Annotated in this window: 55 protein-coding genes (1 of these 55 running past the window's edge); 35 read left to right on the top strand and 20 right to left on the bottom strand. The window is 49.1% G+C overall.

Annotated features, from left to right (window positions below; all coding sequences use genetic code 11):
* The first annotated feature begins 196 nt into the window (after positions 1–196).
* Complete coding sequence (gene bamE, locus WCN91_RS12745; protein ID WP_342679632.1) at positions 197–448, top strand: outer membrane protein assembly factor BamE domain-containing protein; 252 nt, start codon at positions 197–199, stop codon at positions 446–448.
* A gap of 39 nt (positions 449–487) precedes the next feature.
* Here bamE and WCN91_RS12750 read toward each other — a convergent pair whose 3' ends face one another.
* The 3 genes from WCN91_RS12750 to WCN91_RS12760 form a co-directional block, all read right to left on the bottom strand.
* Positions 488–1,864 (bottom strand): hypothetical protein, encoded by a 1,377-nt coding sequence (locus WCN91_RS12750; protein ID WP_425416040.1) that lies wholly within the window; start codon positions 1,862–1,864, stop codon positions 488–490.
* 128 nt (positions 1,865–1,992) lie between these two features.
* Complete coding sequence (locus WCN91_RS12755) at positions 1,993–4,587, bottom strand: TonB-dependent receptor plug domain-containing protein (RefSeq protein ID WP_342679634.1); 2,595 nt, start codon at positions 4,585–4,587, stop codon at positions 1,993–1,995.
* A gap of 583 nt (positions 4,588–5,170) precedes the next feature.
* Positions 5,171–5,644: a hypothetical protein gene (locus WCN91_RS12760; protein WP_342679636.1), complete on the bottom strand. Its 474-nt coding sequence runs from the start codon at positions 5,642–5,644 to the stop codon at positions 5,171–5,173.
* Between the two features lie 314 nt (positions 5,645–5,958).
* Here WCN91_RS12760 and ccoN point away from each other — a divergent pair, with 314 nt between their 5' ends.
* The 11 genes from ccoN (at position 5,959) to ttcA (ending at position 15,893) form a co-directional block, all read left to right on the top strand.
* Positions 5,959–7,392, top strand: coding sequence for a cytochrome-c oxidase, cbb3-type subunit I (gene ccoN / locus WCN91_RS12765; protein WP_342679638.1), 1,434 nt, complete (start codon positions 5,959–5,961; stop codon positions 7,390–7,392).
* 11 nt (positions 7,393–7,403) lie between these two features.
* The gene (gene ccoO, locus WCN91_RS12770; protein ID WP_342679640.1) at positions 7,404–8,078 is read left to right on the top strand and encodes a cytochrome-c oxidase, cbb3-type subunit II; all 675 of its coding nucleotides are present in this window, start codon (positions 7,404–7,406) and stop codon (positions 8,076–8,078) included.
* 5 nt (positions 8,079–8,083) lie between these two features.
* Positions 8,084–8,269 (top strand): cbb3-type cytochrome oxidase subunit 3, encoded by a 186-nt coding sequence (locus WCN91_RS12775; RefSeq protein WP_105189573.1) that lies wholly within the window; start codon positions 8,084–8,086, stop codon positions 8,267–8,269.
* Positions 8,266–9,237, top strand: coding sequence for a cytochrome-c oxidase, cbb3-type subunit III (gene ccoP, locus WCN91_RS12780; protein WP_342679643.1), 972 nt, complete (start codon positions 8,266–8,268; stop codon positions 9,235–9,237). Before WCN91_RS12775 ends, ccoP begins: the two co-directional genes overlap by 4 nt.
* A gap of 113 nt (positions 9,238–9,350) precedes the next feature.
* Positions 9,351–9,845, top strand: coding sequence for a FixH family protein (locus WCN91_RS12785; RefSeq protein WP_342679644.1), 495 nt, complete (start codon positions 9,351–9,353; stop codon positions 9,843–9,845).
* Complete coding sequence (locus tag WCN91_RS12790; protein WP_342679645.1) at positions 9,846–12,227, top strand: heavy metal translocating P-type ATPase; 2,382 nt, start codon at positions 9,846–9,848, stop codon at positions 12,225–12,227.
* Complete coding sequence (ccoS, locus tag WCN91_RS12795) at positions 12,224–12,397, top strand: cbb3-type cytochrome oxidase assembly protein CcoS (protein ID WP_105189569.1); 174 nt, start codon at positions 12,224–12,226, stop codon at positions 12,395–12,397. The genes WCN91_RS12790 and ccoS overlap by 4 nt, the downstream gene beginning before the upstream one ends.
* Complete coding sequence (locus WCN91_RS12800; RefSeq protein ID WP_342679647.1) at positions 12,384–13,055, top strand: sulfite exporter TauE/SafE family protein; 672 nt, start codon at positions 12,384–12,386, stop codon at positions 13,053–13,055. The genes ccoS and WCN91_RS12800 overlap by 14 nt, the downstream gene beginning before the upstream one ends.
* Before the next feature lie 36 nt (positions 13,056–13,091).
* Entirely contained in the window at positions 13,092–13,847 is a 756-nt protein-coding gene (locus WCN91_RS12805) for an FNR family transcription factor (RefSeq protein ID WP_342679649.1), read from the top strand.
* A gap of 105 nt (positions 13,848–13,952) precedes the next feature.
* Entirely contained in the window at positions 13,953–14,876 is a 924-nt protein-coding gene (gene uspE, locus WCN91_RS12810) for a universal stress protein UspE (RefSeq protein WP_342679651.1), read from the top strand.
* A 105-nt stretch (positions 14,877–14,981) separates the two neighbouring features.
* Positions 14,982–15,893, top strand: coding sequence for a tRNA 2-thiocytidine(32) synthetase TtcA (gene ttcA / locus WCN91_RS12815; RefSeq protein WP_342679653.1), 912 nt, complete (start codon positions 14,982–14,984; stop codon positions 15,891–15,893).
* 67 nt (positions 15,894–15,960) lie between these two features.
* Here the strand turns inward: ttcA and WCN91_RS12820 are convergent, their stop codons facing one another.
* Both WCN91_RS12820 and WCN91_RS12825 read right to left on the bottom strand, forming a co-directional pair.
* Positions 15,961–16,611 carry a DUF2987 domain-containing protein gene (locus WCN91_RS12820; RefSeq protein ID WP_342679654.1) on the bottom strand — a complete coding sequence of 217 codons (651 nt, stop codon included), beginning with the start codon at positions 16,609–16,611 and terminating at the stop codon, positions 15,961–15,963.
* Complete coding sequence (locus WCN91_RS12825) at positions 16,604–17,422, bottom strand: glucosaminidase domain-containing protein (protein ID WP_342679655.1); 819 nt, start codon at positions 17,420–17,422, stop codon at positions 16,604–16,606. The genes WCN91_RS12820 and WCN91_RS12825 overlap by 8 nt, the downstream gene beginning before the upstream one ends.
* A 160-nt stretch (positions 17,423–17,582) precedes the next feature.
* Between WCN91_RS12825 and WCN91_RS12830 the strand changes: the two genes are divergently transcribed.
* The 7 genes from WCN91_RS12830 to rlmA all read left to right on the top strand — a co-directional run bounded on the left by WCN91_RS12830 (position 17,583) and on the right by rlmA (position 25,017).
* Positions 17,583–18,875 carry an anti-phage deoxyguanosine triphosphatase gene (locus WCN91_RS12830; RefSeq protein WP_342679657.1) on the top strand — a complete coding sequence of 431 codons (1,293 nt, stop codon included), beginning with the start codon at positions 17,583–17,585 and terminating at the stop codon, positions 18,873–18,875.
* 130 nt (positions 18,876–19,005) lie between these two features.
* The gene (locus tag WCN91_RS12835) at positions 19,006–20,097 is read left to right on the top strand and encodes a DUF481 domain-containing protein (protein ID WP_342679659.1); all 1,092 of its coding nucleotides are present in this window, start codon (positions 19,006–19,008) and stop codon (positions 20,095–20,097) included.
* A gap of 8 nt (positions 20,098–20,105) precedes the next feature.
* Entirely contained in the window at positions 20,106–21,533 is a 1,428-nt protein-coding gene (locus WCN91_RS12840) for a DcaP family trimeric outer membrane transporter (RefSeq protein ID WP_342679661.1), read from the top strand.
* Between the two features lie 98 nt (positions 21,534–21,631).
* The gene (gene glsA / locus WCN91_RS12845; protein ID WP_342679662.1) at positions 21,632–22,639 is read left to right on the top strand and encodes a glutaminase A; all 1,008 of its coding nucleotides are present in this window, start codon (positions 21,632–21,634) and stop codon (positions 22,637–22,639) included.
* A gap of 127 nt (positions 22,640–22,766) precedes the next feature.
* Positions 22,767–23,576 (top strand): exodeoxyribonuclease III, encoded by an 810-nt coding sequence (xthA, locus tag WCN91_RS12850; protein ID WP_342679664.1) that lies wholly within the window; start codon positions 22,767–22,769, stop codon positions 23,574–23,576.
* A gap of 5 nt (positions 23,577–23,581) precedes the next feature.
* Positions 23,582–24,211, top strand: coding sequence for an energy-coupling factor ABC transporter permease (locus WCN91_RS12855; RefSeq protein ID WP_342679665.1), 630 nt, complete (start codon positions 23,582–23,584; stop codon positions 24,209–24,211).
* A complete protein-coding gene (gene rlmA, locus WCN91_RS12860; protein WP_342679667.1) occupies positions 24,208–25,017 on the top strand; it encodes a 23S rRNA (guanine(745)-N(1))-methyltransferase in 810 nt (269 codons plus the stop codon). Before WCN91_RS12855 ends, rlmA begins: the two co-directional genes overlap by 4 nt.
* Here rlmA and yfbV read toward each other — a convergent pair.
* Positions 25,002–25,448 (bottom strand): terminus macrodomain insulation protein YfbV, encoded by a 447-nt coding sequence (yfbV, locus tag WCN91_RS12865; protein ID WP_342679669.1) that lies wholly within the window; start codon positions 25,446–25,448, stop codon positions 25,002–25,004. The two genes, rlmA and yfbV, sit on opposite strands and share 16 nt — an antisense overlap.
* Before the next feature lie 176 nt (positions 25,449–25,624).
* Between yfbV and WCN91_RS12870 the strand changes: the two genes are divergently transcribed.
* From WCN91_RS12870 to WCN91_RS12895, 6 genes are all read left to right on the top strand, one after another.
* On the top strand, positions 25,625–26,824 hold the full coding sequence (locus tag WCN91_RS12870) for an acetate kinase (protein ID WP_342679671.1): 1,200 nt from the start codon (positions 25,625–25,627) through the stop codon (positions 26,822–26,824).
* 3 nt (positions 26,825–26,827) lie between these two features.
* Entirely contained in the window at positions 26,828–28,978 is a 2,151-nt protein-coding gene (gene pta, locus WCN91_RS12875; protein ID WP_342679673.1) for a phosphate acetyltransferase, read from the top strand.
* A gap of 248 nt (positions 28,979–29,226) precedes the next feature.
* The gene (locus WCN91_RS12880) at positions 29,227–29,610 is read left to right on the top strand and encodes an ACT domain-containing protein (protein ID WP_342679675.1); all 384 of its coding nucleotides are present in this window, start codon (positions 29,227–29,229) and stop codon (positions 29,608–29,610) included.
* 198 nt (positions 29,611–29,808) lie between these two features.
* The gene (locus WCN91_RS12885; RefSeq protein ID WP_342679748.1) at positions 29,809–30,156 is read left to right on the top strand and encodes an ArsC family reductase; all 348 of its coding nucleotides are present in this window, start codon (positions 29,809–29,811) and stop codon (positions 30,154–30,156) included.
* An 8-nt stretch (positions 30,157–30,164) separates the two neighbouring features.
* A complete protein-coding gene (dapE, locus tag WCN91_RS12890; protein ID WP_342679676.1) occupies positions 30,165–31,292 on the top strand; it encodes a succinyl-diaminopimelate desuccinylase in 1,128 nt (375 codons plus the stop codon).
* Complete coding sequence (locus tag WCN91_RS12895; protein WP_342679678.1) at positions 31,289–31,963, top strand: M15 family metallopeptidase; 675 nt, start codon at positions 31,289–31,291, stop codon at positions 31,961–31,963. The genes dapE and WCN91_RS12895 overlap by 4 nt, the downstream gene beginning before the upstream one ends.
* Before the next feature lie 59 nt (positions 31,964–32,022).
* Here WCN91_RS12895 and WCN91_RS12900 read toward each other — a convergent pair whose 3' ends face one another.
* The gene (locus tag WCN91_RS12900; protein ID WP_342679680.1) at positions 32,023–33,240 is read right to left on the bottom strand and encodes a pyridoxal phosphate-dependent aminotransferase; all 1,218 of its coding nucleotides are present in this window, start codon (positions 33,238–33,240) and stop codon (positions 32,023–32,025) included.
* A 74-nt stretch (positions 33,241–33,314) separates the two neighbouring features.
* The gene (locus tag WCN91_RS12905; protein ID WP_342679682.1) at positions 33,315–33,668 is read right to left on the bottom strand and encodes an Hpt domain-containing protein; all 354 of its coding nucleotides are present in this window, start codon (positions 33,666–33,668) and stop codon (positions 33,315–33,317) included.
* Positions 33,669–33,779: 111 nt separating this feature from the next.
* On the opposite strand from WCN91_RS12905, the gene WCN91_RS12910 reads away from it, so the two are divergent.
* Both WCN91_RS12910 and WCN91_RS12915 read left to right on the top strand, forming a co-directional pair.
* Complete coding sequence (locus WCN91_RS12910) at positions 33,780–34,361, top strand: tRNA-uridine aminocarboxypropyltransferase (protein ID WP_342679684.1); 582 nt, start codon at positions 33,780–33,782, stop codon at positions 34,359–34,361.
* The gene (locus tag WCN91_RS12915; RefSeq protein ID WP_342679685.1) at positions 34,358–35,173 is read left to right on the top strand and encodes a CLCA_X family protein; all 816 of its coding nucleotides are present in this window, start codon (positions 34,358–34,360) and stop codon (positions 35,171–35,173) included. Before WCN91_RS12910 ends, WCN91_RS12915 begins: the two co-directional genes overlap by 4 nt.
* On the opposite strand, the gene WCN91_RS12920 is transcribed toward WCN91_RS12915, so the two are convergent.
* The 3 genes from WCN91_RS12920 to apbC all read right to left on the bottom strand — a co-directional run bounded on the left by WCN91_RS12920 (position 35,170) and on the right by apbC (position 37,883).
* Positions 35,170–36,045: a hypothetical protein gene (locus WCN91_RS12920; RefSeq protein ID WP_342679686.1), complete on the bottom strand. Its 876-nt coding sequence runs from the start codon at positions 36,043–36,045 to the stop codon at positions 35,170–35,172. The genes WCN91_RS12915 and WCN91_RS12920 overlap by 4 nt on opposite strands.
* Positions 36,046–36,204: 159 nt before the next feature.
* On the bottom strand, positions 36,205–36,795 hold the full coding sequence (gene dcd / locus WCN91_RS12925) for a dCTP deaminase (RefSeq protein WP_105189543.1): 591 nt from the start codon (positions 36,793–36,795) through the stop codon (positions 36,205–36,207).
* Between the two features lie 2 nt (positions 36,796–36,797).
* Entirely contained in the window at positions 36,798–37,883 is a 1,086-nt protein-coding gene (gene apbC, locus WCN91_RS12930; RefSeq protein WP_342679689.1) for an iron-sulfur cluster carrier protein ApbC, read from the bottom strand.
* Between the two features lie 168 nt (positions 37,884–38,051).
* Between apbC and metG the strand changes: the two genes are divergently transcribed.
* A complete protein-coding gene (metG, locus tag WCN91_RS12935; protein ID WP_342679691.1) occupies positions 38,052–40,085 on the top strand; it encodes a methionine--tRNA ligase in 2,034 nt (677 codons plus the stop codon).
* Positions 40,086–40,138: 53 nt separating this feature from the next.
* Here the strand turns inward: metG and WCN91_RS12940 are convergent, their stop codons facing one another.
* Positions 40,139–41,107: an NAD(P)H-quinone oxidoreductase gene (locus tag WCN91_RS12940; RefSeq protein WP_342679693.1), complete on the bottom strand. Its 969-nt coding sequence runs from the start codon at positions 41,105–41,107 to the stop codon at positions 40,139–40,141.
* 176 nt (positions 41,108–41,283) lie between these two features.
* Between WCN91_RS12940 and WCN91_RS12945 the strand changes: the two genes are divergently transcribed.
* From WCN91_RS12945 to WCN91_RS12955, 3 genes are all read left to right on the top strand, one after another.
* Positions 41,284–42,525, top strand: coding sequence for a DNA-binding protein (locus WCN91_RS12945; RefSeq protein WP_342679695.1), 1,242 nt, complete (start codon positions 41,284–41,286; stop codon positions 42,523–42,525).
* 373 nt (positions 42,526–42,898) lie between these two features.
* Positions 42,899–43,831, top strand: a complete 933-nt coding sequence (locus WCN91_RS12950; protein WP_342679697.1) for a LysR family transcriptional regulator — start codon at positions 42,899–42,901, stop codon at positions 43,829–43,831.
* A 266-nt stretch (positions 43,832–44,097) separates the two neighbouring features.
* Positions 44,098–44,487: a hypothetical protein gene (locus WCN91_RS12955; protein WP_342679699.1), complete on the top strand. Its 390-nt coding sequence runs from the start codon at positions 44,098–44,100 to the stop codon at positions 44,485–44,487.
* Between the two features lie 21 nt (positions 44,488–44,508).
* Here WCN91_RS12955 and WCN91_RS12960 read toward each other — a convergent pair whose 3' ends face one another.
* Positions 44,509–45,699, bottom strand: coding sequence for an isocitrate/isopropylmalate family dehydrogenase (locus tag WCN91_RS12960; protein ID WP_342679701.1), 1,191 nt, complete (start codon positions 45,697–45,699; stop codon positions 44,509–44,511).
* Between the two features lie 555 nt (positions 45,700–46,254).
* On the opposite strand from WCN91_RS12960, the gene WCN91_RS12965 reads away from it, so the two are divergent.
* Positions 46,255–47,133: a TIGR02285 family protein gene (locus tag WCN91_RS12965; RefSeq protein ID WP_342679703.1), complete on the top strand. Its 879-nt coding sequence runs from the start codon at positions 46,255–46,257 to the stop codon at positions 47,131–47,133.
* 18 nt (positions 47,134–47,151) lie between these two features.
* On the opposite strand, the gene WCN91_RS12970 is transcribed toward WCN91_RS12965, so the two are convergent.
* The 5 genes from WCN91_RS12970 to WCN91_RS12990 form a co-directional block, all read right to left on the bottom strand.
* Positions 47,152–47,730, bottom strand: coding sequence for a YceI family protein (locus WCN91_RS12970; protein WP_425416041.1), 579 nt, complete (start codon positions 47,728–47,730; stop codon positions 47,152–47,154).
* 1 nt (position 47,731) lies between these two features.
* Complete coding sequence (locus WCN91_RS12975) at positions 47,732–48,286, bottom strand: cytochrome b (RefSeq protein ID WP_342679705.1); 555 nt, start codon at positions 48,284–48,286, stop codon at positions 47,732–47,734.
* A 108-nt stretch (positions 48,287–48,394) separates the two neighbouring features.
* A complete protein-coding gene (locus WCN91_RS12980) occupies positions 48,395–48,910 on the bottom strand; it encodes a GNAT family N-acetyltransferase (protein WP_342679707.1) in 516 nt (171 codons plus the stop codon).
* Between the two features lie 70 nt (positions 48,911–48,980).
* Positions 48,981–51,149, bottom strand: coding sequence for a prolyl oligopeptidase family serine peptidase (locus tag WCN91_RS12985; protein ID WP_342679709.1), 2,169 nt, complete (start codon positions 51,147–51,149; stop codon positions 48,981–48,983).
* 269 nt (positions 51,150–51,418) lie between these two features.
* Positions 51,419–51,976 carry a GbsR/MarR family transcriptional regulator gene (locus WCN91_RS12990; RefSeq protein WP_342679711.1) on the bottom strand — a complete coding sequence of 186 codons (558 nt, stop codon included), beginning with the start codon at positions 51,974–51,976 and terminating at the stop codon, positions 51,419–51,421.
* 185 nt (positions 51,977–52,161) lie between these two features.
* On the opposite strand from WCN91_RS12990, the gene WCN91_RS12995 reads away from it, so the two are divergent.
* Positions 52,162–52,569, top strand: a complete 408-nt coding sequence (locus tag WCN91_RS12995) for a hypothetical protein (protein ID WP_342679713.1) — start codon at positions 52,162–52,164, stop codon at positions 52,567–52,569.
* A 147-nt stretch (positions 52,570–52,716) separates the two neighbouring features.
* Positions 52,717–53,628 (top strand): M14 family metallopeptidase, encoded by a 912-nt coding sequence (locus WCN91_RS13000; protein WP_342679715.1) that lies wholly within the window; start codon positions 52,717–52,719, stop codon positions 53,626–53,628.
* A 358-nt stretch (positions 53,629–53,986) separates the two neighbouring features.
* Here WCN91_RS13000 and ccoG read toward each other — a convergent pair whose 3' ends face one another.
* Complete coding sequence (gene ccoG, locus WCN91_RS13005; protein ID WP_342679718.1) at positions 53,987–55,366, bottom strand: cytochrome c oxidase accessory protein CcoG; 1,380 nt, start codon at positions 55,364–55,366, stop codon at positions 53,987–53,989.
* 556 nt (positions 55,367–55,922) lie between these two features.
* Here ccoG and WCN91_RS13010 point away from each other — a divergent pair.
* A complete protein-coding gene (locus WCN91_RS13010) occupies positions 55,923–56,246 on the top strand; it encodes a hypothetical protein (RefSeq protein ID WP_342679720.1) in 324 nt (107 codons plus the stop codon).
* Between the two features lie 129 nt (positions 56,247–56,375).
* Here WCN91_RS13010 and WCN91_RS13015 read toward each other — a convergent pair whose 3' ends face one another.
* Positions 56,376–57,671, bottom strand: the 3' portion of a protein-coding gene (locus WCN91_RS13015) for a sigma-54 interaction domain-containing protein (protein ID WP_342679722.1). 135 nt of this gene lie beyond the right edge of the window; 1,296 of the gene's 1,431 nt are visible here — the last part of the coding sequence; the start codon falls outside the window, past its right edge — the gene reads right to left on this strand; its stop codon occupies positions 56,376–56,378.

The raw sequence follows: 57,671 nt of genomic DNA on the forward strand, positions 1-57,671 counted from the left end.
TAGCGAGCAACACAGAGCAGGATGCGTTTAGATGAACCCGTAGGGCAGCGCTTGTAGCGCATTTCTACTGTGTTGTTACATGTTTATGTAGAATAACTACACCACACATGTGCCGCCTTGTATAAATGCGCTACAAACTGCTGCAGAAACAAACAACAAAGGTCAACAGACCCTTATAAGTGTAAAGGAAAATAACATGAAAAAATCACTACTTTTAGCCATTGCCGCAGGCCTAACGTTAACTGCTTGTTCTAAAGTAACGCTAGAGAACTATGAACAAATCAAGGTGGGCATGGACCGCGCAGAAGTAGAAGCGCTATTGGGCAGCCCATCAGCCTGTGAAGACAAGGCCTTACACACTAACTGTATCTGGGGCTCAGAAAGCAAAAATATTCAGATCACTTTGGTATCAGATAAAGTAACTCTTTATACTGAAAAAGGACTGTAATACAAGCCCGGTGGCGCTGCCAGCCTCCATGGTGCAGTATTAACTCTGCTGCACTTCGCCTATAGGCTCTAAAGCCACCACGGCAGAGCGATTTACCGTGATCTTATAACGCTGGGCATATTTTTCGCCAGCGCTAGTATGAGTGACCAATACCAGGTTAATTTGGTAACGCCGCTCTACCGTATGCTTGCGGATCCCCTTGCCAGTATATTCATACAGTTTCCCTTCCCCTTTACGTAAATACCGCACCATGGGTGCTAAGCTAATACTGCTTGTCTGATTTAAGGCATCATAGCCAGGCAAGAACTCTTTTACCAAAATTTCATTTTCAAGCTGCATATATAGCCACTTGGCCGCCTGTTTATTTTGCTGGCGACGCTTAGAGAAAATAGCGGCAATGTCTTTTGGTATGCGTTTAGGCCTTATATATTCTAGCCAGACTTTTTGTTTACCTATACGCGTACGTGTGGTGCTATTGTAAAATATATTCAGCCATTTTGCGCGGCCGCGAATAATTCGACGCCATAGAAAATAGGTAACGTCTTCCTTAAATATTTCCCGCAAACCATAAATAGCGCCCAATAAAGCCACCAGGCCTACCGTAACCTGGGTAAAGTTGGTACGGGCGTTAAGCACCAAGACCATAACAAAGGCCATGATCACCGCGGTCACCAAGCCCTTTACCATTCTTTTTAACATGGTATTTAGGTTTTTTGTTTCTCTTTTTAATACCACTCCATGCTCAATTAAGCGCTGTAATAACAACATCTTGTTGGCAAGGCGGTTGGGGTCTTCCAGGGTCGAGGAGGAATTATAACGGGCAGTTTCGCGATGCTCTTTTTCATCCTGACAATATTGCAATAACTGCGAACGCTCCAGGCTAAAATCTGTGGTTTTCGGCGCCTTGTCGAGCAATTTTAAAATACCCTGCTCGACATACCAACTAAGAAAGTTATCGGCATTGTGATAAAAGGACAATAGCTTTTTATCTCGTGGTTTATAGCGACGTAAGCGTTTTAAAAGCCGTTGAGCTTCGCTCATTAATGCCAGAGCGCGTATATAAAACTCATCAGCCTCGTTAATATTCAGCGCTTCGGCAATATCGGCATCTATCGCCAGGCGTACCTGATAGCAGTATAAATTCAGGTTTTGCCGGTATTGTTGATCATCACCGCGAACCTTACTCACATAGCGACTACGAACCAAAGGCAAATGTATGCCGCTGGCGTTATAAGCCAGATGACTTTTTATATGGTTATAGTAAAAGCTCTCTTCACTCAGGGTGTTGGGGTTAATGCCCATTTCGTTGGGGATACAAAAAAACAATTCGATACGGGTGTGAGATTTAGGGTGCAATGCTTGTCCCAACGCCAAACGCAAGCCTTCATCAAGTTTGAGCGTAGCAATTTCGTGCAATTATTCAGCTCCCCTATTTTGTTGATAATACCTATTTTTGATAATAAAAGTATAACCTATTTTTCAGGGATAAAAAAAATGCCCATCAGCACGCTGACAGGCATTTTAATGCTAAGGCTTAGAGCCAATTAGAACTTAACGTTCACACTCGCGAAGAAGCGACGACCTAGTACGTCATACGTGTACGGGTCAGTGTTAGAATCGTTATTACCTGTGTAGTAAGGCGCTTGCTTATCAAACAGGTTGTTTACACCACCAGATAGCGACACAGTGTCGTTGAAGATGTATGAACCGCTGATATCGTGGTAAACCACAGTGCCAACGCTTGGTACTAGACATTCAGCGTCTTCTTTTAGACAAGAGAAGTCATCAAGACCGTCGATCATACGTGCTTGATACTGAGCATCCCAGTTGTCACCGGCAACATTTAGCGTGAAGTTAGTCTTGTACTCAGCATAGCTACCCATGTTTGAAGTAACTAAACCAACGTAATCAACACTGCCAGCACCTTCAGACTCAACGATGTACTCGTCCATGATGGTGATATCTAGGCCTGTACGCCAAGCTAGACCAAGACCGTCAAACGCATACTTGAAGTTTACGTCATAACCCTTGGTTTGCTCAGTACCAATGTTTTTCAACTGGTTGTTGAAGCTGATACGGCCCGTGCTTTGGTTAAAATCAACGCCTGCAAACTGACATAGGGCAAGATCGTTATTGATATTGGCACCAGTGGCCTTATCCAAGCAGGTTTCTACTATGTACTGCACGTTTTCACTGGCAATGGCATTTTCGATTTCGATATCGAAGTAATCAACCGTCATTGAGAAACCGTCTAACCATGAAGGCGCGTATACGAAACCAGCGGTTAGCGTATCTGCTTCTTCCGGAGTCAGGTCGGCATTACCACCTACGGTAACTTCCGCTTGCTTCTGTGCACCTGGGAAGTCAACCTGATTAAAGGATGGACCTTGACCTGCGTATAGCTCGTTTACAGTCGGAGCACGGAACGCCGTTGAACGTACCGCACGAACCATAAACTCGTCGTTTACACGATAAGTTAGACCTAGCTTCCAGGTCTCATCAGAGCCGAAAGTGCTATAATCGAACGCCCGTACGGCTGCACTTAGGTCGATGCTGTCAGCAAATGCTGCATCGGCAACTAGCGGCACAGCGAATTCAACATAGGCTTCGTTTACGTCGAAACGACCGCCCGTTGGGTCAACGCGAGGATCATTGGCAAGACCTTGTGAAGTTAGTGAGTCTGGGATATACCAGGCTTTTTCTTCACGACGCTCGATGCCCGCAGCAAAACCTACATAACCGGCTGGAAGCTCAAAAAGCTCACCATTTAGGCCCGCTGACATGATCAATAACTGGCTACCGCCCGAGTTGTTTTCGGTGTAGATGTCATCAGTTAGGTTACCAACTTTCCAATGCTCTTGGTTTAGTGGATTGAAGGTACCTGCAGCGATTTTGTCTTGAATTGAACCCATGTTCAGCAGGTTAGTGGCGCGGTCAACCGAGTCGTTACGACCGAATACTACCGATGTATCCCAGCCCCAGCCGTTGTCGAACTCACCGTTTAGGCCAATTACGGCACGTACGGTATCTACTACTTGCTCGTAGCCACGAGGACCAACGTCAGTCATACGACGGCCGTAAGAGATGGCTTCACCGTCAGCAACACCATGCGCCAATAGTGAATCACCCATGTTTTCGGCGTCATAGTTGAAGTCGAACCATACTGGCTGAGGTGCCATTTGCTGATCTGACCAACGCTTAGAGTAGGTGAATTCAGTCGTTAGAAGAGTTGTGTCTGTAAGCTCAAAGTTACCAATACCAGTCAGGTTAAGACGACGCATTGGCGTATATAAATAGCTCGATGGTGCGAAGTTATAGGCATCCTTCTCAGCTGTATAATCGTGCCAGCTGCCATCTTCATTACCTTGTAGATCTGCTGTGTCGCCCCATACACGGCCAAACGGCGAGTAAGGAGAACCGCCACAATAGAAGCTGCCGTTGTCGTAATCTTCTTCGATTGGACAATCAGAGAAATCACGGTCAGCCTGAGAAGCATCGCCACGGTCTGTGTACTGAAGACCGATAACCACGTTACCACGGTCGAAGCTGGTACCCATGGTAATGTCGAATGAAGTCTCATCGGCATCGCCTTCACCTGTGATGGCGCCGCTTAGGTTCATGTCCAGACCTTCGAAATCATCTTTAAGGATGATGTTCACAACACCGGCTACCGCGTCGGTACCGTAAACGGCAGAAGCACCGTCTTTTAGTACTTCAACCGATTTGATCATAGAAACTGGGATGGTGTTAAGGTCAACCGTAGACGCAGCCCCTGTACCTGAGTTGATCATACGACGACCGTTTACAAGTACTAGCGTACGCTGAGCACCTAGACCACGTAAGTCAACACGGGCGTTACCACCTGAACCGTTGTTTACGGCTGGGTTGGTCATAGCACCGCTGGCTGCGGTCATTTTTTGTAAAACGCTGTCGATGCTGGTTGCACCCATGGCTTTAATATCGTTGGCACCGATAAGGGTAACCGGAGATGCGGTTTCCATATCAGTACGCTTGATGCGTGAGCCTGTTACTTGAATCTTTTCAATTGCTTCGGCTGAAGAATCCGCGGCAATTGCTTGAACACTTGAGAACATAGGCAATGCTGCTAAAACAGCTAGCCCTAGTTGTGTCTTTTTCATAATAAACCCTACTTGTTGAATTTTCACCCGTTTAGGGTGGTTATGCAGTTCATATTTTTATGAATTTACTGCATAACGCCGAGCAACTTAGGTTTAATTAACTGAATGAAAACTGAATGAAAGTTCAGGTATCAAACAGCGCAAAATACCCCGAGTTTTCCCATAAAAGCATGTAACCACTTGTTATAAATGTTTACGCCTATAAGCCTTTAAAAATGCGAACTAAGCGCCTTTGTAAATGACAATGTTTGATACCTGAAACTATATGCGATGATTTTGTAACTCAATGTAATCGAGGGTGATGGGCTTTGCTTAATCGAAAATTTACAACTTATACACAGGCCGTTATTCATGCATTTAAAATATACGGGTTAAATTAATAGCTTAGCTGCACTCGTTTTGGACTTGCTTAAAAAGCAACAATGAAAGGCGATTATAATCCACCCAATTATCGGTGAATTTATATGCAAACAGGTAGTTCGAATGGGTTTGGCTAAACAGCCGTGAGAATGAAGTGTAAGCCGCAAAGTGGGCTACGGCGATATGCTGCCCTGGAGGGGCTGTACCGGAGGCTAGGCCGTGATTACGGATAGGTAACGTTAATGGGATAGGCCAGAGTTTGCACTTGCCCCCGGTGGCTGACCCGAACGTCCAGCTGCCAAAGCATGTTAGGTTCGGAGCAGGCACCGACCATGATGTCCGCCTGCCATAAGCGCGCGTCAATTTGCTTAAAAAGCACCGGGATAGTGCCCATATACATGGTGATCCCCTGCATCTTTGCGCTCTCTATCAGGGCGTCGGCTGGCATCTGCAAAGACACAGAAAACGGTGACTCGGGATGGACACGCTCAGCACTGAGAGCAAAGTGAAATGGCTCGATATCCAAGGGGTGATAATCGCAACAATGGGTAAGCTGCGTATCTTTGGCTATACTTTCTTTGGCAATGCTTTCTTTGTTTATACTAAGATTGCTATCGTTACACGCAGTTAGTGACGGTAGCGCCGCGAATAGGGACAGCAAAATAAGACAGTGACGGGGGTAGTTCGACAGCAGCATGGTTATTTATTGAACATTGATTTGCCATCAATATTAACCAATGGGATCCCCACTGACTAGGCATGAGTTAAAAATTCCCCAACATCCCGTGATAATTTGATTGAAGTCATTATTTTAGCCATTTGCGCTATCTTTTTGAGGTCAAAAATTTTATTATTTCGAACGCAAATAATAAGAGTGTTGTGAGTCTGCTTTCTGAAACGCTTCGTAAAATGAGAGTTTTAGGTAGCCGGCTTTGACACCATCAGTAGGCCCTATTCGCAAGAGTAGGTATTTCATTTCTAATCGCATAATAATGCAGCGGAAACCTGACAATGAGCCAAACAGTAGCATCACAAACTGAGTACAACTATAAAGTTGTTCGCCAATTCGCTATTACGACAGTGATTTGGGGCATCGTTGGCATGAGTATTGGTGTATTAATTGCTGCCCAGCTTGCCTGGCCAGCATTGAACTTCGATACCCCATGGCTAACATACTCTCGACTGCGTCCGTTACACACGAACGCCGTTATCTTCGCATTCGGCACCAGTGCTTTGTTCGCAACGTCTTACTACGTTGTGCAGCGTACCTGCCAAACGCGCCTTTTCTCCGATAAACTTGCAGCTTTCACCTTCTGGGGCTGGCAACTGGTTATCGTATTAGCCGTCATTACCCTGCCTTTGGGTATTACCAGCTCGAAAGAATATGCCGAGCTTGAGTGGCCAATCGATATCCTAATCGCCGTCGTTTGGGTTTCTTACGCTGTTGTCTTCTTTGGTACCTTGGTTAAGCGTAAAGTATCGCATATCTATGTTGCCAACTGGTTCTATGCCGGCTTCATTCTTACGGTTGCGGTATTGCACATTGTTAACAGCATGGCAATGCCGGTGTCACTGACTAAGTCATACTCCATCTATGCCGGTGCCGTTGATGCCATGGTACAGTGGTGGTATGGCCACAATGCGGTAGGTTTCCTACTGACTGCTGGTTTCCTTGGTATGATGTACTACTTCGTACCTAAGCAAGCGGGTCGCCCTGTTTATTCTTACCGTCTATCGGTTGTTCACTTCTGGGCACTTATCTCTTTATACATCTGGGCTGGTCCTCACCACCTACACTACACTGCTCTACCTGACTGGACTCAGTCACTAGGTATGGTGATGTCAGTAATTCTTTTCGTACCTTCTTGGGGTGGTATGATCAACGGTATCATGACCCTGTCTGGCGCGTGGCACAAACTACGTACCGACCCGGTACTGCGTTTCCTAGTTGTATCTCTTTCTTTCTACGGTATGTCGACGTTCGAAGGCCCAATGATGGCTATCAAGTCAGTTAACGCGCTTTCACACTACACTGACTGGACCGTAGGTCACGTACACTCAGGTGCCCTAGGTTGGGTTGCTATGATCTCAATCGGTGCGACTTACCACCTGATCCCAGCACTATTCGGCCACAGCCGTATGTACAGCGTGAAACTGGTTAACACCCACTTCTGGCTACACACAGTTGGTGTTGTACTCTACATAGTTGCTATGTGGATCTCTGGCGTAATGCAAGGTCTAATGTGGCGTGCAGTAAACGAAGACGGTACGCTTATGTACAGCTTCGTACAATCGCTAGAAGCTTCATATCCATTCTATATCATGCGTTTCCTAGGCGGTGTATTCATCGTAGTAGGTATGCTGGTAATGGCCTACAACAGCTATCGCACTATTGCAGCTAAGAAAGGCTCAATTGCAGACGATGCGCAAGCACAAATAGCTTAAGGGATAGGATGATGAGCAATAAAAACTCTAGCAACAAACATGAAATTGTTGAAAAGAACGTTGGCCTGATGGCCATCCTCACGGTATTTGCTATCAGCTTTGGTGCCCTTGTGGAAATCACTCCCTTGATGTTCCAGCAAGACACCACTGAGCCGGTAGACGGTCTACGCCCACTAACGGCGCTAGAACTTGAAGGCCGCGACATCTATGTACGTGAAGGTTGTTATAACTGTCACTCTCAGATGATCCGTCCTTTCCGTGACGAAGTTGAACGCTACGGCCACTACTCGGTAGCCGGTGAAAGCGTTTGGGATCATCCATTCCAGTGGGGTTCTAAGCGTACCGGTCCTGATTTGGCTCGTGTTGGCGGACGTTACTCTGACGATTGGCAATATGCGCACCTAATGGACCCACGCGCCGTGGTTCCTGAGTCGAATATGCCAGCTTTTCCTTGGTTAGATGAAAATCGAGTAGATACAGAGTACACCCTGAAGAAACTACAAATCTTCCGTGATAGCTTTGGTATTGATAAAAATACCGACCGTTATAACGGTTTAGGCTACGGCACAGATGAAGAGTTACAAGCTCAGGTTGACGAGATTAATGCTATGAACAACAACCAAGGTGCGACTGAGATGCAAGCGCTTATCGCTTACTTACAGCAACTTGGTACACACTTGAAGTAATTATTATGGATTACGGCACGTTCAGAGGCATTTTAACTCTGGTAATAATGGTACTTTTTATCGTGATTGTGTTGTGGGCCTTCAGCAAGCGCAGCAAAAAGCGCTTCGATGATGCCGCCAACGCCGTGTTTGAAGACGAAAAGAAACACCAAAGCACAATCACCAATGAGGAAAAGGAGTCTGAGAAATGACTAGCTTTTGGAGTATTTGGGTCATCGTTCTAACCTTGGCCTGTCTAGTTCTTCTCTTCGGCCTACTGGTTTGGAACTTAAAGAACTTCGTAGGTGTTGAAGAAGGCGAAAGCTGTGGCCATGAATTTGATGGCATTGAAGAAATTAACAACCCGCTACCTAAGTGGTGGACCTACATGTTCTTCGCGACCTTCGCGTGGTCCGTGTACTACCTTGCCGCCTACCCAGGCCTAGGTAACTTTGAAGGCTTCTTAAAGTGGAAGAGCTCTAACCAGGGCGTAACTTCACTTGAAGAGTCAAAAGAAGCGGTTGATAAAATGCACGCTGATGGCTACCGCATCCAGTTGGATGGTGAGTACCGTGCGGCAGACGAAAAATTCGGACCTATGTTCAAATCTTTCGCCCAGCGTGACGTATTGGATCTAGCATCAGATGAGCAAGCAATAGAAATCGGCCAGCGCCTTTATCTACAAAACTGTGCTCAGTGTCACGGCTCTGACGCTCGTGGTGGTGACGGCTTCCCTAACCTAACCGACAAAGATTGGTTATACGGTGGTACGCCAGACAAGATCAAAGAAACAATACTACAAGGTCGTATTGCGGCTATGCCTAGCTGGGAAGCTGCCCTTGGTGGCGAGCAAGGCGTAAAAGAAATGACTGCCTTTGTATTAAGCCTTTCTGGTCGTACGGTTAACCAACGTGATGCGGACGCAGGTAAAGCTAAGTTTGCCATGTGTGCGGCTTGTCACGGTGCAGATGGTAAAGGCTCGGTTGCTCACAACCTACCTTTCGGTGCGCCTAACCTAACCGACAACACCTGGTTATACGGCAGCGGTTCAGCGCGTTCGGTAGAAGAATCTATCGCTAACGGTCGTGCCGGTGTGATGCCAGCGTGGAAAGACATCTTAGGCGAAGACAAGGTTCACCTGTTAACCGCCTACGTATACAGCCTGTCGCAAGACAAGTAAGCATACGAATTTAATCGAAATCAAAAAAGCCTCCTATTTGGAGGCTTTTTTTTAGGTTTTTATCCGCCAATGCCGTAAAATAGCCGCAACTTAATGGCAACTAACTTGGTATTATGAACACAACTCCCTGGTATAAGCAGTTTTGGCCTTGGTTTTTACTTTTCTTCCCTCTTACAACCATTATTGCCTGTGTTGGCCTTATCACCATGGCGGTGGGCAATGGCCCGGATATGGTGGTCGATGACTATTATAAAAAAGGCAAAGCCATCAACCTGGAGTTAACCAAGTTCGACAAGGCTAAGGCTTTGTATTTGCACGGTGATCTGCAATTCACAGATGAGCGTATCAGCTTTACCTTCACCAAGGGCGATGACTCAAAAGTCGCAGCGCTTAACATAGGCTTATATCACCGCACGCTAAGCGATAAAGACATCAGTTTTCGTCTCACTAAAAACGCCCATGGCCAGTTTACCACCCTGCTTGATACGCCTATTGAGCAAGGCGCCTATACGGTATTTATCACTCCCTTTGATAACAGCTGGAAGCTAAAAGAAAACATTCAACTGCCGCAAGTCGACACGATTAAAGTGAGCCCCGAGTATAAATAGATGAGCATGCCGTCCTGTTTTCATTGCCTAGAGCCCATTCCCAAGGGCTTTAATGAATCGGTTGTGGTTAACAATAAACCCGAACCCATGTGTTGTATCGGCTGTAAGGCAGTGGCCGAGACCATTATCGCTCAGGGTATGAGCGACTATTACAAATTCCGTACTGAGTCAGCCGGCAAGGTGCAGCAGCTGGTGCCCGAGCAGCTGGCGCTGATCCAAAGTTATGACAACGAGTCTATCCAGCAGGAATTTATTTCCCATCAGGGCAATGACAAAGAGGTGCTGCTCAGCGTTGAAGGCATAAGCTGCGCCGCCTGTGCCTGGCTGATTGAAAAGCAGCTATTGGCTCACTCTGGAGTGAAACGGGTTGATGTAAACACCTCCACCCACCGCGCCATGATAGTGTGGGACGACACCCAGGCCAAACTCAGTACCTTGATCACCAGCCTGGCGGAAATAGGTTATAAATCTTACCCTTTCCAGGCCGATAATGAAGCGGCACAAAAGCATGTGCAGGCCAAGAGCTTTGTCCGCCGCCTTGGTGTGGCAGGTTTAATGACCATGCAGGTGATGATGTTTGCCTTTGCCATGTACTTTGGCATGTTCTCCGGCATGGAAGATAACTTTGAACAGTATTTCCGCTGGATCAGCCTGACGCTGGCGACGCCTGTGATCTTCTACTCGGCGCTGCCGTTTTTAAGTAACGCCATTACCGGCTTAAAAGCCAAACAATTAAATATGGATGTGCCCGTCTCCCTGGCCATTTTTGGCGCCTATTTTGCCAGTGGTTATGCCACCTTCACTGGCACCGGCGAGGTGTATTTCGAGTCCATCTGTATGTTCACCTTCTTGCTGCTGCTGGGCAAATATTTAGAGTTTCGTGCCCGCCTTAAAGCCAGCGAGTTCACCGCAAACCTGCAGCAACTGCTGCCGCTCACTGCCCGCGTGGTCGATGGCGACAACGAAGAGCAGTTAGTCAGCGCCAAGCTGTTAAAGCTTGGTGATATGGTGCGCGTTAAAGCCGGTGAAACCATAGCCGCCGACGGCCAGGTTATCGGCGGGCGCTCCAGCGTTGATGAGTCCATGATGACGGGCGAACATCACCCTGTTAACAAAACATTGGGCGATCAGGTCCATGCCGGCACGGTAAACCATGACGGGGTATTAACCCTGAAAGTGAACAAGGTAGGTCAAAATACCCTGGTTAATCAGATTATTCGCCTGCAACACAGTGCCCTGAGTCAGCGCCCGAAAATCGCCCAGATCACCGACAAGGTAGCCCAGTGGTTTGTTGCTTGCTTGTTGGTGTTTGCTTCCATTACCGCACTTTCCTGGTATCAAATCGACCCGGAGCACGCGTTTTGGATAACCATAGCCGTATTGGTTGCCACCTGCCCTTGTGCCTTAAGTTTGGCAATTCCAACAGCCCTGACCTGCGCCGTGGCCAACCTCACCAAGCGTGGGGTTTTAATAAAGCAAGCCCATGTGCTGGAAACCGCCACCAAGTTAACCAAGGTGGGTTTTGATAAAACCGGCACCCTCACTTATGGCCGCTTCGCCATAGCCAAAATGGACATTCTCGATGCCGCCTACAGCGAGCAGGAGTTAAAATCCTTAGCCGCCAGTTTAGAGCGCTATTCCGAGCACCCCATTGCCAAAGCCTTTAGCGATATCACCCCTATTCACCCGCAGCCCGAGCAGGTTGAGGTGCATACCGGCTTTGGTGTTGCTGGCATCTGGCAAGCGCATAAGGTGCATATTGGCAAGGCCAACTGGTTTACCCAGGAGTTGGCACTTAATGCTCAGGCTGTACTTTTTATCGACCAAAAACCTGTGGCCGCCTTTTATCTGCAAGATCAGGTGCGCGACCATGCCGAGGCGCTGCAAGCTGAACTAAAAGAGCAAAATATCAGCCGCGTGATGCTTACCGGCGACCCGTCCACTGCTGGCAAACAGCTGGCGGAGCAACTTGAACTTGATGCCTACCATGGCGCCTTACTGCCCGAAGACAAGCTGGCGATAATGCAAAAGTGGCATGGCGAAGGTCAGGTATGCGCCATGATTGGCGATGGCGTGAACGATAGCCCGGTATTTAATGCCGCTCACCTGTCTATCGCCATGGACAGCGGTGCCGATATTTCTAAAAACACCGCCGATGTGGTACTGCTTAACAGTGATTTACGCTCGGTGGCGCAACTTATTCGCGTGGCCAAACAGACGCGCCGTATTATCAGGCAGAACTTAACCCTGTCTTTGTGTTATAACGGAGCTATTCTACCCCTTGCCGCTTTGGGCTGGGTTGCTCCCTGGATGGCGGTGATCGGCATGTCCGCAAGCTCGATTATTGTTATCACCAATTCACTACGGTTGCTGCGCTTATGAGTATCATCTACGTCCTAATCCCCATTGCCATTTTGTTTGTGCTTATCGCCATTGGCATCTTTTTCTGGGCGGTAAGAAGCGAGCAGTTTTCCGATTTGGAAAAGCAAGGTCACAGTATTCTCTTTGAAGACGACAAAGAGGAACACGACAAGAGCAATGAACGAGATTAACTTTGCCGCTGCCCTGTTAATGGGCTTGGCTGGCAGCGGCCATTGCGTCGCCATGTGCGGTGGTATCGCTGGCACGTTTCAGCTTGCCAGCCGCGATCTGCCGCCGCTTGGCGCCACCCTTGCCTATAATCTCGGGCGCTTAAGCAGTTATACTTTAGCCGGCGCTCTGGTCGGCGGCTTTAGCGCCGCATTTGCCAGTCAAAATAACCATATCAGCCAAGGGCTCAGCCTGCTCAGTGCGGTGTTTATGATCCTTGTAGGCCTTTATGTTATGCGCCTGTTTAATCCTTTGGGCGGCATAGAAAAGCTCGGAAACTGGGCCATTTGGCGCCATATCGTCAAGCTGAATCGTCATCTGATGCCGGTTAACAGCTACCCAAAAGCCCTTTTATACGGTGCCCTGTGGGGCTGGTTGCCCTGCGGTTTAGTCTACAGCGCCCTCACCTGGGCTATTTTTAGCCAAAGCGCCGCCGATGGCGCTTTATTTATGGCCTTGTTTGCCCTTGGCACCTTACCGGCGCTGCTCGCCTTGGGCTTGGGTGCTAACGCCATTAAGGGTATACTTAACCAAACGTGGGTGCGCCTGGTCTTAGGTAATCTATTACTTTGGTATGGGCTCTATAGCTTGGTTATTGCAAGTGCCTCGCTAGTCACGTAGATTTAACTTCATCTCTTGCTTACCTTGGAATGTAAAATGGACGTAAAAACACAACTTTCTGGTAAATTCGCCGGTAAATCGAATTGCACCATTAGCTGTACCAACTGCTCTATCTCTCAGTTGTGCCTTCCTTTTAGCTTAAATGGCGATGAAATGGACCGCCTTGATGAAATCATCGAGCGCAAAAAGCCACTGCACAAGGGCGACTACTTGTTCGAGTCTGGCAATAAGCTAAAATCTATTTTCGCGGTACGCAGCGGCTCATTTAAATCCTTTACCCTTTCCGAGCAGGGTGAAGAGCAGATCACCGGCTTTCATTTAGCGGGAGATTTAGTAGGTTTCGATGGTATTCATACCGCGACTCACCAAAGTTTTGCCCAAGCCATGGAAACCTCCATGGTGTGTGAGATCCCCTTTGAAACCTTGGATGAACTGGCCGGACGCCTGCCTAAGTTACGTCAACAGATCATGCGCCTGATGAGCAACGAGATTAACTATGATCAGGAAATGCTCTTGCTTCTCAATAAAAAGACCGCAGAGCAGCGCCTAGCGTCGTTTTTACATACCCTGTCTCGCCGCTTTAGCGAGCGCGGCTTTTCAGCCCGTGAATTCCGCCTCACCATGACCCGTGGCGAAATCGGCAACTACCTGGGTTTAACCGTTGAAACCATCAGCCGTTTATTAAGCCGTTTTCAAAAAAGTGGCTTTATTAGCGTTGACGGTAAATTTATTACCATCAATGATCATCAGCAACTTGCTCAGGCGGCAGCCATTTCTACGCCAAGCAGTTGATCTGACTCAAACTAAGTCCATTAGCGCCTTTTAATATCAGGGATTTCTATTACACTCATAGGTGTATTGAAATACTCTTAAAATTAGGTATTAAGGAGGCGCATAATGGATAAAATTAAACGTATACTTGCAGTTGTTGACCCTTCCGTCGAGGCACAGCAGAGCATATCCCGAGCCGCTGAAATAGCGCGTAACACAGGCGCACAGATCACCGCCTTCTTATCCATCTACGATTTCTCTTATGAAATGACCACCATGCTCAGCGGCGATGAGCGCGAAGCCATGCGCAAAGCGGTAATAGCCGATAAAGAGCAATGGCTGCAATCATTAGCGGCGCAGCATGAAGATATCAGCTTTGATACCAAGGTGGTTTGGCATAACCGTCCTTTTGAAGCCATTATTCGTGAAGTGTTAGAGCATGAATACGACTTGGTGATCAAGGGTACACATCAGCATCACGCCCTAAAATCTGTGATCTTTACCCCTACCGACTGGCACCTTATTCGTAAATGCCCCACGCCTTTATTATTGGTGAAAGACCATAAATGGCTGGTTGGCGGCGCCATTTTAGCAGCCGTGAATGCCTCGAGCGATGATGAGCAGCATCAGGCACTAAGCCAGCGCATCATCCAAGATGCCCAGTTTATCAGCAAGATTGCCAAAGGCGACTTGCACCTGGTGAACGCCTACCCTGCGACACCGGTCAATATTGCCATCGAAATTCCCGAGTTTAACCCGTCGCAATACAATGAAACGGTCAAAGAGCATCACCTTAGCTCTACCCGAGAGCTGGGGGCTCAATTCGGTATAGCCGAGCATCATCAGCATGTGGAAGAAGGCCTGCCGGAAGATGTGCTGCCACGCCTGGCGAAAAAGCTCGACAGCGAATTAGTGGTAATAGGCACTGTGGGCCGTACCGGACTCAGCGCCGCCCTAGTAGGCAATACCGCCGAGCATGTGATCGACAGCCTGGACTGTGACGTGCTCGCGCTTAAGCCGGATGGCTACCGCAGTCCCTTAGAAGATTAAGGTTTTTCAACTCCCAAAGGCAGCATCCGCTGCCTTTTTCTTGATGCCTTGAGTGCGTCAGCCTATAATACGCGCCTTTGATTTTTAGCCTTAGAGGGTGCCCAGGTGTCGCATTCAGTACAAGCCAAAGCGCAATACAATTTCAACAAACTGCAAAAGCGCTTACGCCGCCATACCGGTCAGGCCATTGCCGACTTTAATATGATTGAAGAAGGCGATCGCATCATGGTGTGCTTGTCCGGTGGTAAGGACAGCTACACCCTTTTGGACATACTGCAAAACCTGCAACGCTCGGCGCCTGTGAACTTCGAGCTGTTTGCCGTAAACCTGGACCAAAAACAGCCGGGCTTCCCCGAGCATATCTTGCCTGAGTACCTCAATGAGCTGGGTATTGAATACAAGATAGTCGAGGAAGACACCTACGCCATAGTTAAGGATAAGATCCCCGAAGGTAAAACCACCTGCTCGCTGTGCTCACGCTTGCGTCGTGGCATCTTGTACCGCACAGCCAAAGAAATGGGGGCAACCAAGATAGCCCTGGGCCATCACCGTGACGATATGATAGAAACCATGTTTTTGAACATGTTCTATGGTGGTAAGTTAAAGGGTATGCCGGCAAAACTAATGAGCGATGACGGCCAGCACATGGTTATTCGCCCGCTGGCGTACTGTAAAGAAGTGGATATTGCCGAGTATGCCCAGCATAAGCAGTTCCCCATTATCCCTTGTAACCTGTGTGGCTCACAGGAAAACCTGCAACGACAAAACATCAAAGCCATGTTGCAGCAGTGGCATAAACAGCATCCAGGGCGCATCGAAAGTATCTTTACTGCGATGCAAAACGTGGTGCCTTCACACCTGGCCGATACAAATTTATTTGCCTTTAGCGATTTGCAAACCGGTGAGGTGATCGACGGCGGTGATATGGCGCTGGATAAGCCGGAGTTTAACGAAAGCCCTGCCACCGAAGCCGAAGCTGAGGGCGTGGTTAAGATTCAAGCCATTGAATTAATTTAAAATCAGCTAATATAAAACATTAAAAAAGCGCCTTAGGGCGCTTTTTTAAACTGTCTAAAATCGCAAATTATTTAGCTATCCAAGGGGTGATACGAGCCAGCTTACTACCATCCACCAACACGGTTTCACTCTCTTCCCACTTATTTTTAATTTTGACCTTACAGCGGGTCTCGACGCACTGCCAGTCCGAAGGGACATCCGTTGGTACAGAGCCACTAAAGTGCAGTTGAATACCTTGCTGATCCGGCAACAAGAAAGACATCAGGGTGCCAACAAAGAAACCGGAGAGATCCGCCAACAGCTCCTCAAGCTCATTATTCACCTGATATAACTGCCCTGCTGTGATCCCCTGCTGCGGCATTTTTGCTTCAATTTGCATGCTTAACTGACAGCCGCCAGCACTAGCTGGGGTCACCACCACCATGGCCTTATGGGTATCAAGCTCTTTATCAAAGGGCAAGAACAGTTGGCCTTGGTCGTCGTAAGTTAAAGGGTAACTTTGCTTTTCCGTTATGATTTCCCCTGCTGCTATGTCACAGGGCTCGGCATCGGCATAGGTTTTTAAATAAAAACCAACCTGCGCATATTGGTACTCGCCCTCGTTTACGACTTCCATGCGATCATAAAAGCCGTCATAAGACATGACCACAGGCTCGGCGGCGGCAGCACCAAACGACAGGATTAAAAACGGAGATACCCAGAAAGTCAGTTTATTCATCAAAATACGCCTTATTATGGTCTATCATAGCGTGCAGCTCTTCAATATAGGCTTCACCGCGCTCGGAGTAAGACATTAACCCATAGGCCAGCGCTTTAGCGGTCAGTGGCTGCTGTGCCTGGCGCAACTCAGCGCGTATATCGCGCAGCTCGCGATAGGCATTATGGGTGTTAATGTTATAAAAATAGGCATCCACCGCTTCTTGTACCGACTGATACACGGCCACTTCATGTTTGGCTCCCTGATTGCGACGATTGGGAACCAGGCCACAACCCTCACTAAAGCACCATTGACCAAAAAAGTTTAAGCCGATACGAGCAAAGCGCGAGGTGCCCCAGGCCGACTCATTAGCTGCCTGCATCATTACCAGCTCTTTGGGGATCACATCCACGCGACGCAGTGCCTGTTGTAAGGACAGCTCGCTTATCTCTTCATCCGCAAAACCATATTCGGCAAAGATATCCTCTACCTTCTGCTCCTGGGTGGTGGATAAGGCCTGCTGATGCTGAATCATCATTAGGGCAATTTCCAAGGTCGCACGCTGATCCCGCACTCGGCTGTTGGCTTTTTCCACCGGGCCACGAATAAAATTAAAGAACTGAGATTTTTTCTTTTTAATATCGGTTACTTGTGCAAAATCAGGCAGCTTAACATTGTGCCTTGGCTTTTCCACCACTGGCTTTTTAACAACCTGCTCGGGCGTTGATTCTGTAACTTGCACACTCTGCTCCTGATCCCCCCAAATAAAGGGATACAGCAAGCCCGTAATGGCGACGATAGTAAATAAAATGAGTCTCAGTTTTTTGATCATGACACCTCTGGTATTCATTTGCCTGGATAAACAAACCGTGCATTATATCCTAACAGCGGCAAATACGAAATAATCACTACTTTGCAGCTAACATCATACAAGACAAGGAGTTATTTATTGTTTACACTCAGTACATAATACTCAGGGTTACGAGCACTGCATGGCCGATATTTGGCAACAAAGACGCACAGGTGAAGATAAGCATCGCCCCAACGATAACCGCTCTTCGTGGCAGGTTGACCGCTCACGTATCATTCATGCCGCCGCGTTTCGCCGCTTGCAGGCAAAAACGCAAATTATGGGCATTGGCCTAAACGACTTTCATCGTACTCGCCTTACCCACTCTTTAGAGGTAGCGCAAATAGGCAGTGGTTTACTGCGCCATTTGAGCCGACAACATCCAGAAATCACCTGTTTGCCCGACGACTCCCTGTTGGAAACCCTGTGTTTAGCCCATGATATAGGTCATCCACCCTTTGGCCACGGCGGCGAAATTGCCCTAAATTATATGATGCGCGAACACGGTGGCTTTGAGGGCAATGCCCAGACTTTACGCATTGTCGCCAAGCTTGAGCCCTATACTCAGGGCTTTGGCATGAACCTCACCCGCCGTACCCTGCTTGGCTTTATAAAATACCCAGCGCTGCTCGACACTCTTTGGCATAGCAAGCCATCCGAGCCGGCGCAGCAACGCTATATTAAGGCCAATGAATGGCGCCCGGCCAAGGGGCTGTATAGCGATGACAGTGACTTGGTTGACTGGATCTTCGCCCCTTTAAGTGCCGCGGACAGGGCCTTATTCCAAAGCCACCAGCCCCAGGATAGCTTTCGCGCCAAGACCTTATATAAGTCGGTGGATGCCTCTTTAATGGAGCTGGCCGATGATATCGCCTACGCGGTGCATGATCTGGAAGACGCCATAGCCACCGAGCAGATCACCATTCACGACTGGCAGTCCCACGCCGAGCCCATGCTGGCCGAGCTCGACTGCCCCTGGCTCGAAGGTGCCAATATGGCGCAGCGCTTATTCTTCCAGTGCGAGGCGCAGCGTAAGGACCTTATCGGTGAGCTGGTGAACCTCTTTATCACACAAGCTAAATTGCTACCCACCGAGGGTGACTTTAGCTGCCCTATGCTCGGCTACCAGGTGGTCTTGCCGCCCAGTTATCAGGCCTTGCTGGATTGTCTGAAAAACTTTATTTATAAGCGCCTTATTCGTGCGCCACATATGCAGCAAATAGAATTTAATGGCCAAAAACTGATCATTGAATTATTCGAGGCCTTTGCCAGTGATCCCCTGCGTTTATTACCAGAAACCACAGCCGTCGCCTATCGTCAGGCGGAGCAAGCCGGCACCAGCACCTATAGAGTATTGTGTGACTACCTCAGTGGCATGACCGACGAATACGCCTATAAAACCCACCAGCGTTTATTTAGCAGCGGCGCATATTGACCAAAAAGCCTCGTTTTCTAACGGTTTTGCCGCTGCGGGCAGTTGTACCCTCGTCATATTGACCTATTATTATTGATGCAACTGCTTGCATTTATTCGCCTTAATCGGATACCCCTATAAAGGAAATCGGATGCCATTTGTCGCCCTCTTTATTGTTATTTTTGCCTTGGTGCTAACACCTAGGGTCGATGCTGGACAGCAATCCCCCTTGTATCTGGAAGAGCGCCAAGCCATTGTTAAAGACATAGATAAATACGACTGGATCCGCCTGAGCTCAGGGGAGTGGCTAAAAGGTGAATTTAAGGCCATGTACGACAAACAAATTGAGTTCGACAGCGACATACTCGACACTCTGTTTATCGACCGTGAAGACGTCGATATGGTCATTTCCGGACGAGCCCATAGCGTGCGCTTTAACGACGGCTATGTCAGCGAAGGCGCCTTGCTGATCGGCCCAAGTTACGTGCAGATAGGCGCAAATAAATTGGCTTATTTACCCAAAGATCTGGTATCTATCGCCGCCAGCGCCAAGAATGAAGGTGGCGCCTGGTATGCCAAGGTGGGTGTCGGCGCTAATTTAAGTCGGGGCAACACAGAGCAAAGTGAGCTCTCCGCCACGGTTGATATCAAACGGCGCACCGCTACCAATCGACTGCTGATAAGCGCCCTGGCGGCACGCACCAGCAACGACGATGAAGTGACCGAAAATAATGTCCGCGCCAGCGGCACCTTCGATTGGTTTTATACCAAGTCCCTGTATTTTCGCCCAGTGTTTTTCGAATACTATCGCGACCCGTTTCAGAATATCGACCATAAATATACGCTCGGCGCCGGTGTGGGTTATTACGTTATTGATGATCAGCGCTGGGAATGGGATATAGGCATGGGTCCGGCCTATCAAAGAACGCAATTTGCCAATGTCGGTATTGACGAACCCAGCAGCAACTCGACGACCTCGGTTTATTTGTCGTCAAATATGGATTTCGAGCTGACCTCGGACATAGATTTAACCTTTGACTATCGTTTTACCCTTGCCGAGCAAGCAGCCGGAGGCAATGCCCAGCATGCCCTGATGGGCGCCTCAATAGACATCACCAGTGATATAGATTTCGATATATCTCTGCTTTGGGATCATCTGCAATCTCCTATCGCCAATGCCGATGGCACTGTGCCAAAAAAGGATGACTACAAGATGATCGTAACTTTTGCCGTCGAGTTATAGGAGTGGACATGGCCTCCCTAAATCCTAACTTTCACAAGCGCTTTGGTAATAGCCTAGGCACAGCCCTAGCCACCCTCATATTAACATCGCCAGCCTATGGCGCCACGGTCGAAGAGCGCTTGGCCGCTCTGGAGCAGCGCATTGTCGAACTAGAGCTGCAGTTAAAGCGTAAAGACGCCGAAATAGAACAACAGCTCAAACTTAAAGACGCTGAAATTGCTGCCATTAAGCGCCCTTTAGCTGCGGTTAAAACCCAAACCGAGCAACCACAAAGCAAGCTTGATGGCCGCATTTATCAAGAATATGAGCGTCCCAGCTACCGCTTTAAAACACCGCCAAAAAGCATCTTTTTAAGCGACTCAGACACCACCTTGCAAATAGGCGGACAAATCTGGCTCGATGCCATTTATAACGACGGCGACATGGCCAATCGCGGTGGCTTCCAAACGTCTTCCATTCTTTTGAACGGCGAAAGCAATGTCGATAAAACTCTGCTCAGTGCCGGACAATCCAAGCTCTCATTTCGCAGTCATACCCCCACTAAACACGGCGATATGACTACCCGCTTTGAGTTCGATATGTTCGATGGCGACGGTAATGCCGACTTTAACCTCACTCACCTTTGGGGTGAGCTTGGCAACTGGGGCGCCGGGCAGACCTTTAGCGGCTTTATGGATATCAATTCCTTCCCTAATATTCTCGATTATTGGGGTCCGTCGGCCATGGTCTTTGCCCGTCACCCGCAAATTCGCTATCGCCGCAATTTAGACAATGGTAATTCCTGGGCCCTGGGCATTGAACGCTCAGATGCGGATCTGGCCTTACCCTTTTATCTCGACCCGGCAACACTGGAGTACAGCGAGCAAAACGACTGGCCCGATGCCAGCGCCAGCTATACCTACCGCTTTGATCAGGGCTATATTAAAACCGCGCTGCTGCTGCGCTCTGTAGGATATAAAACAGCTCAGCAAAAAGACGAGGTTTGGGGCTGGGGCATTAATGTCACCGGCACCTATGATTTGAATTACAGCCACAGCCTGAAATTTCAAATCGCCAATGGAAAGGGCATAGGCCGCTATCTAAACGATCCCTGCTGCCATTATTACGCCGATATCACCGGCGGCAGTGATGCGGGCCTCGACGGCAATGGCAAGCTGACCGCCATAGGTGCCACGGCTGGTTTTATCTATTTGGATAAACAATGGAACGACAACTATACCTCTTCCATCGGCATTAGTTATGTGGATATCGACAATATAGTAAGCCAACACCCCTTATCCTTTAATAACAGCCTCTACAGTACGGTGAACCTGATTTACAACCCGACCATAATGTCGCGTCTCGGCATTGAGCTGCAATATGGTGAACTGGAAAATTATCGCGGCGATAAGGGCGACAATTTCCGCTTGCAAACCTCTTTTGGTTTTAAATATTAGGAACTTAGGCGTGATTCACGCAACATTTGCTGTGATCCCGCCCCCAGCTTACTTGGCCATAGAGCCCAATAGGCATTGAGTGATAAGGACGGCTATAAATGAAAAAAATACTGTATGCACTGATATTGGTATCGGCCCTTGGCCTGCACAGCCAAGTCGATGCCCGCGCAAACGACAGCACCAAGGTGGAGCAGATACTGGCTCAAGCCCACACCCTGTATAAAGACGAAAAAAGCGGCGCCAATGCGGATTATATACCTGCTCTTGCCAAGGTCGACAGCGAGCAATTTGCCCTTGCCCTGGTTACCACAGACGGCAAGGTTTTTACCCGGGGCGACATAGACAGTCACTTTTCCATTCAGTCTATTTCCAAGGTATTTACCCTGGCGTTGGCCATGGAGCAACAAGGACCCGCGGCCATTTTGGATAAAATCGGCGCCAATGCCACCGGCCTGCCCTTTAACTCGGTCACCGCCATTGAGCTTAATCAGGCCAGATCTGTCAATCCCTTGGTAAATGCCGGAGCCATGGCCACAGTCAGCCTGATAGAGGGCGAGAACGCCGCACAAAAATGGCAAGCGATCAGTACCTGGTACGGACAATTTGCCACCACCAAGCTGGCTGTACTAGAGGATGTGTATCGTTCCGAGTCCAGCAGTAATGGCCATAACCTGGCCATTGCCGAGCTGCTTCAATCTTACGGGCGTTTTTACGGCGATGTGGATATCAACCTGGATATTTACACCCGTCAGTGCTCCGTGGGCGTAACCACCAAAGACCTGGCTATTATGGCCTCGGTGCTGGCCAACGGCGGCACTCACCCCATCAGCGGTGCAAAATTGATGAGCGCCGACAATGTTGAGCGGGTGCTGGCGGTGATGAGCACAGCAGGCTTGTACGAAACCAGCGGCGAATGGGCCTATACGGTCGGCTTGCCGGCGAAAAGCGGGGTCGGCGGCGGCATTATTGCCATTATGCCGGGCAAATTCGCCATTGCTGCCTTTTCACCGCGCCTCGATGCGGCCGGTAACAGCGTTAGAGCGCAAAAGGCCATTGATTATATTGCCGAAAAAGCCAAGGCCAATATCTTTAGTAGCCAGGATTAATTTGTAATTCTTGCTACAAGGCATGGGCCGTTAAAAAGCGCCCATGCCTGGCTCTGACGATTCCTTCTAAGAGCGCAAAATGCTACACTGGCGCCCTACTTATAATAACTTTCATCATTTATCGCCAATGAAAATAATCTCTTTCAACATTAATGGCTTACGCGCTCGCCTTCATCAACTTCAAGCACTTATCGACAAGCACCAACCGGATGTGATCGGCTTACAGGAAATCAAGGTGCATGATGAAATGTTCCCCGTTGCTGATGTCGAGGCCATGGGTTATCACGTGTATTTCCATGGTCAAAAAGCCCATTACGGCGTGGCCATGCTGACCAAGCAGCCGGCTAAAATGGTGAAAAAAGGCTTCTCCACCGACACCGATGAGCACCAAAAGCGCATGATAGCGGTCACAGTGGAAAATGCTCAGGGGGAAGATGTCACCGTGCTTAATGGTTATTTCCCCCAGGGCGATAACATCAACCATGAGACCAAGTTCCCTTATAAGCGCCAGTTTTACAGCGATCTGATGGCCGAGCTAAACACTCAATACAGCGCCGACAGCAAGTTAGTAGTAATGGGTGATATTAATATTTCGCCAATCGATCTGGATATCGGCATAGGTGAGGCCAACAAAAAGCGCTGGCTAAAAACCGGTAAATGCTCCTTCCAACCAGAAGAAAGACAATGGCTGGCCACCCTAACCAATTGGGGTCTGGTAGATACCTTTAGACAACTGCACCCGGATACTGGCGACCAATATTCCTGGTTCGATTACCGCTCCAAGGGTTTTGATGACAACCGCGGCCTGCGTATCGACGTTATTCTGGCCACTCCAGCCTTAGCGCAAACTTTGGCGCAAAGCGGCATAGACTATGAACTGCGCGGCATCGAAAAGCCATCGGATCATGCCCCTGTGTGGAGCACCTTCGAGGGCTAATTGCCATGCTCGTAAGCTTTATCGCCGTCTTACTTATACTGTTTTTCACCCTGGATAAAGCCAGTGTGAGCGGTTTGTGGCAACGTCCGGCAAGACAAACCGGGCTCTTTGCCTGTGCCCTGGTGTTGGCACTGCTGTGGCGCATTAAGGCGGGGATAGTCCCGGGCCTGGATATACATATTCTCGGCATTACCGCGGTGACCCTGATTTTAGGTTGGCGTTTAGCCAGCCTGGCGGCTGTGCTTGCCACCGCCTTGCTTGCGAGCTTTTCAACCATACCTTGGGAAAATGCCGCTGTGTTTGCTATCACCACGGCGCTTATCCCCATTTACTTTAGCTATGGCGTTTTTGTGCTGGTTTATAACCTGCTGCCGCGTCATTTATTTATCTATATCTTCGTCTGTAGTTTTCTCTGTGCGGCGCTGGCCAATTGCCTGAAAATTCTTGTCGGTGCGCTCTATTATTGGGCTATCGGCACCTATGAATGGTCTATGCTGATGGATAACTATGTGATTTTAAGTGCGCTTATCTGGTTCCCCGAAGCCATGCTCACCGGCATGGCCATGACCCTGCTGGTGATCTACCGCCCGCACTGGGTGCGCACCTTTTACGATAAGGAATACCTTGCACCATGAGTGCTTATTGCTGCCCCTTATGCCAACAGCCCTTAACCCGTGAGGGTAACAGCCTAAGCTGTGACACCGGCCACCAATTCGATTACGCCAAAGAAGGCTATATCAATTTATTACCGGTGCAATACAAGAAGTCGAAACAACCCGGCGACAATCAGGACATGGTCCAAGCCCGACGCCGTTTTCTGTCCGCCGGCCATTATCAGTTTCTGCGCCAGGCCTTGGCTGAGCGCGTCGCTGCTCTGCACCAAAGCGACACCGGGGTGATAGACATGGGCTGTGGTGAGGGCTACTACACCCATGAGCTGGCAAACCAGCTACAAGAGAATGCTCAGGTATACGGCATAGATATTGCCAAACCCGCGGTGCGCTATGGCGCCAAACGCTATAACAACTGCGAGTTTGTGGTGGCCTCGAGTAAACAGATCCCCTTGAATACGGGCTCTGCATCCGTGGTGACCAGCGTGTTTGCGCCCATTTTTGCCGAAGAAAGCGCCCGCTTATTAACGCCACAAGGGTATCTGGTGGTGGCCTCCCCCGGCCCCAAGCATTTAGCCGAGCTAAAAGAGATTATTTATAATGAAGTGCGCGAGCATCAACAGGTAGACACACCCACCGGCTTTACTCGCAGCGCCGAGCAACTACTTAGCCAGACCCTGACCCTTAGCGGCGAGCAGGCCAGAGATTTGGCCTTAATGACGCCCTTTGCCTGGAAGTTTAGCGTCGAACAATTGGCTGCGCTTGCTGCACAGCCGCAGTTTAAGGTGCAGGCCGAGTTTTACCTCAGCGAGTTTCAAAAGAGTTCCTGACGAAAGGCCTTGTCCATTTTATCAAACACATCCTTTAGCAACAGGGCCAGCTCTCGATAACGTGGCTTGGCCTTAGCCGGGGCGCCTTGGTAGCCCTGCGCCACCATTTTCGTATATAGCTCCTTGTACCAATGGGCATAAGCTGGCGGCAACGGCGAGGAAGCGCGCTTGGCAAGCCACAACAAACCTTGCACCGGCAAGGATAAAATTAATAAGGCACAGGCCAGTGCCGGACCCAAATAATACTGCCCCAGCAGTTGCAATTGCACCACTAAGCTGGTGAGCGCCAGCAGCGGCATCACCTTAATGGCGAACAAGGTGGCACTGATAATACGGTTTTCCACAAACATGGGGGCCAGCTCACGTCGCAGCGGCCAGAGTTTGGCGTAGCTATGCCCTTGTTGAATTTGTGCCATCATACTGTTTTGCATTTACGCCCCTTACAACTAACGTTTAGTGGCAATATAAGGTAAAATAGCCGGTCCCACTGCAATAATACCTTAGTCTAAATCTAGCCTTTGATCATAGCTATTATTACCAGGTTAAAAGCTATTACTTTAGGTAAACGTGGGGTTTAATTTCTGATATTCAACCACGGGTCTACCAAATGTCTGTACAACACGTCCTAGTTATAAATTGCGGCAGCTCAAGCCTAAAATTCGCAGTTATCGACGCCAGCAGCGGCGATGAACTGTTAAGCGGTTTAGCCGAGCGTCTGCATAACGACGACGCCACTTTAAAGTATAAATTCGTCGGCAACAAAGAGCAAAACGCTTTACCTGCCGGTGCCGATCACAAAATCGCCATCGACACCCTAGTCACGCTGATCCACCAATATGATCTGGCCAAGGATTTAATCGCCGTTGGTCACCGTGTAGTGCACGGCGGTGAACAGTTTACCGGCTCTCAAGTGATCACCCCGGACGTGCTTGACGTCATTACTCAGACCGCCCAACTAGCGCCACTGCATAACCCTGCCAACCTGACCGGCATTCAGGCAGCGCAAGCGGCATTTCCTGAACTAGTGCAGGTGGCCGTGTTTGATACCGCTTTCCACCAAAGCATGCCAAAACACGCGTTCTTATATGCACTCCCTTATTCTTTATATAAAGAGCATGGTGTGCGCCGTTACGGCTTCCATGGCACCAGCCATCATTATGTCTCGACTCAGGCCGTTGAAACGCTGGGGTTAGCGGCGGACAATCATCGTTTGATCACCGCCCACCTGGGTAACGGTTGCTCTGTGTGCGCCATTAAAAATGGTGCCAGCGTCGATACCAGCATGGGTCTAACGCCGTTAGAGGGCGTGGTGATGGGTACTCGCAGCGGCGATATCGACCCGGGTTTATTCGACTACCTTACCAGTCAGCTTGGTTACTCGGTCGCCGAGGTCAACACCATGTTGAATCAGCAAAGCGGTTTACTCGGCATTAGCGAACTCTCTAATGACTGTCGCACCATAGAAGAAGCCTATGTAGAGGGACACGAGCAGGCGACTTTGGCGCTGGATATCTTCTGCTACCGCCTGGCCAAACAAATTGCCGCCTACCTGGTGCCGTTAAAGGGTTTGGATGCCTTAGTCTTTACCGGCGGTATTGGTGAAAACTCGGATATTATTCGCGCCAAGGTACTTGCGCATCTGAGCTTCCTCGGCTGTCAAATTGATGAGCAGCGTAACCTGGCCGCCCGTTTCGGCAAAAGTGGCGTCATTACCAGCGAAACCAGCCTTATTACCACCATGGTGGTGCCGACCAATGAAGAATGGATGATCTGCCAAGATGCTGCGCGTCTGGCTAAAGGAGCCTAAATCATGTCTAGACGTATTATGCTTATTCCCGTATCCACCGGCGTCGGTCTGACTTCGGTGTCGGTGGGTTTGGTGCGGGCTTTGGAACAAAAAGCACTGAAGGTCAACTTTTTCAAACCCATAGCCCAGCCGCGTCGTGGCGAATGCGGCCCGGAAAAGTCCACCGCCATAGTAAAAATTGGTTCGAGCATTAACCCGCCGGAGCCGATTTCACTGGCCTATGCGGAAAAGATGATCGGCGATGGTAAGGGCAATACCTTGCTTGAAGAAATCGTTGAGCGTTTTGAAAGCGGCATTAACGACGATGAAATCGCCATTATCGAGGGCATGGTACCGACCCGTAATCAGCCCTATGCCGGGCGTGTTAACCGTGAAATTGCACAGACTCTGGGCGCCGATATCGTTTTTGTGCTGACCCCGGGCAACGACACGGTGGAAGAGCTTGAAGATAAGTTAGAAATCGCCGCTGGCAACTATGGTGGCATTGCCCACCCACGCGTATTAGGCTGTATTTTCAATAAGGTTAATGCGCCGCTTGATGAGCAAGGCCGTGCCCGCGCTGACCTGGTAGAGCAATTCAATCCGGATTTACTGGATAACGAAGTGAACCGACTGGCGTCTATGCCGCTATTTCGCAAGCATCCGTTCCAACTCCTTGGCACCATTCCCTGGGACTTTGAACTGGTGGCCCCGCGTGCCATCGATCTGGCCAATTATTTAGATGCCCGCATTATTCATCAAGGCGACCTGTTGCACCGCCGCCTGCGCCGGGTAACCTTCTGTGCCCGCACTGTGTCTAACCTGCTGAACCATATTTCTCCCGGGGTCCTGCTGGTAACGCCGGGCGACCGCTCCGATGTCCTGGTTGCAGGTTGTTTATCGGCCATGAACGGCACCAAGATAGGCGCCATTTTACTCACCGGCGGCATTGAGCCGGAACCGCGTATTATGGAGCTGTGCCAACAGGCCATGGAGCAAACCGGATTGCCTATTCTTGCCACCGAGCACGATACTTGGCGCACCTCTTTATTGCTGCACAACTTCAATTTAGAAGTACCCTGCGATGATGAGCAGCGTGTCGACAAGGTAAAATCCCATCAGGCCACCTTTATCGACTCCGACTGGCTCGATAGCCTGGCGCAGCAATCGCAAAAAACCCGTAAGTTGTCGCCACCAGCATTTCGTTATTTGTTAACAGACAAGGCCCGTCGCGCCAATAAAACTATAGTCCTGCCGGAAGGCGAAGAGCCGCGCACCATAAAAGCAGCAGCTATTTGTGGCGAGCGTGGCATTGCCAATACCGTGCTACTAGGTGACCCAGCGGAGATCACCCGCATTGCCGAACAACAAGGTGTTGAACTAAATGAGCGCGTGCATCTTGTCGACCCAGAGCAGATCCGTCGTGACTATGTGGCGCCCATGGTGGAGCTGCGTAAGAGCAAGGGATTGACCGAAGTGGTGGCCGAAGAAATGCTGCAAGACAATGTGGTGCTCGGCACCATGATGTTGGCCCAGGGCCAGGTAGATGGCTTGGTATCAGGCGCAGTAAACACCACAGCCAATACCATTCGCCCGCCACTGCAGTTGATCAAAACCGCGCCGGGCTCGTCTTTGGTTTCATCTGTCTTCTTTATGCTGCTGCCGGATCAGGTGCTGGTATATGGCGACTGCGCCATTAATCCTGATCCAACCGCCGATCAGTTGGCAGACATAGCTATTCAATCCGCTGACTCCGCCAGCGCCTTTGGCATTGAGCCGCGAGTGGCTATGATCAGCTACAGCACAGGCAGTTCAGGCGCCGGTGCCGATGTTGAAAAGGTGCGTGAAGCCACAGAGCTGGCCAAGCAAAAGCGCCCGGATCTTATCATCGACGGGCCGCTGCAATACGATGCCGCTATCATGGAGAATGTGGCCCGTAAAAAGGCGCCGGACAGCCCAGTGGCCGGTCAGGCAACCGTGTTTATCTTCCCGGATCTGAACACAGGCAACACCACCTACAAGGCGGTACAGCGTAGTGCCAATCTGGTTAGCATAGGGCCTATGCTGCAGGGAATGCGCAAACCGGTGAACGATCTTAGCCGCGGCGCCTTGGTGGATGATATTGTCTACACCATAGCTCTTACCGCAATTCAGGCGGATCAGGCCAAGGCCTAATTGCTGCCAGGCTAGAGCAAAAAACAAGAAGGGTACAGCCGATGCTGTGCCTTTTTTATTTCCTTATCAGCAACAACGAGCTCTTGCTGATCAATAAACAACCAACCAAAATAATCCAAACAATTTCAAACAGATACAACTTACCGACCACCCTACCCCCAAACTTATCCACAGCAATTGTGAGCAACTTGCATTGGCATAAATAGCCCTTATTAGGTATAACTTGGACTTAACCTAAGGGGAACGGTATGGCCAAACAAACGCTTCAATTACTCCCGCATGAATTTACCATTCATAGCTTCGACAGCACCGCTGCCATCCCGAGTATTATTTTTCAAAGCGAGGTCTACTTTGTCGGTAAAACCACCGAAGAGCTGTCCATCGTCTGCATCAGTGATATCGCCCTTGATAGCCTGGGGCAGGAGCCAGGCTGGGTGGCACTCGAAGTACTGGGGCCACTGGGCTTTTCCCTTACCGGCATTTTATCAAATATCTCCGGGGTTTTAGCCCGGGCAAATATCTCTATCTTTGCCATTTCCACCTTTGATACGGATTACATCCTAGTTAAAGGCGTAGATGCTAAAAACGCCATGAACTCGTTAAAAAAAGAAGGCTATAACGTACGTTCATAAAGCATCCCGCGCAACTGCTGCGCTTTAAGGCGCCAAGAAGAAATTGCTTATTTCGACCTGCGGCAGTTTAAATCTGCGCCCTTGGCCGCTATCATGAACCCTGATCTCGCGTCGTCGCCGCTGATTTGCTCTTGCTATCAACAGGTTGCGGCCAATGAACCCTTACTCTTTATCGGCAACGAAAACTACAGACAGATTATGACCACTATTATGTACGGTATCAGTAACTGCGATACCATTAAAAAAGCAAAAAAACATTTAGAAAATAATAATGTAGATTACCAATTCCATGATTATCGCAAACAGGGCCTGGACTTGGCACTACTTACTGAACTTGAAGCCCTGTTCGGCTGGGAAGCCATGGTTAATAAACGCGGTACTACTTACCGCCAGCTTAGCGATGAACAAAAGCAGCAGCTGGATAAGGAGCTGGCCATGACCTTGATGCTGGAATCACCTGCCTTAATCAAACGCCCAATACTGCGCACCGACAAGCATCATTTAATTGGCTTTAAGGCAGCAGAATACGACGCCATTTTTGCATAGGAAAGACTATGAGCGCAGTCATTGACCTGGCTAAAGACTTGATCCGCCGTCCTTCGGTAACCCCAAAAGACGCCGGTTGTCAGCATGTTATCGCCGAGCGTCTGGCAAAAATAGGCTTTACCAATGAGCCTATGTTTTTCGTCGATACCCTTAACACCTGGTCGCGTAAGGGTCAGGACAAGCCCAATGTGTGCTTTGCTGGCCATACCGATGTAGTGCCCGTGGGCGATGAAAAAAAATGGCGCTTTGAGCCATTTGCTGCCACCGAGCATGAGGGTTATTTACATGGTCGCGGCGCCGCCGATATGAAGGGCTCCCTTGCCGCCATGGTGGTGGCGACCGAGCGCTTTGTCGCCAGCCACCCCGAACATAAGGGATCAATTTCATTTTTGATCACCTCGGATGAAGAAGGCCCCTTTATCAACGGCACCACAAGGGTAATTGACACCCTGGAAGCTCGTAATGAAAAAATAGACATGTGCATTGTCGGTGAGCCCTCTTCCACCGACAAGCTCGGTGATGTGGTTAAAAATGGCCGCCGTGGCTCACTCACCGCGTATTTGACGGTAAAGGGCAAGCAAGGTCATGTGGCCTATCCTCATTTGGCCGATAACCCGGTGCACCATGCCAGTGGCTTCTTACAGGCCCTGTGTCAGGAAAAATGGGATGAGGGCAACGAATTTTTCCCCGCCACCAGCATGCAAATTTCTAATATCAATGCCGGTACAGGCGCGGGGAATGTGATCCCTGGCGAGCTGGAGGTGCAATTTAACTTCCGCTATAGCACAGAGTTGACCGCCGAGCAGATCAAATCCCGCGTAGTGGCCCTGCTAGGTGAGCATAAGGTTAATTACGACCTCGATTGGACGCACAACGGCCAACCCTTTATCACCGAGCCCGGCGAGCTCACCACAGCGGTACAAGGTGCCATTGAAGAGCAGATGGGGTATCAGGCCGAGCTGCAAACCAGTGGTGGCACTTCAGATGGCCGCTTTATTGCTCCCACAGGTGCCAAAGTGATTGAACTAGGGCCACGTAACGCCACCATTCATCAGGTCGATGAGTGTGTCAGTTGTGATGACCTGGAAAAACTAGCGCTGATCTACGAAGGGATCTTAAGGCGGCTGCTCACATGAGGCTCGCCTTGTGCGCCACCGGGCGCAGTGAAGAACACTTGTGTGACTGGCAAGGCCATAGCCTCAACCGTGAAGCGCTGGCGGACTTCCAGCGCCTGCAACGCCGTGCTCAAGCCGATGGCATTGACTTGCGCATTGCCTCGGCGTTTCGCTCCTTTTCCCGCCAGGCGATGATTTGGAATAACAAGTATCAAGGTGTGCGGCCTGTTTTTGATGCCCAGCAACAAGTGGTTGACCTGACTAGCCTGTCACCATTGGCACGCCTGCATGCCATTATGCTTTACTCGGCGCTGCCGGGTGCCAGCCGCCATCACTTCGGCAGTGATTTTGATGTCTGGGACCCAAGTGTGGTAGCCGAGGATTATCAATTGCAGCTCAGCCCGGATGAGTATGCCGACACCGGCCCCTTTGCCAATCTTAATCTTTGGCTCGGGGAGCACCTGCAGGAGTTTGGTTTTTATCGCCCCTATTTAAAATATCAGGGCGGTGTTGCCGCCGAGCCTTGGCATATCAGTCATGTAAGCAGTGCCGAGACGTTACAAGGTTGGCAAAACCCGGGCACCATAGCCGATGCACTGATTGAATCTGAGGTGGCAGGGAAAGAAGTGATTATTGCTCACCTTGATGAGCTCTATGAACGCTATGTGCTCACACTCTGCGACCCAGAATAAAGACTTCATAAAAAGCAAAAAGCAGCGCCAGTGCGCTGCTTTTCTTAAATTCTAACTTACTACTCTTGTTTATAACGCTCAAAGAAGCGACCTAAGCGCTGCATCGCCGGTTCCAACTCATCCTTATGAGGCAGAAATACAACACGGAAGTGATCCGGCTCCGGCCAATTAAAACCACGGCCATGCACCAAGAGGATTTTTTCCTGTTTCAGCAAGTCCAGCACCATGGTTTCATCATTGCTGATATTAAAGCGCTTGGTATCCACCTTGGCAAAAGCATAAAGCGCACCCTGAGGCTTGATACAACTGACACCCTGAATATCGTTCAACCCCCGCCAGGCAATATTGCGCTGCTCGTATAAACGACCGCCGGGCTCGATTAGCGCATCGATGGATTGCACCCCACCCAAGGCCTGTTGCACCGCATATTGAGCCGGCACATTAGCACATAAACGCATGGAGGCCAGCATGTCTAAGCCCTGAATAAGATCGCTCATACGCTGCGTTGGTCCGCTCAACACCATCCAGCCGATGCGCAAACCGGCAGCGCGATAGGTTTTCGCCAAGCCGTTAAAGGTGATCACAGGTACATCATCGCACAAAGAAGCAATAGAGCTGTGAGTGGTGCCGTCATAGAGAATCTTTTCGTAAATCTCATCGCTCAAAAGCAGTAAATTATGTTCGCGGGCCAAAGTGATTAACTCAAGCAAGAGCGCGTTGCTGTACACAGCACCGGTTGGGTTATTCGGGTTAATAAGCACCAAGGCCTTGGTTCTGGAGGTTATTTTGCTGCGAATATCTTCGATATCCGGGAACCAGTCCTGTTGCTCATCGCAGCGATAATGCACCGCCTTACCGCCGGCTAGGGTGACACAAGCGCTCCACAGGGGATAATCCGGCGCCGGGATGAGGATTTCATCGTCATTGTTCACCAGTGCCTGAGTGACCATTTGGATAAGCTCACTGACACCATTGCCGATAAAAATATTGTCTATGCTGAGGTTATGCAAACCGCGCTGTTGATAGTGCTGATAAACCGCCACTCGCGCCGAATACAAACCCTTGGAGTCGCAATAGCCCTGCGCTGAGCTAAGGTTGCGGATAATATCTTTAAGCATGTCTTCGGGCATATCAAAGCCGAAGGCCGCTGGATTACCGATGTTAAGCTTAAGTACCTTTTGCCCTTCATCTTCCATGGCCTTGGCGGCAGCCAATACAGGGCCACGAATATCGTAGCAAACCCCATGTAACTTCTGACTTTTTAATATTTCTGACATGCCTTCCCCCTTCAAATTATTACCGTTAGATTATCGACACAAGAGGGAAATAGCTATATACGATATGCCCTTAGCTATGAATTAATTTCAATTTGTTGTTGCCACTGTTTGAGCAGCACAATGCTTTGCTCTATCACGCCGGGCAGCGCATCAATTTGCGCCTGTAATACTTGGCGCTCACCCTGGCTCAAGCCATGCTCTATGATGCGCGCCGTGTCCGCCAAGGTGACGGCGCCAAATTGGGCGGCGTTAGATTTTAAACTATGGATATTGCGAATAGCATCGCTTTGCTCCGTGTCCAGCGCTTGCTCAAAGGCTCCATGTAAGCGGCTGAATTCACTGAAACAAAATGCCAAGGTGTCATCGAAATGCTCGCCTAGTAAATCTTGCATCGCCATTAAGGCCGATTCATCAATTTTTATATCCATGTTATCCGTTTTCCTTCGTAAATCAGCGCCCAGAATAGCAAATGCACACCTTGGAGCAAATAGCGAAAACCAGTACAATAACGCCATATATCAGTAAAACCCAATGTCACTATGGCTCGCCCTCTTTGCTCTCACTGTCATTACCCGCCCAGCAGCTGTGTTTGCCCCTATATCAGCAAGGTAAACAACCGCATTAAGCTTTGGGTTTTGCAACATCCTCACGAACAAAAGCAGGCCAAAAGCACCACTCCTTTGTTACAACTGGGTTTGACCAATATGCAGCTGTGCGTGGGCGAGCACCCTGAGGACTTTTCCGAAGTACGCGCCATTGCCGATAAAGCCTGCGCGCTCTTATATCCCAGTGACACAGCGGAGCCGGTGAAGCAATGCACCGCACCCTTTGAGCATATTATTGTCCTCGATGGCACCTGGAGTAAGGTGCATAGGTTATGGCAACAAAATCCCTGGCTACATAAGCTAAAGGCGCTGAGTTTTGCTCAGGTTCCTGCCAATCGCTACCATATTCGCAAGGCCAACCGTGAGCAAAGCCTGTCAACACTTGAGGCCAGCGCTTATTGTTTAGCGCAATTAGAAGGGCTCGACACCCGCCCCTTGCTGAACTTGCTTGATGGCTTTGTCACCATGCAAACCAAGCAGATGCCCGCCGCCGTTAAGCAGCGTTATCAAAAATGACCTCATCGCTTATGGCGGATAAGTACCGCCGCGGTCCGGATTATCGCTTTGGCGTGGATGTGGATTTTAGTGAGGTGCGTACCACCTTTGGCCTGCGGGCCATCAGTGTGGGACGCTGGGTCAATAATGAAGAGCGCCAAAGAGCAGCAAACCTGGTTTACGATGCCTTAGCGGATCTCACCCAAATACTGGCGGTTCCTCCAGAAGTCATTGGCCTGCGCCAGAGCTTAACCCTGGCCTTTGCACAAGGCGGCCGCCTTGGGGTCCAAGCCCATTACCAAAGCAGCACCCGCACCCTGGCTTTGGCTAAAAACGCCGGCAGTGGCGCCTTTGCCCATGAATGGTGGCATGCCTTTGATCATTACATTAGCCGTTTTTTATTTACCGGGCCGACGCCGCAGCGCGCCTTTGCCAGTAAACTCTGGCTTAGCCGCAATGACTATAATGAGCACCGACTTAATCAGCCCCTGTTACAACTCTTGCCCCATATCCTGTTAAACGAGCAGCGCACAGATAGCTCCGCCTATTTAAAGCGCTGTGCTCTACTTGATGCCAGTGCTGGTCAATATTATCTGGCCATGCCCGAAGAGCTGAGCGCTCGTGCATTTGAACACTATGTGCAAAATGCCGAGATAAAAAACCAGTATTTGGTCAGTGGCACCAAGCAGGGGGAATTGGCACGCCTGGGCGCCTTCCCCAATGACCAAGAAGCGGCGCAACTGGCACCCTGCTTTAGCCGCTATTTTGCCGCCTTAGGAAGCTCAATAAGCCGAGCCCCAAAGGCTATAGAAAGGAGCACAAAACCTTATTAAAGAGGATCTCTGGTTATGGTACAGATAGTCTCTCCACCTATTTCACTGCAACTCAGAAGTTTGTCACCCCCAGTATAACCTAAGCCTTCACCATAACTTATTGGTACACCTAATCTTCTGGCGGCGTCCAGCATACGCGCAATGCCATCGTTGCCTTGTTGGGTAAATCGATACGAACCCTTTGTATAGTGAGTTGCATTAGTTGAGATAGTATTGTTATCACTGTCCCTACCCTCCATAAACTTCAATCTTATCGTGCCATCTTTATCGATCCCTTCTAACCGAAGGAGAGCCGTGCTGTGATCACTCAAGGGCACTTCAACGACGATTTTTACATTGGGGAGAGTGCCTGTCACGGAAGCTGCTGCGGCTAAGAACTCAGACATTTTATCAGTAAATGTCATGTTTTCGTTGTAGTAGTCGGCAAGATCATTTTCTTTGTAGCTTACACCAACCAATGAATAGGCACTGTCGACGATATTGCTAGGAATAACTGTATCTTGCAAATTAGATTTTATAGCATGATATCCGTATACGGCTGCACTAAACTTTGTTGACTCAATTGAACTTAACGCCAGTGGCGTAACATAGTATTCCCTCTCCGCTATAGATAAAGACATTATGCCCCCTTCATCCAATAATTCAGAGCTGCCACTGTATTTTTTTATAACGTTATGTTCGTAATTATAGATATAAAAGTTTGCTGGGATAGCTTGTATGCTGTGGCTCTTGATAAGTGCAATAACGCGCTGTTCATACTGAGAGTTTGTGAAACAAGTATTGCATACATCCTGAATTACTTGACTGTTCGCATTAACTAATGGCGCGATTAATAGCGAACCCAAAATAATTACTTTACATATATACTTCATAAATCAAACTCCATTTAAAAACATAAACCAAACAAAATGGTAACACCATGTTAAAAAAACAAATAAACCTCCATTATGTCCATTTATGGACGTTTAGCTATCAATGAGCATCAAACACTTGCAATGCGCAAATCCTCTCCTACAGATTATCCTGACAGCTTATTGCTGCCCTTCATCACCAATTCGGCTTGCCAGGGCACTGTTTTGTCCCTTGTATTTGGCGTCTACACGGGCGTTATAGGGCTTTTCCGCCGGGCTTGAAAGGGTTTCAAAGCTCAGTGCACCGATTTTCATATTCGGGCGCAGCGCCAATGGCAGCTTACCGGAATTATAAAACTCAAGTACGATATTGCCACTCCAGCCCGGATCGATGCGGTGTGCGGTCACATGCACCATCAAGCCCAAACGGGCCAAGGATGAGCGGCCATCAAGCCAACCAACGATGTCCGCCGGCAGGGTCACAGATTCATAGGTAATGGCCAAGGCCAGCTCGCCCGGGTGCAGGAAAAACGCATCGCCCTCTTTGATGACGATTTCATCGCTCATAATGGACTCCATCGCCGCGTTAAGCTGCTCTTTTGGGCCACTTAAGTCTACATACGGCGCGCAGTGATCCTGAAACACGCGAAATTTATTGCCCAGGCGCAAATCGACGCTGACGCCTGAGATCATCTGCTCGTCGGGCTGCGGGGTGATCACAATGCGCTGATCGTTTAGGTATTCTTTTATATGGGTATCTGATAAACGCATGGTTAGTCGTCCGTTATAATAATTTCTACGCCCTGTTGAGCGCCTTGTTGATAATAAAGCTGGCTGGCGCACAGGCGCGCCGCCGCGGCAAAATAAGCCGCCATATCCTGATAGTCGTCGCTCAGGTCACCGCCTTGCTCGGAGCATTGACGAATTTCCATCGCCAGTGGTAATTGCGCCAAAATAGGCACGCCATAGCGCTGGGATAGCTGCACCGCCCCATCGGCGCCGAAAATATGGCTCGACTCGCCGCAGTGGGGGCATTGGAACTGGCTCATGTTTTCCACCAGACCTATAATGGGCACGCTCACCTTATTGAACATGGCCACCCCTTTTTGCGCGTCGGCCAGGGCTAAATCTTGTGGTGTGGTGATGATCACCGCCCCCGATGCCGGTACCTTTTGCGACATGGTCAACTGAATATCGCCGGTCCCCGGAGGCATATCGACAATAAGATAATCCAGCTCGCCCCACTGGGTTTCATTCAACAGTTGTACCAAAGCCTGGGATGCCATGGGCCCGCGCCACACAGTGGCATCGTCCGGGTCCACTAAAAAGCCGATAGACTGAGCTTTTAAGCCATGGGCTTCCATGGGCAGCAGGGTTTTCTCATCTTTGGCCTGAGGTTTCTGACCTTGCAGACCCAGCAATAAGGGAATAGAAGGACCATAAATATCGGCATCAAGAATGCCAACTCGCGCTCCTTCGTGGCGCAGTGCCATGGCCAGATTGACGGCACAGGTGGATTTACCCACACCGCCCTTGCCGGAGGCGACCATAATAATGTGTTTAATCTTGGCAAAACGCGGTTTTTCCGCCAACTGCACTTCAATGTCCACCTGTATCTCGCGGCTCAATTGCTCGCTTAAAAAAGCACCGAGTTCCGGCGCTTCCTGGGCACAGGCGAAGGGCATAACAAGCCTGCATAAACCTTGCTCACAGCTGGCCTGTACTGCCGACTCTGGCACCCCTACGGGGAAGGCGGCGCTACGATAGCGACCCAGATGTTGCCTATATTCTTGCTGCCATTGTGAACCCCGTCGTTTTGAAAACAAAGAGGGTTTTTTACCTGAGCCTAATCCAAACATAGTAACTGCATAAATAATTAAAGAAGCGTAATGAAATGTGCCGCTAAATTATGTAACATTCAGGGCATTAACACCAGTCTATTCACCCTAGGCAACGAATCTTCATCGCGCTACAGCGCCTTGATTCGATGATCTGGGTGTTCCTATCTGAGATGGAATAAGCACCTTATGGCAAAGAGAAAAATTCTCATTACAAGCGCCCTGCCTTATGCAAACGGTCCTACACACCTGGGCCACATGCTTGAGTACATTCAAACCGATATTTGGGCTCGCTTTCAAAAGTCCCAAGGACATGAAACCTATTATGTGTGTGCGGACGATGCCCACGGCACGCCAATTATGCTAAACGCACAGAAGCAAGGGATCAGCCCTGAGGAAATGGTTGCCAAGGTTAGCGTTGAACGCCAACGTGACTTTGCCGATTTTAATATCGAATTTGATAACTACCACAGCACCCACTCGGATGAGAATAAAGCGCTAAGCGAGCTTATTTATAACCGCCTTAACGACGGTGGCTATATTAAAAAGCGTACTATTTCGCAGTTGTTCGACCCGGAAAAACAAATCTTCCTACCGGATCGTTTTGTGACCGGCACCTGCCCAAGCTGTGATGCAGAAAACCAAAACGGCGACAGTTGTGATGCCTGTGGCGCCACCTACTTGCCGACCGAACTAAAATCGCCGCGCTCTGCAATGTCAGGCGCCACTCCAGTGCTGCGCGACTCGGAGCATTATTTCTTCGACCTGCCTGCTTTTGAAGGCATGCTTAAAGGTTGGCTGCATTCGGGCAGTATTCAAGATGAAATGGCCAACAAGCTAGACGAATGGTTTGCCGATGGCCTGCAGCAGTGGGATATCAGCCGCGATGCGCCTTATTTCGGTTTTGAAATCCCAGGCGCGCCGGGTAAATACTTCTATGTGTGGTTGGACGCCCCTATAGGCTATATGGCCAGCTTTAAAAACCTGTGTGATAAAAACGGTATCGACTTTGACGCTTTCTGGCGTGAAGATTCCGATGCTGAGCTGTATCACTTTATCGGTAAAGACATTATTTACTTCCATAGCCTGTTTTGGCCAGCCATGCTTGAAGGCGCCGGTTTTAGAAAGCCGACCAATGTTTTCGCCCATGGTTTTGTAACCGTCAATGGCGCCAAGATGTCTAAGTCAAAAGGCACCTTTATTAAGGCTCGTACTTACTTAGATCATCTCGACCCTGAATACTTGCGTTATTACTTTGCCGCCAAACTAAGCGGTGGTATTACTGATTTGGATTTAAACCTGGAAGATTTCGCCCAGCGCGTTAACTCAGATCTAGTCGGTAAAGTAGTAAATATTGCCAGCCGCTGCGCCGGTTTTATCACCAAGAAATTCGATGGCAAGCTAAGCGACACCAATGCCGAGCCAGCCCTGTTAGCCGAGTTTGCAGCAGCCAAAGACAGCATTGCCGAGCACTATGAAAACCGTGAATTTGGTCGTGCAGTACGCAGCATTATGGCCCTGGCCGATAAAGCCAACCAATATATTGATGCACAAGCGCCTTGGGTTTTGGCTAAAAACGAAGACACGGCGCAGCAAGCCCATGAGGTATGCAGCGTGGGTCTGAATCTGTTCCGTATCCTGATGACCTATCTGCGCCCAATTTTACCGGGCATGGCCGCTAATGTTAGCGACTTCTTAAACGATGAGCTGGCTTGGGATGGTGTCGATAAGCCGCTGCTAGGTCAGCCTATCAATAAGTTTAAAGCGCTGATGCAGCGTGTGGAAATGGATAAGGTCAACACCATGGTTGATGAATCAAAAGAAAGCCTGGCGCCACAAAGCCAAGCACTCGAGCAAGTAGCCGACAACGGCGAGTTAAAAAAAGACCCGCTGGCGGATGAAATCGAATTTGATGACTTTGCCAAGGTAGACCTGCGCGTGGCCCTTATCGCCAATGCCGAGCATGTTGAAGGTGCCGATAAGCTGCTTAAACTAACCCTAGATTTGGGTGGTCAGCAACGTCAGGTATTTTCCGGCATTAAATCTGCGTACAGCCCAGAGCAGCTGATTGGCAAACTCACTGTAATGGTTGCCAACCTTAAGCCACGTAAGATGCGCTTTGGCCTTTCTGAAGGCATGGTGCTGGCGGCAGGCCCTGGCAAGGATGAAATCTACCTGCTGGAGCCTCATGACGGCGCCAAGCCAGGTATGCGAGTGATGTAAGCATTACTGCGTGTCAGCACACAGACTCAAGGCCAGCATCACGCTGGCCTTTTCTATTTATGTACCAAGATCACCTTACCTATATTGGCGTTTTGCGCTAAACGCTGATGGGCTAGCTCTACTTCTTCCCATGGATAAACCGAGTCAATCACAGGAGTTAACTCACCACTTTGCATGCCCGCCTCACACCTTTGAAGCAGCTCTTTAACCAAAACTGATTTATATTCGCTGCTGCGATTACGCAAGGTAGAGCCGATTATTGATGCACGTTTTTGCAAGACCCTGGCGACATCCAGTTGCTGGCAATAACGCCCGCCAAGCATGGCTAAAATAACGATTTTACCGTCTTGAGCCAACACCTTAAGATTGGCATTAAGATAGTCACCGGCGACTGGGTCTATCACCAAGTCGGCATTCAAACCCTCGGCACGCATTTGCTCCCACCAATCGCTTTGACGATAATTTATCGCCACATCGGCACCTAGTTGCAAGCAGGCCTGGCGCTTTTGCTCACTGCCCACAGTGACCACCACCTTGGCGCCAAAATACTTGGCCAACTTAATCGCGGCCGTGCCAACGCCACTGGCACCACCATGAACCAAGAGGGTGTGCCCGGCGCCAAACCCAGGATACTGACGCAGAGCATCATAAGCGGTTAAAAACACCTCACAAAAGCCCGCCCCTTCCAAGGCGCTAAAATTAGCAGGTAGCGTCAGACAGTGACCCTGATCCACGGCCACATATTGACCATAACCACCACCAGCGCACAGCGCCATTACCTCTTGACCCAGCCATTTATTGTCGGCTCCCTCACCCAAGGCAACCACTTCACCGCACACTTCTAACCCTAAAGTAGGACTATCCCCGGGAGGGGGCGGATAATGGCCTTGGCGCTGTAATAAATCGGCGCGATTAACGCCCGCTGCACTGACTTTTATCAGTAATTGCTCTTTTTTAGCCTGAATCCTTGTTGACTCGACGATAACTAGCTGTTTATTTTCATTTAAATTAATTGTTAGCATTGTGTAATACCAAATTGTCGTAGTATGATTGAGATTGTACCTGTTAGGATAGAACTACAACTAAAATAGTAATTATGAGCCGCTACTGAGAAATTAACTAGAATATTTTTATTAGAATTTGTACTCGGTAACTGTTTTAATGCTATCCTAAAAAAATCTGCTGGGAGGATAGATTGATGACTCAATATAATGAAATAAAAGCCATTTGTGACGAGCTGCATCGCGCCGGTACACCAATCACACTGGAAGTTTTATTACAACGTGTTAACGGTGAGCGCTCGAGCGTACTTGAACATTACCGCCAATGGCGCAGCGAGGACCGCTCCGCTCGTCCACAAGATACACAACAACCGACCCAGGTAAGCGGTATGGATATTGAGTTCTCAGAACAATTTGTGAAGGCTTTTAAGGCACAATCTCAGGCTTTTGCCAATGCCCAGCTCGCCCCAGTACAGGCACAGCTAGAAGAAATGGTTCAGGCCGAGCAACTCGCGGTGCAAAGTCTAGATAACTTGCAGCAGCAATATCAGCAACTATCCCAGCAAAATGAAGAACTAAACAACAAGGTTGCCGCCCGCCAAGAGCAAATTGATGCCCAAGCAGCCGAATTAGCACAACAGCAACAGCAACTGGCCAGCGCTGAACAGCAACTTGAAGCAGCCCAGTCAGAAAACGAACAAAAAATTGCTACCCTAAAACAGCGTATCGATAACTTCGATAATGATTATGCCGCCCTTGCCCAAGAGCGCGATGAATTACTGCAACAACGTGACGAACTAGTCCACAAACACAGTCAGTTAGAGCAGGAAAAATCCGATATCGACGTGCAAATCGAACGTTTGCAGCAGCAAATAGAAGAGCAGCAGCCTTTGGTTGAGCGCATGAAAACCGAAAACAGCATGCTCAAAGAGCAAAGCGCCATCGCCGCCAAGCACCAAGAGAGCCAGCGCGAAGACATTCGTCAGCTACGTGAGCAAAACAAGGGACAGACTCAAGAGCTACAAGAGCTTAAAGAGACCCATGCGCAAGCCCAGCAAGAAAATGACAAGCTGCATGAGCAAGTGCGTTTCTTAAAGAATAACTCGGCGTCTACCATTGAGCGTTTGACCGCCAGTAACGATCAATCCCAGCAAAAAATCAGAGAGTTGGAAGAGCGCTTAGCGAATAAAGACGCTGAAACTCAGGGTATTATCGATGAGAATAAACGCCTTGGTGAACAAATCACCTTCTTGAAGCAAAATTCAACTTCAACGCTGGAGCGCTTGTCTAAGAGTGCAACCCTGGCGCAAAGTCGTCTTAGCGAACTGGAGTCAAGCCTGGCTGAAACCCATGCCGAGCTTGAGCGTTTGCGCACGGAGGACAATGAAGAAGCAAAAAAGTACATGGGTGATGGCATGAGTTCCGCCCAAAGAGCATAAAAAATGAGGCGCCGAGTTGGCGCCTTTTTACAATTTATGCCCACTGCCATCACCACAACTTTTCTCCCCTTGCCAATAACTTTCGCTGCTGCGCCCGCGCGGCGGCAAATACCAATTCTGTTAAGTATGTGATCAGAGATAGCGCTGGATAAATGATGTGATAACAAGGCGGGATCTTTCTTATGTAGTTATTCTCCATAAAAAAATTCCAACACAGTTAGCATGATATTTAGCCTGCTAGAATGATTAGCTATTTAAGTGAATTGGTATAATCACTATCAATAATGAAAATACCTTAAGCCGTTGCTGTGGTTAGCTTTATCCTGGCGGCTAGGATAGAGTATTGGTTAGATAATATTCTTGTGGATGAAGCATGAACTTACGTCAGGTCGATCTTAATCTATTGGTGTATTTGCATATCCTTATCGAGGAGCGCAGCGTCTCTGCGGCGGCAAACCGGCTGGCACTGACACAAAGTGCCATGAGTAACGCCTTAAAACGGCTGCGCGACCTGTTTGGCGACCCTTTATTGGTGCGCAGCGGCAGTGTCATGATGTGCACCGAAAAAGCCTTGGCGTTGCAGCCCCAGTTAGAACACTTTCTGACCCTGGCGCAGGCTATCACTACACAAGAGCAAGACTTTGACCCAAGCAGCAGCGAACATACCTTTCGCATTATGGCCAATGAGTTTTTGGTAGCCTCTTTGCTCGTGCCCTTTATTAGCGAGGTGCTCAGTGCCTATCAGGGCATTAATATCGACCTGATCAATCCCAGTGATGTCACCCTAAGCGAGCTTGAACATGGCCAGGTCGATATCGCCATTGACCGTTTTACCCGTATGCCCGCCTCGTTTCATCAGGCCACTTTGTGGCGAGACAACTACTGCTGCCTTACCGCCAAGACGCACCCGCTACAACAAAACCTGGAGCTCGAGACCTATCTGGCCAACCCGCATGTATGGCTTAACCGCAGCGGTTTTGGCCCAGAGCCGATGATCAAAAACCGTGAGCCGCAAAAATTAGGCTGGGTTGATCAAGCTCTGGTGCAATTAGGTGAGCGTCGAAATATTCGCGTCTACGCCCGCCATCACAGCCTGATCCCCGCATTGTGTGCAGACTCACAGCTCATCGCCACTTTACCAAGGCGCCTGGCAGAACATATTATCACCACCAGCAAGGCGCCTTTGGCCCTGTGTGCCGTACCCTTCCCCATAGTGCCCATTGGCGTCTCCATGCTCTGGAGCCCATTGGTACACCACAGCCCGGCCCATATCTGGCTAAGACAACAATTACAAAGTTACACCTAGATAATTTATAGCATCAATACCTGATATCGATATCATCCATTTCATTAATAGAGTGTTTGGCTCTAAGGTAAGTTATACCAATTCTGTTAAGTATGTGATCAGAGATAGCGCTGGATAAATGATGTGATAACAAGGCGGAATTTCTCTTATGTAGTTATTCTACATATAAAAATTTCAACACAGTTAGCGCGATATTTAGCCCGCTAGAATGATTAGCTATTTAAGTGAATTGGTATTACAGCAACAACAAGCCGATGGAGGCACCCATGCTAAGACGCCAATACAAACACTACGACTGCATTCATATTAATACTGAATTAGATCTTTTTATTCGCACTCAGCTGCAAGCCTGTGCTTCGCCCATGAACCTTGAAGAGTTTTATCAAGCCTTGGCACAGCTTAATGATGAGTTTGGTGGCCGTTGCCGCGCCTGTGGCGACAACAAGGTGACCTTGGATGCGCTACGCGAGCACTACCCGAACGCCGCCAGTGTCAACAACACACAAGCGGATATTCTTGATGAAAACAACTGCCCTATTCCGGTCTCCATGCTGTTTATCATGCTTGATGAACTTGGTCTGGCGCCGCGATTAGGCAGCAAGGACGCCGCTCGTCTGCGTGCCCGCCAATTGCTTCAAGGTGCGATTGCCGCTTAATTAAAACAGCTTAGGCTTTGTTTAGCATGGCAAGGCCTTAATTATGGCGGCGATCACCATTTTTGTGGGTACGCCCTGCTCCAAGCTGCTGCGCGTATCCAGTTGGAACAGCTGTTCATGGCTGGCAACCACCTCAGTTAAGGCGGCAAACAGGCTTGATGCCGCCGCATTCAACTGCAAGTGCTCTAACATCAAGACCGCCGCCCAAACACTGGCACAGGGATTGGCCAGACCGCTGCCGGCAATACGCCGAAATGGCCCATGACTGGGCTCAAACAAGGCCAGCTCATGGTTACAATTGACGCTCGGGATAATACCCACGCCGCCGACCAGGGATGCCGCTAAATCGGCGATAAGATCTCCCGCCAGGTTATTGCACACCATCACATCGAAACTGTCGGCCTGTTGTGGCAGCCTCTGCATCACCTGATCCAGCATCATCTGCTCAACTTGTATCTCAGTGCCCCCGGCACCGGGCAAAAGATAGTGCTGCTGACAATCACTTACTGTCAGTTGATATTCTTTACGCAAATAATCAAGCGCCCAGCGTTGGAATTGACCTTCGGTGAGCTGCCAGGCATTACTTTTATGCACCAGGGTGATTTTTTTTCGCCTCTGACTAATGGCATAGTCGGCAGCTTGTTTTATCAGCCGCTCGGTGGCCGCTTGTGAGCAGTTTTTAATGGCAAGAGCGCAGTTATCAACAAAACGTAGCCTATGATAGCCAAGCTCCTGCTCCAATACCTCAATCAAACGCCCTGCATCCGGGCTATTGGCAGCCAGCTCAATACTGGCAAAGCTGTCTTCGCTGCATTCACGAAAGACCACCAAATCTATGCCATCGGGATTTTTGAGCGGTGAAGGTAAACCGGGTATGGTCTTGATCACCCGCATATTGCAAAACAGATCCAGCTCTTCACGCAGGGCAATATTAAGCGAACGAAAGCCGCCGCCAATGGCACTACTCATGGGCCCTTTCAATGCTACCTTAAGTTCACGCAGCGCCGATATGGTGGCCTGCGGGAACCATTCGCCATCTCCCTCTTTGGCTGCCTGCTCGCCGAGTAATAACGGCTGCCAGCTGATTTTCTGGCTATCGCCATAACAGCGCTTAAGTACAAGATCCACCAACCCTCGCACCAAGGGCATCACATCCGGGCCTATGCCATCGCCATCTATATAGGCTACCGCTAAACTCTGCTGCTGTGTCATAAGGGTGTTCCTAGGGTCTGTTTATCTTTGCGGTTTACTTTATGTTCAATCTAAACGCATTCTGATGAATATAATCACTAATTTATGTGGTCAAATTCATCCATGAAGCTTGGTTACATCGCGCATCCATGCGCTCACCTCGCTAAGCTGCGAAGCATTGCTTCGGTCTTGCTCGCCTATGTTCATAGCGAGTAACACAGAGCAGGATGCGTTTAGATGAACCCGTAGGGCAGCGCTTGTAGCGCATTTCTACTGCGTTGTTACATGTTTATGTAGAATAACTACACCACACATGTGCCGCCTTGTATAAATACACTACAAACTGCTGCAGAAACAAACAACAAAGGTCAACAGACCCTGGTCACTTTTTTTAAGTTATACCAAGGTCTTAGTTAGTTTGCTAATTCCAGGCTAGCGTATTGATTATTCATTATATTAATAGCGCGATAGGTGCACATAGCTGAGCCTGGCATTTACAAATTTATATATATTTCATGGCCTAAGATACTAGCGGTGCTAGACTCAAAAAGTTGATCAGTATTAGCGGTAACTTGTATGCGGTATCTAAGAAATCATTTACAACAAGGTTTTCGACAGCGACCTTGGCAGCATCTAACCCTAGGGATCGCTCTGCTTCTTTCCAGCACAGCTTACGGGCACAACAAAAGCATTACCTGGCTCACTCTGGATTTCGAGCCCTACTATATTTTCAATGGCGCCAGTGTCGGCCAGGGGCGCGATGAGCAAGTGATCCGCTTACTGCAACAGCAGTTACCGGAATATGACTTTAAATTTATGGCCATTCCCAGCAGCCATTTATTAACCGAGCTGCGCCATAAACAAAGCACCTATTGTTTATTATCCCTGTATAAAACCGAGCAACGCCGCTCTGAATTGCACTTTAGCGATCAGTATTCCACCATAGGTTTATCACCGGCTCTGATCATGCACAAAGAAGTGGCGCAGCAATTAGGCTTAACTCCAGGCGCACCTCAGTCTTTGACTCATTTGTTGAGCGAGCATCATCTGCGTTTAGGCCTGCCTATGGGCCGCTCCTACGGCAATGAGCTCGATACTGTAATAGCCCAAGTGCCTAAATCCCAGTTAACAACCCGACCTGGGCGCGATGTGCTTGCCAGCCTCACCTATATGCTGGCCAAAAAGCGTCTCGATATCTTGCTAAGTTATCCCAGCGAATATCAATATCTAAGCGAGAAAATGGGGTTAAATGAGCAGCTCAGTATTTTCCCTATCAGCGAAGCACCGGCCCTAAGCTATGGCTATATCGCCTGCAGTAACAATGAATTAGGAAAACAACAGTTAAAAGTATTGGCACCGGCACTGCAGCAGGTGGTGGCAAGCGATACCTACAAGGATGTGATGCTGCAATGGTTACCCACGGCATTAAGACCACGCCTACAACAAGCGCTGTAGGCGTGTGAGAAGGAAGGGTTATTTACGCACGCCTTCGATAGACAGTTCAATTTCCACATGGGTTGAGGCCGGCCCTAGGTCTTGCTCTATGCCATAATCGGCCAGGGCAAAGCGAGTGTGGCCGCTAAAGCCGGCGCGATAGCCACCCCAAGGATCTTTACCTTCACCCACCTTGGTTACATCAAAACTGATAGGTTTTGTCACGCCATTTAGAGTGAACTCACCGCTTACCTTGGCATTATCAGCATCAGTAAACTCAATATTGGTGCTGGTAAAGGTGGCCGTTGGGTGTTTTTTCACATTGAGGAAATCACCACTGCGCAAGTGCTTATCACGCTCAGCATGATTTGAATCGACACTGGCGGTGTCGATCACCACCTTGATTTTAGACTCATTGGGCTTTTGCGCATCATAGCTGAAGTCACCGGAAAAGGTGTTAAAGCGGCCATAAAGCCAGCTATAGCCAAGGTGTTGAATTTTAAAATTTACAAAAGCATGGGCACCTTGGGTATCGATAACATAATCCGCAGCGCTGGCAGCACCACTGGCGGCCATCATGGCCGCAGCCAAAGTTAGTTTAGTTAGAGCTTTATTCACATTAATCTCCTTTTTTCGCTTTCAACATACGTACTAATGTCTGATCGCGATTAATAAAATGGTGTTTAAGGGCCGCCAAGGCATGTAAACCCGCAAGAATAACCAGGCTCCAGGCCGCGTTTTCGTGCACCATGCCGGCAATATCTTCTTGATTGTTAACAAACTCCCCTAGCGATGGAACGCTAAACAGGGAAAAAACCTCAATACCGCGACCATCTGCCGTAGATATAAGATAGCCAGAAATAAGTATCACCACCAATACCAGGTACAGAATTATGTGCACCCAATGGGCAAAACGATTTTGCCATATTAAGCTGCTGTCCACCGGTTGAGGCCGTACCTGAGTTAAACGCCAGAGCAGACGCAGCACTAACAGCAGCGCCAGGGTCAGGCCTATGCTTTTATGCAAATCAGCCGAGCCCTTATACCAGCTGTCGTAATAGCTTAAATCGACCATATACAGGCCTAAGCCAAAAAGTCCAAAAATGGCGATGGCCATCAGCCAGTGCAAAGCAATGTGCATCCAGCCATAGCCATGCTCAGTATTATTCAACATACTTCTACTCCTTATTAACTCTAGCTTATCCCAGCCAATGCCTTGTGAACATGGCGCCAAGGCGCTAAGTTCTGTGCATATATGCACAAAAAAAGACGTTTACTGAGATTACAAGCTCAGCTTAAATAGCCAGTCCTCGACCTCAACACCGCCAATACAATAACCATTATAGGCGCTTGCAACCTGGGTAAAGCCGCATTTAAGCAAGAGTGCGCGCGATGCCAAATTTCCCGCAGTAACCGTGGCCTTATATTGAGAAATAGCAAAATGCCGCTGGCCATGGACGATCAGAGCTTGTAAAGACTCACCGCCATAACCCCGGCCTTGATACTCGGGTAAGAGTAAAAAACCCAGCTCGGCGCTGTGCTCGTCTTGAGGTAAAAAGCCGGTTACTCCTATCTCCTTGCCGTTTTCGTTAAGTATTGCCCAGGCCCGCCAGCTATCAGCCTTTGCCTCTGATGCCAGCCGGGCGTCAAAGCGCTCTCTGATCTGCACAAGTTGCGGAAGGTCAGCGACATAGCGCATCACCTCAGGCTCTTGATGAAGCTGTAAAAAAAGTGGCCAATGCTCTTGGCGTAACGGCTGGTGTACCAGTCTTGACGACTCAAAAGAATCTAGCTGCATTAGCATCTCCCAAAAACAAAAAAGCCGAGCAACAAGGCTCGGCTTTCAAACTAGCATAACTTACTGGGTATTAAAGCTTTTTAATGCCCATGTTATACAGGGTAAAGCCATAGATATCGGCGTACTGCTCGATTATCTTACTAGTCGGCGTGCCTGCACCGTGACCGGCATTAGTTTCAATGCGGATCAACACAGGGTTTTCACCTTGGTGCTTAGCTTGCAGCTCGGCGGCAAACTTGTACGAATGCGCTGGTACCACGCGGTCATCATGATCGCCTGTGGTGATCAGAGTCGCTGGGTAGCTGGTGCCCGCTTTTACATTGTGTACCGGTGAATAGCCTTTAAGGTAATCAAACATTTCCTTGCTGTCTTGCGCCGTACCGTAATCGTAGGCCCAACCCGCACCGGCAGTAAAGGTGTGATAGCGCAGCATATCCAGTACACCTACTGCAGGTAAGGCAACCTTAAACAGCTCCGGGCGTTGCGTCATCACAGCACCTACCAATAGACCGCCGTTAGAGCCACCACGTACCGCAAGGTAATCACTTGAGGTGTAGTTATTAGCGATCAGGTACTCGGCCGCGGCAATAAAGTCGTCGAATACGTTTTGCTTTTGCATTTGCGTACCGGCTTTATGCCACTGTTTACCGTACTCACCACCGCCACGCAGGTTAGCTACAGCGTATACGCCGCCTTGCTCTAACCAGGCTGCCGTAGTGGCCGAGAAGCTAGGAGTCAGGCTCACGTTAAAACCGCCGTAACCATAAAGAATGGTTGGGTTTTTACCGTTCAGCTCAGTGCCCTTTTTAAAGGTCAGGATCATAGGCACCTTAGTACCGTCTTTTGAGCTATAGAAAACCTGCTTAGACTCATACAGCGCTGGGTCAAACTTGGCGCCTGACTCCTTATACACAACCGAGTCACCACTGTTCACATCAAAGCTGAAGATGGTGCTTGGCGTTTTATAGTTAGTGAAGCTGTAATATAAGGTGGTTTGATCTTTTTTACCGCTAAAGCCAGAAGCCGTGCCCATGCCAGGTAGCGCGATTTCACGTACTAGCTTGCCGCTTTTATCGAACTGCTTCACCTGTGAAATGGCATCAACCATATAACGCGCGAAGAAGAAGTCGCCACCTTTAGAGATGTTCAACACGTTTTCTGTTTCAGGAATAAGGTCCTGCCAGTTTTTAGCCGTTGGATCCTTAATATCAACGGTCACTACGCGCTTATTCGGCGCATCCTTGTTGGTCACGATAAACAGGGTATCACCCTTGTTATCCAGTACCGAGCTGTCGTAGGTCAGGTCGTCGATAATGGTAACCAGCTCGCTGTTTTCCTTGCTTAGGTCTTTAATAAACAGCTTGTTACCCGATGTAGATACCGCAGCTGAAATGACTAGGAAGCGCGCATCCGAAGTTACCTCGGCACCAACATAACGGTGTTTTTGCTCATCGCTGCCACCAAAGATAAGGGCATCGTCTTTTTGCGCCGTACCCAGCTTATGGTAGTAGAGCTTATGTTGGTCGGTTTTCGCCGACAATTCACTGCCCTTAGGCTTGTCGTAGCTTGAATAATAGAAGCCATCGTTACCAAACCAGGAAATAGCGCTGAACTTCACATCAACCAGGGTCTCACCAATTTGTTCCTTGGTTTTGGTATCCAGAATAATTACTTTACGCCAGTCACTGCCGCCTTCAGAGATTTGATAGGCTGCCAATGAACCATCTTCACTAAAGCTGATACCCGCCAGTGATGTGGTGCCATCGGCGCTAAAGGTGTTAGGGTCTAGGAAAACTTCCACTTCACCCTCACCCTTTTGGCGATACAGTACGTATTGGTTTTGCAGGCCGTCGTTTTTGTAGAAGTAGCTATAGTCACCTTCGGTGAATGGGGCGCTGACCTTTTCATAGTCCATCAGAGTCTTAAGGCGCTGCTTAAGTTCGTCACGAAACGGGATCTGCTCCAGGTAGCCAAAAGTAACCTTGTTTTGCGCTTCAACCCATTGTGCCGTCTCGCTGCTCATATCGTCTTCTAACCAACGATATGGATCTGCAACCTGCTGATCGAAGTAAGTGTCAACCACTTCACCTTTACGTGTAATTGGGTAGCTGATGGCCGCTGCTGCAACCTGAGTTTGCTCTACTTTTTGTTCTTGTTGGGCGCTTGCCTCTGCCGCCGGTTTTTCGTTGCAACCAGCTAGGGCCACACACACGGCCACAGCCAGTGTTCTTTTAAGCATAAAAAATCCATTCTTGTTGTAATAAATCGACTTACGTTAGCGGCTAGAGGGCCATTTGTCTAGTGTCTTGCGGGCAGGTACAAGGGATGAAAAAGATTTGTGGGGACTAAAAAAGAAGAAAACCAACTCGACGGGCGATGTTGGTTATCTTTGGCAGGAAAAACTATGACTAATTATTAACCTAATTGTGCAAAAGTGTCTCTATTGTTTCGTTATATAGATATACGCGTTTTGAATTGCAGCCAGGTACGGGCTAATAACAAAATGACCTAAGACTCACCCCGTTCCTTGGAGCTGAGCTTATCGCGAAAATCCAGGATTTTTGACACGCCGGCGCCGAGCTTCATCAAAGTGGAGAGTTTTTCAGGGCTTAAGCGCTGCAGCTCAGAGGCCCATTCGGTGATCATTTCCAGTAAATCATGGATTTCTAAGAGCCTTTGCTGGGCATAGCGTTCCTGCTGATCCCTTGGTTCATCAAGGAAGTTATCGCGCAACAGGCTCAAGGTCGGGTCAATTTCGCGCTTACGGCGCTGCTCAAATACACGGTTGGCCATTTGCCAAATGCTGCCCGCCGGCTGGTAATACTCTTTACGATCGCCCGGCTTATGCCGAGTGGCGATCAGCTGCCAGGAGTTCAGCTCTTTAATACCCATGCTGACATTACCGCGGGAAATATGCAGGGTTTGCGATAATTCATTGGCACTCAGAGGCTCCTCGCTGATAAGCAGCAGCGCATACATTTGGCCTATGGTGCGATTAAAGCCCCAGCGACTGCCCATCTCACCACAGTGCATCACAAAGGCCTGCATTTTATCTGTTAGTTCCATCACCAACCCCAAATGTTCATTATGTTCTGAAAGTACCTCATTCTAACAACTCCATTCAAGCATGTACTACACTTAACCTAGTCGACATCAAATAAAGCATAAAAAATCATCTTAAATACACATAGTTGCAGTTACAATAAGGACGATGTGATGAGAATCTCGCCTTCACAAACATAGGGGGACATATGTTTAATTATTCCGGTGCCAATGGTTCATATCAACTAACCCGACAAGGAGATGTGATAGTCAGCCAGTTCAGCGGTGCCATCAATGAGCGCATGATAGCCACTTTTGCCACTCAGTTAGAAACCCTGGTGAAAGAGCATCAGCTTGAACGTTGGGGTTATATCAGTAATTCCAAGGATGTACTTGCCGCTACACCCGAGGCACAAGTGCTTATGGTGTCTGTGGCCGAGAAGATGTTTTCCCATGGCTGCCAAGCCGCCGCCTTTGTGATCAACTCTGCCATTGTCATCAATCAGTTAGAACAAATTCGTCGTGCCTTGGGGCGCGCCAATAGCGCCAGCGATATCGTCTTTGAAAATTTCGATGACGCCCTTGTCTATATTCGCAATAAGCTCGCTGAAAACTAGCCTCCAGCCCTTTTTAGTCGCCTTCAAAGTTAAGGGCGCGCCGCCTCAATATATGCTCTAGCCCCTTTGTCAACAAAGGCAATTTGGTTGACAATCCCTGCCAAGACTCTAAGCTGCGCCTACACAAAGACAATAACAGGAAGGGTTATGAGCAACACCATTTATCCCATTGGCACACCGGGTGAACCCTGGGGCCCAGAGCACAAGCAGCAGTGGCTTGAGGCACAAAAAATCCACCGCAGTTATCAGGATGAAGTCGTCACTAAGATTCAGGCGCTAAGCGCTCAGTTTGAGATTATCGAATACGGACTGCTTGCTTATCAGCAAGACTACCCTCTCTTTGCTCTTAAGCATAAAAATTGGCAGGCCGGGCGCCCTATTGCCCTGGTTACCGGTGGCGTACATGGTTATGAAACCAGCGGCATTCACGGCGCTTTAGCCTTTGCCGCCGAGCTCACCCCAGAGCATAGCCAAGCCTTCAATATTCTTGTGGTTCCCTGTGTAAGCCCTTGGGGTTATGAAACCATTAACCGCTGGAACCCGGACGCAATCGACCCGAACCGTTCCTTTTATGAAGGTTCGCCGGCCCCCGAAGCTCAGTTGCTGCTCGACTTTATCGCCCCTTTTAGCAGCGATGTGCTGGTACATATAGATCTACATGAAACCACGGATACGGATAACTCCGAATTCCGCCCGGCCTTGGCGGCAAGAGAAGGTACGACCAATAACAATTGGAATATTCCCGATGGTTTTTATCTGGTGGCCGACACCGAGCGCCCACAGCCGGAATTCCAAAAAGCCATTAACGCCAAGGTGGCAACGGTCACCCATATTGCCGAAGCCGATATCAACAACCAGTTGATTGGCGTGCCCATTTCCGGCCATGGAGTGATTGAATACGCCGGGCGTAAACTTGGCCTGTGTATGGGCCTGACTTTAGCTCCTTATGTCACCACCACCGAGGTCTACCCGGATAGCCCACGCAGCACACCCGAAAACTGCGTCGCCGCCCAGGTTGCCGCCGTGGTTGGCGCCTTGGATTTTGTTCGCGCTTTATAAACAGCGCTTAGGGTTACAACCCTAGGGTCTGTTGACCTTTGTTGTTTGTTTCTGCAGCAGTTTGTAGTGAGTTTATACAAGGCGGCACATGTGTAGTGTAGTTATTCTACATAAACATGTAACAACACAGTAGAAATGCGCTACAAGCGCTGCCCTACGGGTTCATCTAAACGCATCCTGCTCTGTGTTGCTCGCTATGAACATAGAATGACTATGCATCATAACGAGCGTCGTGATCAGAATGCGTTTAGATTGAACATAAAGTAAACCGCAAAGATAAACAGACCCTAGGTAGACACAAATAATAAGACCCAGCGCTAAACTGGGTCTTTTTTTGCTGGCTATCTTGCTGAAGCTACTACTTATAAAAACGGGTTTCTTTGCGAATACTCTGCTGCTCGCCGTCACGTTCACTGATCACAAAGCTAAAGGGTGTGACCTTACGCTCGAGTAATTCACCATCAATGCGCACCGTGACCGGCACCTCTTTTTGCTCACCCGGTTGCAATCTTAATTGCCCGTGCAGCTGCAACTGACCCTGCTCCAAACCCTCAAGACTCAAGGTATATTCCTGAACTTGCTGGGATTTATTGATTATAGAGATACGATACGGGTTTTCCACCTGCCCCTGATAATCAACCCGGGATAACTCTCCCCTGTCGCGCGTGATATAAGCTTCCAGCGCCGTACGGCCATTGAGCCAGATAGCCATCACCACAAACACCAGCACAGTCATCAAGGCATAACCCACCAGCTTTAAGCGCCAAATTGATGTCCGGCCACCGTTTTGCTGATGCTCACTGCGATAGGCGATTAAGCCCTTAGGATAATTAAATTTCTCCATGGTTTGGTCACAGGCATCGATACACAGGCCGCAGTTAATGCACTCGTATTGCAAGCCATTACGTATATCTATGCCAGCTGGGCACACCTCAACACACAGATTACAGTCGACACAATCTCCTAACCCCAGTTGTTTCGGGTCAGCCTTGCGCTTTCTTGGCCCTCTGGCTTCACCTCTGTCCTGATCATAACTTACAACCAAGGTGTCTTTATCAAACATCACGGATTGAAAACGCGAATAGGGGCACATATAGATGCACATCTTTTCCCGCAGCCAACCGGCGTTACCATAGGTGCACAGGGTAAACAGGAAAACCCAGAATAAGGTGATACCACCCCAACTCAAGTCCAGCAGGTCGCTATACAGTTCGTGCGCGGGAATAAAGTAACTCATAAAGGTGGTGGCGGTGAAAAATGCCATCAATAACCACACCAGATGCTTGGCGCCCTTGCGTGTCAGCTTATCGGCACTCCAGGGCTGAGCGTCGCGTTTTATACGTTGGTTGCGGGTGCCCTCAAGGCGGTGCTCAACCCAGGTATACATTAGCATCCACACGGTTTGTGGGCACATATAGCCACACCAGACACGGCCCAGCCAGTTGGTAATAAAAAAGAGCGCAAAGGCCCCCGCCATAAAGAGCCAGGCGACCAGCATAAAGTCCTGCGGAAAAAAGGTGGCGGAAAAAATTCTAAACTGCTGCTGGGCAACATCGAATAACACTGCCTGCTGGCCCTGATAACTCACCCAGGGCAACCCGATAAAGGCCAGCATCAAACACCAGCTTAAAATACGGCGAATACGCTGAAAGCGCCCCTTTTGCTCACGTACATAAATCGGCCCGGATTGCTTATAGGGCTTAATGATCAGGTCTTCTTCTTTAACATCAAATTTCATATTACTTGCTTTTACTAACTAGGGAACACAGCCCCTATCGCAAGTGTTGTGCCAGGTAAGATTCAAACTCAACACGTTGTTTTTATTGGCTATTTTCAAATTGGAGAGCAAGTTAGGTAACGACATTCCGCCACCAGTATCGAAATATCGTCACCCCAACTAAAAACGCGCAGAAAGGTGCTCTATAAGGAGGCCTGACAGGTTAACCAGAGAAAGAGCGGTGTATCTAATTGAATGAGGGTTGATAGTGACGTTGTATACTCGCAAACTGTTAGGAGCTAAGAGCGGACGTCAGAGCTAAGAGCGGACGCTCACTTTTTTACTGAAAATACTGTCTATATACCCACAACCCTTTAGTTTCTCCCATAGTCAGGAAAACGACCCAATGGGTCGTTTTTGTCTTGCCCACACCTCTAAAACTTCGAACAACTTAAGTTCTGGCAAACACTTCTTAAATTTGATATCAATAGCCAGAGGATAAAAACGAGACAGATTACGATAAAAAACGACCCAATCGCTCGATATTATAATTTATGCGTATAGAAAGGAGAAATAAATGGGATTTTTTTCAAGTATAAAGCAGGGAGCTTTCCTTACTCAATGCAAGGTTGCGTGTTTAAAGCATGGTTTTGAGAAAGCTAGTGCCGAATTGTATGTCGATATGGGGGCGGAAATGTTGCTGGATTGCTATAACAACAATTTAAAGCCAGAAGCCGCTCTCGGAGTGCTAAGCGTTATGGTGTTAAAAGACAAATCAGGTGTACCAATGCAAATGTTAGGTGCAGCTGATAGATACGCAAGATCTTTTATTAATTCTTATCCTTACGAAGCAATGACAAGTCAACTTCGAGACGCCTTGGCTGTTGCTAAAAACGCATAACAAGTTGCTTCAGTTCGTTGCGGCCCTTCAGGCCTGCACCGGACTGTCACCGCTACGCGGCGCCTGCCGTTGAGTAAAACGTTAGCTGCTGGACTTAAGGCCCCACTGTCACACTTCGCCCCACTCAAGCTATCCGCGGCAGATCCCAAGCTTTTTCATCTTCGAGCGTAAGGTACTTGGCGCCAATGCCAAGACTTCTGCGGCGCCGCCACGGCCATTAATACGGCCCTGGCATTGGCTTAACACCTCTTCGATATATTGCTTTTCGTGCTCGGCCAGAGTCTGCATGGCGCCATCTAAAGGCTCTGCGGCTGCAAATTCCATCATCAAGCTGGGTACTTGCAAAATCGGCCCCTGATTTAAAATAGCGGCGCGCTCCAGAGTATTTTGCAGCTCACGGATATTGCCCGGCCATGAATAACGCTTAAGCATGGCCAGACTTTTCTTGCTGATCCCAGTGAAACTGCGAGTTAACTTTTGCGACAGCTTGGCCAGCAGCTGAGCCACCAGCAGCTCCATATCCTCGATGCGCTCACGCAGCGGCGGCACGGTTAAGGGAAAGACATTAAGGCGATAATAGAGATCCATACGAAAGGTGCCTTGGTGCACCATTTGCCATAGATCCCGGTTGGTGGCGGCAATCAGGCGAATATCCACCTTGATGGTTTCCTGCCCTCCTAAACGCTCGAATTCCTGCTCCTGTAACACCCGCAACAGCTTACCCTGGGCCGCCATGGGCAACTCGGCAATCTCATCGAGAAACAAGGTACCGCCGTCGGCCAGCTCAAAGCGCCCTTTACGTCTTTGTGCGGCGCCGGTAAAGGCGCCCTTTTCATGGCCAAAAAGCTCGGACTCCAACAGGCTTTCGGCAAACACGGCGCAGTTGACCTTGACCAAGGGAGCATCCCGGCGCTCACTTTGGGCATGGAGGTGGCGCGCCACCAGCTCTTTACCGGTGCCGTTTTCACCGAGGATCAAAACGCTGGCATCTGTTTGTGCCACCAGCTCAATCTGCTGCATCATGGTGCGAAACGGCGCCGACTGACCAACCAAGTCGCCGTGCTGCCAATCCGCATTGAGCTCTTCTAACAGATAACGGTTCTCCGCCTGTAACTGTTCGCTTAACTGACTTACCCTTTGCAACGCTTCACGCAAGGCTTGCTCCGTACTGCGCTGGGTGGATACATCACGAAATATCGCCACTGCACCAATCAATTGCTGATCCTTATAAATAGGCGTAGAAGTGTATTCAACAGGAAACAGGCTGCCGTCCTTGCGCCAGAATACTTCATTGCTAACTTGGCGGGTTTGTCCATCGAACATGGTGCGATAGATGGGGCATTGATCGTCTGGGTAATCACTACCGTCGGCATGGCTGTGGTGATGAAACTGGTGGATCTTTTTGCCCAGCAGCTCGTCTGCCTG

It is taken from the genome of Pseudoalteromonas qingdaonensis (assembly GCF_038739665.1).
GTDB classification, from domain to species: domain Bacteria; phylum Pseudomonadota; class Gammaproteobacteria; order Enterobacterales; family Alteromonadaceae; genus Pseudoalteromonas; species Pseudoalteromonas qingdaonensis.

Coding starts and splice junctions, on each gene's coding strand:
- bamE (WP_342679632.1), top strand. CDS start 197: ATGAAAAAATCACTACTTTTAGCCATTGCCGCAGGCCTAACGTTAACT.
- WCN91_RS12755 (WP_342679634.1), bottom strand. CDS start 4,587: ATGAAAAAGACACAACTAGGGCTAGCTGTTTTAGCAGCATTGCCTATG.
- WCN91_RS12760 (WP_342679636.1), bottom strand. CDS start 5,644: ATGCTGCTGTCGAACTACCCCCGTCACTGTCTTATTTTGCTGTCCCTA.
- ccoN (WP_342679638.1), top strand. CDS start 5,959: ATGAGCCAAACAGTAGCATCACAAACTGAGTACAACTATAAAGTTGTT.
- ccoO (WP_342679640.1), top strand. CDS start 7,404: ATGAGCAATAAAAACTCTAGCAACAAACATGAAATTGTTGAAAAGAAC.
- WCN91_RS12775 (WP_105189573.1), top strand. CDS start 8,084: ATGGATTACGGCACGTTCAGAGGCATTTTAACTCTGGTAATAATGGTA.
- ccoP (WP_342679643.1), top strand. CDS start 8,266: ATGACTAGCTTTTGGAGTATTTGGGTCATCGTTCTAACCTTGGCCTGT.
- WCN91_RS12785 (WP_342679644.1), top strand. CDS start 9,351: ATGAACACAACTCCCTGGTATAAGCAGTTTTGGCCTTGGTTTTTACTT.
- WCN91_RS12790 (WP_342679645.1), top strand. CDS start 9,846: ATGAGCATGCCGTCCTGTTTTCATTGCCTAGAGCCCATTCCCAAGGGC.
- ccoS (WP_105189569.1), top strand. CDS start 12,224: ATGAGTATCATCTACGTCCTAATCCCCATTGCCATTTTGTTTGTGCTT.
- WCN91_RS12800 (WP_342679647.1), top strand. CDS start 12,384: ATGAACGAGATTAACTTTGCCGCTGCCCTGTTAATGGGCTTGGCTGGC.
- WCN91_RS12805 (WP_342679649.1), top strand. CDS start 13,092: ATGGACGTAAAAACACAACTTTCTGGTAAATTCGCCGGTAAATCGAAT.
- uspE (WP_342679651.1), top strand. CDS start 13,953: ATGGATAAAATTAAACGTATACTTGCAGTTGTTGACCCTTCCGTCGAG.
- WCN91_RS12820 (WP_342679654.1), bottom strand. CDS start 16,611: ATGAATAAACTGACTTTCTGGGTATCTCCGTTTTTAATCCTGTCGTTT.
- WCN91_RS12825 (WP_342679655.1), bottom strand. CDS start 17,422: ATGATCAAAAAACTGAGACTCATTTTATTTACTATCGTCGCCATTACG.
- WCN91_RS12830 (WP_342679657.1), top strand. CDS start 17,583: ATGGCCGATATTTGGCAACAAAGACGCACAGGTGAAGATAAGCATCGC.
- WCN91_RS12835 (WP_342679659.1), top strand. CDS start 19,006: ATGCCATTTGTCGCCCTCTTTATTGTTATTTTTGCCTTGGTGCTAACA.
- WCN91_RS12840 (WP_342679661.1), top strand. CDS start 20,106: ATGGCCTCCCTAAATCCTAACTTTCACAAGCGCTTTGGTAATAGCCTA.
- glsA (WP_342679662.1), top strand. CDS start 21,632: ATGAAAAAAATACTGTATGCACTGATATTGGTATCGGCCCTTGGCCTG.
- xthA (WP_342679664.1), top strand. CDS start 22,767: ATGAAAATAATCTCTTTCAACATTAATGGCTTACGCGCTCGCCTTCAT.
- WCN91_RS12855 (WP_342679665.1), top strand. CDS start 23,582: ATGCTCGTAAGCTTTATCGCCGTCTTACTTATACTGTTTTTCACCCTG.
- rlmA (WP_342679667.1), top strand. CDS start 24,208: ATGAGTGCTTATTGCTGCCCCTTATGCCAACAGCCCTTAACCCGTGAG.
- yfbV (WP_342679669.1), bottom strand. CDS start 25,448: ATGCAAAACAGTATGATGGCACAAATTCAACAAGGGCATAGCTACGCC.
- WCN91_RS12870 (WP_342679671.1), top strand. CDS start 25,625: ATGTCTGTACAACACGTCCTAGTTATAAATTGCGGCAGCTCAAGCCTA.
- pta (WP_342679673.1), top strand. CDS start 26,828: ATGTCTAGACGTATTATGCTTATTCCCGTATCCACCGGCGTCGGTCTG.
- WCN91_RS12880 (WP_342679675.1), top strand. CDS start 29,227: ATGGCCAAACAAACGCTTCAATTACTCCCGCATGAATTTACCATTCAT.
- WCN91_RS12885 (WP_342679748.1), top strand. CDS start 29,809: ATGACCACTATTATGTACGGTATCAGTAACTGCGATACCATTAAAAAA.
- dapE (WP_342679676.1), top strand. CDS start 30,165: ATGAGCGCAGTCATTGACCTGGCTAAAGACTTGATCCGCCGTCCTTCG.
- WCN91_RS12895 (WP_342679678.1), top strand. CDS start 31,289: ATGAGGCTCGCCTTGTGCGCCACCGGGCGCAGTGAAGAACACTTGTGT.
- WCN91_RS12900 (WP_342679680.1), bottom strand. CDS start 33,240: ATGTCAGAAATATTAAAAAGTCAGAAGTTACATGGGGTTTGCTACGAT.
- WCN91_RS12905 (WP_342679682.1), bottom strand. CDS start 33,668: ATGGATATAAAAATTGATGAATCGGCCTTAATGGCGATGCAAGATTTA.
- WCN91_RS12910 (WP_342679684.1), top strand. CDS start 33,780: ATGGCTCGCCCTCTTTGCTCTCACTGTCATTACCCGCCCAGCAGCTGT.
- WCN91_RS12915 (WP_342679685.1), top strand. CDS start 34,358: ATGACCTCATCGCTTATGGCGGATAAGTACCGCCGCGGTCCGGATTAT.
- WCN91_RS12920 (WP_342679686.1), bottom strand. CDS start 36,045: ATGAAGTATATATGTAAAGTAATTATTTTGGGTTCGCTATTAATCGCG.
- dcd (WP_105189543.1), bottom strand. CDS start 36,795: ATGCGTTTATCAGATACCCATATAAAAGAATACCTAAACGATCAGCGC.
- apbC (WP_342679689.1), bottom strand. CDS start 37,883: ATGTTTGGATTAGGCTCAGGTAAAAAACCCTCTTTGTTTTCAAAACGA.
- metG (WP_342679691.1), top strand. CDS start 38,052: ATGGCAAAGAGAAAAATTCTCATTACAAGCGCCCTGCCTTATGCAAAC.
- WCN91_RS12940 (WP_342679693.1), bottom strand. CDS start 41,107: ATGCTAACAATTAATTTAAATGAAAATAAACAGCTAGTTATCGTCGAG.
- WCN91_RS12945 (WP_342679695.1), top strand. CDS start 41,284: ATGACTCAATATAATGAAATAAAAGCCATTTGTGACGAGCTGCATCGC.
- WCN91_RS12950 (WP_342679697.1), top strand. CDS start 42,899: ATGAACTTACGTCAGGTCGATCTTAATCTATTGGTGTATTTGCATATC.
- WCN91_RS12955 (WP_342679699.1), top strand. CDS start 44,098: ATGCTAAGACGCCAATACAAACACTACGACTGCATTCATATTAATACT.
- WCN91_RS12960 (WP_342679701.1), bottom strand. CDS start 45,699: ATGACACAGCAGCAGAGTTTAGCGGTAGCCTATATAGATGGCGATGGC.
- WCN91_RS12965 (WP_342679703.1), top strand. CDS start 46,255: ATGCGGTATCTAAGAAATCATTTACAACAAGGTTTTCGACAGCGACCT.
- WCN91_RS12975 (WP_342679705.1), bottom strand. CDS start 48,286: ATGTTGAATAATACTGAGCATGGCTATGGCTGGATGCACATTGCTTTG.
- WCN91_RS12980 (WP_342679707.1), bottom strand. CDS start 48,910: ATGCAGCTAGATTCTTTTGAGTCGTCAAGACTGGTACACCAGCCGTTA.
- WCN91_RS12985 (WP_342679709.1), bottom strand. CDS start 51,149: ATGCTTAAAAGAACACTGGCTGTGGCCGTGTGTGTGGCCCTAGCTGGT.
- WCN91_RS12990 (WP_342679711.1), bottom strand. CDS start 51,976: ATGGAACTAACAGATAAAATGCAGGCCTTTGTGATGCACTGTGGTGAG.
- WCN91_RS12995 (WP_342679713.1), top strand. CDS start 52,162: ATGTTTAATTATTCCGGTGCCAATGGTTCATATCAACTAACCCGACAA.
- WCN91_RS13000 (WP_342679715.1), top strand. CDS start 52,717: ATGAGCAACACCATTTATCCCATTGGCACACCGGGTGAACCCTGGGGC.
- ccoG (WP_342679718.1), bottom strand. CDS start 55,366: ATGAAATTTGATGTTAAAGAAGAAGACCTGATCATTAAGCCCTATAAG.
- WCN91_RS13010 (WP_342679720.1), top strand. CDS start 55,923: ATGGGATTTTTTTCAAGTATAAAGCAGGGAGCTTTCCTTACTCAATGC.